The sequence below is a fragment of the uncultured Rossellomorea sp. genome (assembly GCF_947488365.1).
In the GTDB taxonomy this organism is placed as follows: Bacteria; Bacillota; Bacilli; order Bacillales; family Bacillaceae_B; genus Rossellomorea.
The window spans coordinates 1-56857 of the sequence record NZ_CANKZT010000011.1 but is presented as its reverse complement, the minus strand read 5'-3'; the positions used below and the strand labels follow the sequence as shown (position 1 = coordinate 56857).

Here is a 56857-nt window from a genome sequence, read left to right as displayed (position 1 = left end):
CCTTTCCGGGTTACTCGTCTTATGCTTGTCGCCCCAGAGCGAGCCCCTTCCGCTTTTCTACATGTCCAGCTCCAGGGGCTTGGGGCTCGAGGTCATAAGCCAAGTAACCCAAAAAGGCAAAGAACGCCTTTCCGGGTTACTCGTCTTATGCTTGTCGCCCCAGAGCGAGCCCCTTCCGCTTTTCTACATGTCCAGCTCCAGGGCTTAGAGGCTCGAGGTCATAAGCCAAATCCACAAAAAAGGCAAAGAGCGCCTTTTGTGCGGATTCGTCTTATGCTTGTCGCCTCTGGGCAAAGCCCTTCCGCTTTTCTATTGATCACTTAAACGTTTTCCACCTACCGCATAGTGACCTTTCGTCATTTCTTCAATGAAGACAACGATTTTTTCTTCAGGTGCCCCTGTTGTTTCACTTACGGCTTCGGTTACTTTTTCGACGAGGGCGCGTTTTTGTTCTTCTGAACGGCCTTCAAGCATTTTTACTGTGATATAAGGCATTATGATTCGCTCCTTGCTTTTTGTTTTGGTACAATCGGTGGTAGGCATGTTCATTCTGCCTCCCTATTAAATGTAATGGGTAGGGGATGTGAGAGCAAGTTTGTTATGATGAGAAATAGGAATTGTCATGAATGCAGGAATTTTTCTGTATACTATTGAATAAGAAAGTAAACCATTTTTTAAAGGAGTACATACTTTGGATACATTTAGCTCTATTTTTGAGTCATTTTCCGTCTTTCGGTTGGAAGAGCTTCCGTTTGTGGTGATCGCCCTGGTCATGGCCTTTACAGTTCATGAGTTTGCCCATGCGTTTGTGGCATACAAATTTGGTGATACGACAGCGAAAGATCAAGGACGACTCACATTAAATCCGATTCAACATCTGGATCCACTTGGAACCATTTTAATATTAATTGCGGGGTTTGGCTGGGCGCGTCCTGTGCCGGTCATGAGATCCCGGTTTAAAAATCCCCGTTTGGCAGGGGTATTAGTTTCAGTGGCAGGTCCCCTGAGTAATTTCTTACTTGCATTCATTGCATTTGGATTTTTTTATTTTTTTGTAGGAGTAACTGGTGGAGTAGGGGTTCCTCCTTTTGTCATCGATCTTTTGCAGATGATTGTGTATCTGAATGTGTTGTTATTTGTGTTTAACTTACTGCCGTTCCCTCCGCTGGATGGATACCGGATCATAGAGGACCTGTCACCGAATCATATCAGGGCAAAATTGACTCAGTATGAACAGTATGGAGTCGTTTTATTCCTGATCATCGTGATTACACCTCTTGACGAGTATACAATCTGGCCGTTGCTACAAGGTGGGATGACAGCAACAAACCAGGCTTTCAGTGCGATTTTTACGACTGTTTTTTCAGTCTTTAGCTAGGTATGTCGACTTTGAAGGAGTGAAGATACATGGAAAAGAAAAAGAACATTGGATTTAATATCATCAAAAGTGACCCAACGGACGGTCACGGTGGCTATGGTGTAGGCTCATTAAGTCTAGATAATGTTTCCCCTGTAATGATTGATGTCGAAGAAGGGGAAGCCACGATTGAAATCGGAGCGATGCATGCGAGGAGCCCGATCGAAAAAGGGATAAAATTCACAAATAACCGTGAGGACTCAGCAGGCGGTAAGCCGTATTGGTTGATCTGGGTGACCATTGACCGTATGGAAAACGGTCCTTATTATGCGGGGGTTACGGCTTGTGAAATGGTTGTGAACCGTGAGAAGCGTAGAGGCTACAAGTCCATGCCGGAGCATGTGAATAATATGGATAAATCGATTAAAAGGAAAATTGTCCTCGATCAATTGGACGACAAGTCGAAAGGGATTCTTTCCGAATTCTTGAAGAAGCATGATGAGGGTATGTGGGAACGCTCAAAAGATGAATTAAAGGAAGCGTTAAAAGTTTAAAAAGATAGAAAAAATTTCTTTTGTGAACAAACTATGACATTTTTTTGAATATGTCGTTCACATCTTGCCCTTACGCTTGAAAAAAAGTACACTTAAATCACAGTTTGCACATAAACTAGGACATGAAAAACCACGGGTTCGCACAAACCCGTGGTTTTTCGTTTTTTGTTTTTTTATAGAGATTTGGCGTGATTTGTAGGCGTGAATTGGATTTGTTGCGGCGCATTCGGACGAACTTGCGGCACTTTTAGGGTTTGCTGGGGCACATTCGAATGAACTTGTGCCACTTTCCGGTTTTGTTGTGCCACATTCGAACTTTGTTGCGCCAAATTGTGAACACCGACTTTTCTGCCTGCCCAAGCCGCCTCCGCTTTTCGGTTAAAAAATCCAATCCTTCACCTTTTCATACCATGGCTGTTCTTCTTTTTTCGCTGGCGCTTTCTCTTTCGGTGTTTCATTATCACCCAGATGTTCGTGGCAGTATTCGGTTGGTTCTGTTCCTTTTACAAAGTACGTGAAGCGCTGCACGGGACAGTCTTCTGTAGCAAGTAATCCGTTATGGGGATTCACAGCTACACCGACCACACCCTTTGTTGGTTTGAAGTTTTTGACGGGTTCATCTTTCAGGGCTTCCTCCATGAAATTCACCCATAGTTCCTTGGCTAAATATTTATCGTCCACCAGGGAGATTTCTTTTTCTTTATCATATCCTGTCCATACTCCTGCCGTAAGCTGAGGTGAGTAGCCGATCATCCAGTTGTCTGTGTTGGTTGTACCAGATTTTCCTGCATAGGGACGGGTGGCGTCTTTCCGGATCTGGATCCCCGTCACCGTTGAGTAATCATTGAGCTTTGGATCAAATATTCCACTCAGCATATGTGTCATGACATACGCTTGATCAGGGTCCAAAACTTGTTCTTTCTCGGATGTATTTTCGTAAATGACGTTACCGGACCAGTCTTCCACACGCGTGATGAATACCGGTTTCACCTTATAGCCGCCGTTTGCAAAGATATTGTAGGCGTTGACCATATCGATGACTCTTGCCCCTGATGTACCGAGTGCCGAGGAAGGGTACTTTTTTACCTTTGTCGTTAATCCGAATTTCTCTTGGGCTGTTTTCGTTAAGGTATCCTGACCAATGAAAAGGTGGGTCTTCACTGCATAAACATTATCTGAAAGAGCAATGGCCTGAGCGAGGGTAATGTCATCACCTGCATATTTGTTATTGTAGTTATGAGGTGTATATTTCTCTTTTCCGTCATCAAATGTAAATGAAGTTAACTCACTCTTCATGGTCGTTGAAGGAGTGAAGCCTTGCTCCAGGGCAGAATAGTAAAGGAGAGGCTTAATCGTTGATCCAGGCTGCCGGATGGCCTGCACCGCACGATTAAACGGGCTTTCCTCGTAGCTTCTTCCACCAACAAGCGCTGTAACAAATCCATTCTTAGGATCCATGGATACAAAGCCCAGTTGAATATCAGACTCATCAGGGATTTGTTCCTTCACTACTTTTTCGGCTACTTGTTGATGGTCGGATTTGAGGGTTGTGTAAACTTTTAATCCGCCCATTTCGATGGTTCGCTCTTCGATACCTAAGTCAGAGCGTAGAATACTTTTTACAACGTCCTGAAAATATGGCGCCGTTTCTGCCTTTTGATGGGCGTGCTCGCCAGTAATGGTAATCGGAGCCGCTTTGGAAACTGTCTGCTGCTCTTCTGTAATGAAGCCGTCCTCGGTCATGGACTTAAGGATAAGCTCCTGACGCTTCTTGGCATTCTCCATATTGGCGACGGGTGAATAGTAAGTTGGCGCTTTGGGGATTCCTGCCAGCATTGCAGCTTCGCCAACGGTCAATTGATTGGCATCCTTACCAAAATAGTAAAGACTTGCTGCCTCAACTCCGTAAGCACCATGTCCATAATAGATGGTATTTAAATAGCCTTCTAGAATTTCTTTCTTCGAATAGTTCATTTCGATTCGAATCGTGTAGAGGGCTTCTGAGATCTTTCTTTTCCATGTTTTGTCATGAGATAAAAATAGATTACGAGCATACTGCTGGGAAATGGTACTGGCTCCTTGCACCTTTGCCATGGCTTTCAGGTCGGCAAGTGCTGCTCCCGCCATACGTTTGATGTCGAAACCATAGTGCTGATAGAAGCTTTTGTCCTCGATCGAAATGGTAGCTTCGATGAGTGCCGGCGAAATTTCCTTCAGACCCACCCAATAGCGTTTCTCTCCTGTATTGGTTTCCCCTATAACCTTTCCATCCTCGCTGTAGAGCAAAGTGGACTGGGGCACGGCAAGAGGCGGGGGTCCCTGAATTTTAGCGTACGTTAAAATCCCGATCAGCCCTAGCAGAAAGAGGATCATAACCAATAAAGCCCCAACGACTGCCGCTCTTGCATATTTTTTTGTTCTCTCCATTCCAGCAATAAGTTCCATACCTCTCCCTGCTTTCTCTACCTGAGGTCCGTCCCTCACTAGGGACGGACCTCGGATTTTATATAGTGGACTTGGATAGAAATCCTCATTATGTTTAGCGTGTAGTATTAGTATGAAAAGTTTTACGAGTTTTTAAACGTCAAAGTTTTAGAAAAAATTTCACTTGAAATTTTGCTAGATTCCACTATACTTTTTCTCATGTTTGTATTTATCATGATAGGGAAGGATAAAACTGACGTCTGCTTTGGACGTTTTTACAATATAGAAGGAAAAGCCCGTTATTTCAGGCTTTGGCTTGATTGAGTGATCTATTTTGTCCTTAAGATGAACGTGTGAAAACTCAAACTAGTGGTATATGATTTTTACAGCGAAGAACGGAAATTGCGGAAAGATCGATAAAAAACAAGAAGGGAAGTTGAAACAATGAGTGGACTTTGGTACACAGAAAAACAAACAGAAAACTTCGGAATCACGATGAAAATCAAGAAGACTTTACATACAGAGCAAACGGATTTTCAACATCTTGAAATGGCAGAGACAGAAGAGTGGGGTAACATGCTATTCTTGGATGGAATGGTGATGACAAGCCAAAAAGACGAGTTCGTCTATCATGAAATGGTAGCTCACGTTCCGTTATTCACACACCCTAATCCTGAGAAGGTATTAGTTGTCGGTGGCGGAGACGGTGGCGTAATCCGTGAAGTATTAAAGCACCCAAGCGTGAAGAAAGCGGTACTTGTTGAAATCGACGGAAAAGTGATCGAGTACTCTAAGAAGTATCTGCCGGAGATTGCCGGAGAATTGGAAAACGAGCGCGTTGACGTACAAGTGGACGATGGCTTCATGCACATCGCGAAAAGTGAAAACGAATATGACGTCATCATGGTAGACTCAACTGAGCCGGTTGGGCCAGCTGTAAACCTATTCACAAAAGGTTTCTATGCAGGGATTTCGAAAGCATTGAAAGAAGACGGAATCTTTGTCGCTCAATGTGATAATCCTTGGTTCAAAGCGGGTCTGATCCGCCAAGTACAAAGTGATGTAAAAGAGATCTTCCCGATTACACGTTTGTACACTGCAAATATCCCGACATACCCAAGCGGACTATGGGCATTCACGATCGGTTCGAAAAAGCACGATCCAATTGAAGTGCCGGAAGATCGTTTCCATGATATCGAAACAAAATACTACACACCAGAACTGCACAAAGCAGCATTCGCCCTTCCTAAATTCGTTAAAGACCTGACGAAATAAAGAAAATTTGAGGGACGGACCTCAAATTTCAATGAAAATAGTACAAATTCAATAGGGACGGGCCTCAGGAGGTGCTATGCACCTCCTGAGGTCCGTCCCTCTAAAAAGAGAGGTTGAAGAATATGCGTTTTGATGAGGCTTATTCAGGTAATGTGTTTATTAAAAGTCATCCTTCTTATAAAGATAGCCAGGTCGTTCTTTACGGTATGCCGATGGATTGGACGGTTAGCTACCGTCCCGGTTCCCGTTTTGGTCCGGCCCGTATTCGTGAAGTGTCGATCGGTTTGGAGGAGTACAGTGCGTATCTCGACCGCGAGCTTGAAGAAGTGAAATTCTTTGATGCCGGGGATATTCCATTGCCATTCGGTAACCCGCAGCGAAGCATCGATATGATTGAAGACTATATCGACGGTCTTCTTGGAGACGGAAAAATCCCATTCGGAATGGGTGGGGAGCACTTGGTATCATGGCCGGTCATGAAAGCAGTCGCTAAGAAGTATCCGGACCTTGCGATCATTCATATGGACGCTCATACCGATCTTCGTGAAGAGTATGAAGGAGAGCCATTATCCCACTCCACTCCGATCCGCAAGATCGCCGAGCATATCGGGCCGAAAAATGTCTATTCATTCGGAATCCGTTCCGGGATGAAAGAGGAATTCCAATGGGCGAAAGAAAACGGTATGCATATCTCGAAATTTGAAGTACTTGAGCCGTTGAAGGAAATTCTTCCGCAGCTTGCAGGGCGTCCTGTGTACGTGACGATCGATATCGATGTACTAGACCCTGCCCATGCTCCTGGAACAGGAACCGTGGATTGCGGTGGGATTACGTCTAAAGAATTACTGGCATCGATCCATGCCATCGCTCACTCTGACGTAAATGTGGTAGGAGCAGACCTTGTGGAAGTTGCCCCGATCTATGATCCATCAGAGCAAACAGCCAATACAGCAAGTAAGCTGATTCGTGAAATGCTCCTTGGTTGGGTAAAATAAACAGCACAGCCTCTTCTGATTGTCGGAAGGGGCTCTTCTTTTACCATAAATCCGCTTACATCCACTCCGCAATATGAAAACTCCCAGTGTTCCATTGCAATTTCCCACAATACTTCTTATACTTAATTAGTTAGAAGGAAGGGACGTCTAAAAGAGGGACGGACCTATCACTTGATCGGACCCTAATATAGAAAAGGATGTGAGTGGTTTGACGGCAAAAACGGATTACACCCCTGTCAAAGTTCACTTGAAAACCAAAATCACAATAGGAGAGGAAAGTGACTCTTTTGAACTGGTATCATTTGGTCGATACTATGAAAAAGGAGATGCCGTTTTCCTGAAGTACGATGAGGTGCAAGAGGAAGGAACCACCCATACGATCGTTAAAGTCTCGGATCAACAAGCTCTCATTCTCAGAAGCGGTGCAGTGAAAATGAGAATGGCCTTTAACGAACGGGAGGAACAAAATGGTTCTTATGAAAGCCAGATGGGTACTCTCTTACTTACAACCAAAACAAAAAAACTTTCACATACACAAAGTGACTCTAAACTGGAAGGGGATTTCAACCTTTCTTACGAGTTAAAAATGCAAGACAGTCCAGTAGGGGATTATGTTATGTCCATTCACTATAAGGAGGAAGCATAGACGCATGAATATTGTCGAAAAAGTACAAGAAAACCTGAAATCCGAAATCAAAGCAGCAGTTCTGAAAGCGGGACTCGCAACAGAGGATCAGATTCCTGATGTTATCCTAGAAATCCCGAAAGAAAAATCCCATGGTGATTACTCTACCAATATGGCGATGCAGCTTGCACGCGTAGCAAAAAAGGCACCGCGCATGATTGCAGAGGACATTATGGCGAACTTCGACCAGTCCAAAGCATCCATTGAAAAAATGGAGATCGCAGGACCTGGGTTCATTAACTTCTACATGAACAATGAATACCTGACCGATTTGATTCCATTGATTCTTGATCAAGACCAGGAATATGGTCAATCAAATGCGGGGAATGGCGAGAGAGTGAACGTGGAGTTTGTATCTGCCAACCCGACAGGTGACCTTCACCTTGGACATGCCCGTGGAGCGGCTGTAGGTGATTCCCTATGTAACGTTCTTGAAAAAGCAGGCTATAAAGTAACGCGTGAATACTACATCAATGATGCAGGAAACCAAATCCATAACCTGGCTGTTTCCGTCGAGGCCCGTTATTTCCAAGCTCTTGGAGAAGACAAAGCGATGCCTGAAGATGGATATCACGGGGCGGACATCATCGGAATCGGGAAGAAACTAGCGGAAGAATTCGGTTCGAAATATGCGGAAGTAAGCGACGAAGAGCGCTACAAGTTCTTCCGTGAGTACGGACTGAAGATCGAAATGGCGAAGCTTCAAAAGGACCTGGAAATGTTCCGTGTGCCATTCAACGTGTGGTACTCTGAAACGTCACTCTACGAAAACGGTAAAATTGACGCTGCGCTAAAAACACTAAAAGACAATGGTCACGTTTATGAAGAAGACGGCGCGACCTGGTTCCGTTCGACTGAACTTGGGGATGACAAAGACCGTGTTCTGATCAAGAATGATGGGACGTACACGTACTTGACCCCGGATATTTCCTATCACCAGGACAAATTCGAACGCGGACACGATGTGCTGATCAATATCTGGGGTGCTGACCACCACGGATACATCCCTCGTATGAAAGCGGCGATTGAGGCACTTGGTTTTGACCGTGAGAAATTAGAAGTAGAAGTGATTCAACTTGTTCACCTTTATAAAAATGGTGAGAAGATGAAGATGAGTAAACGTACAGGTAAAGCAGTCACTTTACGTGAGCTTGTTGAAGAGGTCGGCCTTGATGCAGTCCGTTATTTCTTTGCCATGAGAAGTGCCGATACGCATATGGACTTTGATTTGGACTTAGCGGTTTCACAGTCTAATGAAAATCCAGTGTACTATGCTCAATATGCCCACGCGCGTATTTGCAGCATTCTTCGTCAAGCAGAGGAGCAAGGACTCTCTTCAGAAGACAAGATCGACTTAAAGCTGATCGGTACGGAAAAAGAAGTGGATTTACTGAAAAAATTAGGTGAATTCCCACAAATGGTTGCCGATGCTGCTGAGAAACGTACACCTCACCGAGTGGCGAACTACATTAACGACCTGGCATCAGCTTTCCATAGCTTCTACAATGCCAATAAGGTTCTGGATGAAGAAAACCGTGAACTTACAACGGCTCGTCTGGCTCTTGTAAAAGTGGTTCGAGTCACATTACAAAACGCTCTTGCATTAATCGGAGTTGCTGCTCCGGAAAAAATGTAATGACGATAGATGAAAAAGGTCCGTCCCTCGGGGTGGACCTTTTTCTTATATTTCTTCAGCTTTAACGTATAATAAAAGTAGACATATTGTTCAGGAGGATGTTATGAAAACAGTTATTTTAGCGATTGTGACCGGTTTCCTGGTTGGTTTTATTTTTGCCCTATTCAAGCTCCCCATTCCGGCACCACCAGCCTTGGCCGGGATTGCAGGAATCGTAGGCATTTATCTTGGGTTTAAAGCCTTCACAGCCATTCAGCCTTGGATCGAATCGGTCTTTAAATGAAATTTACATAGGAATCGATTCCATGTCCGGTAGCTTCCAACGACCATAAAAGTTACCGGATCTTAAAATAGACAAAACAAAAAAGACGAACAACAACGTGTTCATCTTTTCTCTACCATTCCAAAGCCCCGCCACTAATCCTTTTCACTCCCCGAATCGTCGATAGATCCTCTATCAGCTTCAACATGGCCAGATCTTTATGCTTTGCCTCAATCATAAAGTCAACGTCCTGATCGAACGTCTTGAGTGTTTTGAAAAATCCTTCTACAAAGCCTGCATCCACCAAATCAGCGTGAGAGCGGAATGCTTTGTCCGATTTCGGCGAGGAAATATGTATTTTTGGAACGAGATCTCTCTTTTCCCAGGTGGCAAAAATCGCTTCAAGATAATCTCCTAATGGCTTTTCACTAAGGTTGGCCTCGTGATGGTGGATATCAAGGACCATGGGGATGTTTTCTCTTTGACAAACACCTAATGTTTCTTCTACCGTATAGGTTTTGTCGTCGTTCTCCAGGGTCATGATTTCTTTCACATCAGTCGGGAGGCTTTTCAAATTCTCATAAAAGCGTACAAGCGTTTCTTCCTTATCACCATAGCTTCCACCGATATGAATGTTAATGACAGAGCTATCCTCAATCCCCATATATTCAAGCATGCGATAATGATAAACCATATCCTTTACGGCGTTGTCAGTGACATGCTGCTTGGGACTGGTGAATAAAGTGAATTGATTGGGGTGAAAGCTTGCCCTGATCCCAAACTTCTTGATTAGATCCCCAAGCTCTTTCCATTCGTCTTTAAAGGGGGTATAGAAGTCCCATTCTACTTCCGGATGAGTAGCTAACGGAACAAGTGAGCTTGATAGTCGGTACAGTTCAATTTCGTGAGCTGCACACAGATACAGAATACGTTTCGTATGTTCCAGGTTTAATTTTGTTACTTCCTTCAAACGATCCATTCGTTCCTCTTTCGGAAGCTCAGTATATCGTTTGAAGGTCATGGTTTTGGCAGGGCTCGCGTCCCACAAGGAGAGGGAGTTAGCAACAAATCCCAATCGGATTTTCATGTGATTTCCCCCCTAAAGTAAAATGGAAATGGATGAAGCGACACGTTCCTTTATACGAGTAAATATGGAAACAGAATCGAGGTCACTGACGCTTAGCATATCCGAAGCGTCCATATCCTTCGTCATCTCATTTTTCAATGTGTGAATGAACTCTTTGTCGAATATAAGGTTATTAATTTCAAGATTGATAAAAAAGCTTCTTTTATCAAAATTGGCCGTTCCTAAATCACAGAAATGATCGTCTACGATCATTACCTTCGCATGGTAAAACCCGTTCATAAATTGATACACCTTTGCCCCTCTAGCCAGTAAGGTTCTAAAATAAGGGAATGCGGCTTCCTTCACCAACATATGATCGGCATTATTTGGAATGATGATCCTTACAATGACGCCACGCTCCAATGCATCACATAATGCCCCCATTAAAATCGGGGTGGGGATGAAATAAGGACTCCCAATGATGACTTCCTCCTTGGCTTCATCGATGAACTTCTTGAAGAAATCCTCGATATTCACCCCTTCTGTCGGAAAAATCTGATGTGGGATGCTTCCTTTTTCGGCTGGAGGAAAGTATTTCGTTTCGTCTTTCAGATCCTTTTTCGTCGCTCTGAACCAATCGATGCAAAATTCTGTTTGTAAGTCGTGAACGCCTTCACCATCCAAACGGAGATGATAATCCCTCCAAGGAGACAGCTCGGGTTTGTCATTCTCATCAATATATTCTTTCCCGACGTTATAACCGCCCAAATATCCAAACTTGCCGTCAATCACCGTGATTTTCCGGTGATTCCGCTGTTGGGAGGAGAAAAATAAGAAAGGCAAACTGACTTTTTGGCAGAAGGCCACTTCCACACCAGCGTCACGTAGCATTCTCACTTTTGATTTAGGGACGTTATGACTCCCGATCTGATCCATTAACAAGCGGACCTCTACGCCTTCTTTTGCTTTATCCTTCAATAAATCCATAAACCGTAAAGCAAAATGGTCATCTTGGACGATATAGAATAAAACATGAATGGAAGATTTGGCTTCTTTCATTTCTTTAAACATTCGATCAAACAGCTCCGGACCTCTGGAAAATAATTCGATATCGCTGTTTCGTTTTTCATAATCTCTTCTTGTCCGTGTCCGGATGAAATGACTTCTACCCAGCTTAAAGTCGATCATTAACCAGCCTATGACAACAACTATTATTAACAGTAGGATGAACCACCACATATAATCACTCTCTCATCTGCATTAGCATTAGTATGTCCTTAAATCTTACCTACTTTGCACTCTTTCTTCTTTTACCTTAAATGATTCATATTGAAACCTATGGGGGGTACAAAAAGTCCTGGTTACTCCCGACGAATGAATGACCATTCATGTAAAGGTTTTCATTTTTCTTGGTAAAAACCATTGACTGAATGCTCATTCATAATATAATGGATATATGAACTATTCAGAATATTAATTTGGTTTGTAAAAGTTTGAACAAAGGGGAAGTTCGGGTCAAACCAAAGAAGGGGGAGTGTTTTTCAATGAATGGGTTACTCATTCTCAATTGGGTTGCATTTATTCTTGTGACCGTTTACGCACTTAGTCTGTTTGTGTATGTAGTAAAGACGAGAATTGAATATATTAAGCTCGGAAAGAAAGTGGAGTTCGACCAACGATTCAAGGAACGATTCCAGAAGATCGTGGTCAACGTCTTCGGCCAGAAGAAGCTCTTGAAGGATAAGAAGAGTGGAGTAATCCACGTCATGTTCTTCTACGGCTTCATTTTAGTCCAATTCGGAGCCATCGATTTCATCTGGAAAGGACTGGCGCCAGGAAGTCACTTGCCACTGGGACCTTTATATCCCGGATTCACGTTCTTCCAGGAGATTGTCACACTCATGATCCTGGTAGCGGTTGTTTGGGCCTTCCACCGCCGCTATGTGGAGAAGCTGGTTCGTTTGAAAAGAGGATTTAAATCAGGATTGGTTCTCTTATTCATCGGGGGACTAATGCTATCGGTTCTTGTAGGGAACGGGATGGGCCTTATCTGGCACGGTGAAGAGCTTGCCTGGACAGAGCCTGTAGCGTCACTCATTGCAGGAGCACTTGGAGCCATTGGAGAAACAGCTTCCATCGTCATTTTCTATGTGGCATGGTGGATCCATTTATTATTCTTACTGGCATTCCTTGTATATGTTCCACAATCCAAGCACGCTCATTTAATCGCTGGTCCTGCGAATGTCTACTTTAATCGATTAGACAACCCTGGAAAGCTTAAGCCCATCGACTTTGAAGACGAGTCAGCCGAAAGCTTCGGGGTAGGGAAAATTGAAGAGTTCACGCAACATCAAATGATCGATTTCTACGCTTGCGTGGAATGCGGTCGTTGTACGAATATGTGTCCTGCTACAGGAACAGGGAAAATGCTTTCCCCAATGGATTTAATCGTCAAACTGCGTGATAATCTGACGAATCACGGTGCCGTCGTTACGCAGAAAAAACCTTGGGTGCCTACATTTGCATTCAATGGCACCAAAGGAAATCAACTTGCGATGGCGAGTGCCACTCAAGCAGCAGAAGAAGCGGCTGCCGGTGCTGCGTACAGTCCAAGCCTGATCGGAGACGTCATCACAGAAGAAGAAATCTGGGCATGTACGACGTGCCGTAACTGTGAAGACCAATGTCCGGTCATGAACGAGCACGTAGATAAAATCATCGACCTTCGCCGTTACCTGGTCCTAACTGAAGGAAAGATGGACGCAGATGCACAGCGTGCGATGCAAAATATCGAACGTCAAGGGAATCCTTGGGGTCTGAACCGTAAAGAACGTGAAAACTGGCGTGAAGCGAGAGAAGACGTTCATATTCCTACAGTGAAAGAAATGAAAAAAGCGGGAGAAGACTTCGAATACTTATTCTGGGTTGGATCCATGGGTTCATTCGATAACCGCAGCCAAAAAATCGCGTTATCCTTTGCCAAGCTGCTGAATGAAGCAGGCGTTAAATTCGCGATCTTAGGAAACAAAGAGAAGAATTCCGGTGATACACCACGTCGACTCGGTAATGAGTTCCTATTCCAGGAGCTTGCAGGTCAAAACATCGCCGAATTCGAAAAGAATGAAATCAAGAAAATTATTACGATCGATCCGCATGCGTATAACATTTTCAAAAATGAGTATCCTGACTTCGGATTGGAAGCGGAAGTGTATCACCATACAGAGCTTCTATATGACTTGGTAAAAGAAGGGCGTCTGAAGCCGAAATACGAAGTGAATGAAACGATCACCTTCCACGACTCCTGTTACCTGGGACGTTACAACGAAGTATACGATCCACCACGTGAAATCCTGAAATCGATCTCTGGAGTGAAATTGGTTGAAATGGAACGTAACCGTGAAAAAGGTATGTGCTGTGGAGCAGGTGGAGGACTCATGTGGATGGAAGAAGACGCAGGTCACCGCGTGAACGTTTCGCGTACAGAGCAGGCACTTGAGGTCAGCCCATCGGTCATCAGCTCGGGTTGTCCATACTGCCTGACGATGCTATCTGATGGAACGAAAGCGAAGGAAGTAGAAGAAACCGTCTCTACTCAGGATGTGGCAGAAATCCTTGAAAAAGCGGTATGTGGCGATCAAAAAGATCAGCCGGCTGCTTCGTAAAAAGAATATTATCTGTTTAATAATGAAAAGTCCGTTTCTCAGTAGTTGAACATCTAGGAGTGAAACAAAAGCCTCTACCTGCGTTTCACTCCTATTATTTTTCTACAATAATGAATTTAATAGAAGAATAAAAACTTTCTAAAAAATCATTACGTTCTAAACGAATATGAAGTACAATAAAGGTATATAAGGGACAAAAACTGTCCCTTCTCTTTTGGGGACTGGTTGAGCGAGCGTTCAGTCGAATATCAGTAAGTTCTATTTTTTTGAGTGCTGTTGAAAGCGTATACAATTTGTTTTTGTCGAATCAAATCATTCAGATATAAAGGAGAGCGATTGAGATGGGAAAAACGGTTATTTTAGATGGAGCAAGAACGCCATTCGGTAAATTTGGTGGGAGCTTAAGCAGTTTTACAGCTTCAGAGCTTGGCGGTTTTGCCGTGAAGGGAGCCCTGAAACGATCAGGCATTAATGGTGAAGAGGTAGAGGAAGTGATCCTCGGTTCTGTTTTACAAGGGGGGCAGGGACAGATTCCTTCCCGACAAGCATCCCGTCATGCCGGATTACCGTGGAACGTCAAAACGGAAACCATCAACAAAGTATGTGCTTCAGGAATGCGCAGTGTGACAATGGGTGACCAAATCATCCGTGCAGGCGACGGTGAAGTCATCGTGGCAGGCGGAATGGAATCCATGTCAAATGCACCGTACATCCTTCCGAAAGCTCGCTGGGGCTTCAAAATGGGTGATTCCCAAGTGAAAGACTTAATGGTTCACGACGGATTGACGTGCAGCTTCAACAATGTCCACATGGGAACGTACGGAAATGAGACAGCGAAAGAGTTTGAACTATCAAGAGAAGAGCAGGATCAGTGGGCACTTAGAAGCCATGAACGTGCAGTGAAAGCGACAGAAGCAGGCGTTCTGGGAGAGGAAATTGTAGCGGTTGAAGTTCCACAACGCAAAGGCGACCCAGTTGTCGTCAATAAAGATGAAGCGCCACGAAAAGAAACGTCCATCGAGGCTTTGGCCAAATTAGGTCCTGTCTTCGGATCAGAAGGAACCATCACAGCAGGTAACGCACCGGGGGTCAACGATGGTGCGGCAGCAATGGTACTCATGAGTGAAGAAAGAGCCATAAAAGAAGGGAAGCAACCATTGGCCACCATCCTTGGCCACACGGCCATTGCCGTCGAAGCAAAGGACTTCCCGCAAACACCGGGACTCGTCATCAATGAGCTGCTGAAGAAAACAGGCAAATCACTTGAGGAAATCGACCTGTTTGAAATTAACGAAGCATTCGCAGCGGTGGCCCTGACAAGCGGGAAAATCGCTGGATTAGATCCTGAAAAAGTCAATGTAAACGGTGGAGCAGTCGCCCTCGGTCATCCGATCGGAGCAAGCGGAGCACGGATCATCCTGACGCTCGCATACGAGCTGAAGCGTCGCGGAGGCGGTGTAGGAATTGCATCGATCTGCAGCGGTGGCGGTCAAGGGGATGCGATTATGATCGAGGTGGCGAAGCAGTAGGGCGTAGGAGAGTGTTGTACCAGGTACAAAGTGGATTGATTGTATCAGGTACAAAACGGCTAATTTGTACCTGGTACGCAACAATGGTACGCATAATTATGATCAGCTACAACTTCAATTACAAACGAAACCAACCAGATAACTAGCTTTAACAAAGGGGAGAAAATAATGAACATCAAAAAAGTAATGGTCATCGGGGCAGGACAAATGGGATCAGGAATTGCTCAAGTGTGTGCACAAGCGGGATTCGACGTCTACCTGAACGATCTGAAAGCAGAATTTGTTCAAAAGGGAATCGGCGTGATCACAAAGAACCTGACGCGCTCGGTTGAAAAAGGAAGAATGTCTGAAGAAGATAAAACAGCTACCGTGAACCGTTTAACGGCATCAACCGATATTCACGACGCGAAGCAAGTAGACCTTGTCATCGAGGCAGCGGTTGAAAACATGAATATCAAAACAAAAATCTTTGCTCAACTGGATGAAATAACTCCGGAGCACACGATCCTTGCTTCTAACACTTCTTCACTGCCGATTACAGAAATCGCTGCAGCGACGAAGCGTCCCCAGCAAGTGATCGGAATGCATTTTATGAACCCGGTACCGGTCATGAAGTTGGTGGAAATCATTCGCGGACTTGCGACGACGGATGAAGTGTATCAAGTGATCGAAGACATGACGAAATCCCTCCACAAAGTTCCGGTTGAAGTCGAGGACTTTCCTGGATTCGTCTCCAATCGAATCCTGATGCCGATGATCAACGAAGCGATCTACACCCTGTATGAAGGGGTAGCGAGTAAAGAGGCGATTGATGAAGTGATGAAGCTCGGTATGAATCACCCAATGGGTCCTCTTACTCTGGCAGACTTCATCGGGCTTGATACATGCCTATACATCATGGAAACACTGCACGAAGGCTTCGGTGATGACAAATATCGCCCATGCCCGCTACTTAGAAAATATGTGAAAGCCGGCTGGTTGGGTAGAAAAACAGGCCGTGGTTTCTATTCATACGAGTAACAACGACGAACATCAGGGAGGAACCATTCATGGAGTTACGATTTACGGAAGAGCAACAGATGATGAGAAAGATGGTACGGGATTTTGCTGAAACAGAGATTCAGCCGTTTGTAGAGAAGATGGAAGAAGGACAATTCCCGAGAGAAATTTTAAATAAAATGGCTGAACTTGGCCTGATGGGAATCACGATCCCTGAGAAATATGGCGGCTCCGAGATGGATTTCACGTCGTATATAATTGCGATTCATGAGTTGTCAAAAGTAAGCGCAACCATCGGGGTCATTCTGTCTGTGCATACTTCGGTGGGCACGAACCCGATACTTTATTTCGGTAATGAAGAGCAAAAGCAAAAATACCTTCCAAAGCTAGCGACAGGTGAATACTTAGGGGCTTTCTGCTTAACGGAACCGAGTGCTGGGTCGGATGCGAAAAGCTTGAAAACGAAAGCCGAAAAACGTGACGATCACTATGTATTAAATGGCTCAAAAGTATTTATTACAAATGGTGGCGAAGCAGATACGTATATTGTCTTTGCCGCAACGGACCCGTCAAAAGGGAGTCGGGGAGTATCAGCCTTCATCGTAGAGAAAGATACACCGGGCCTTGTGATTGGAAAAGACGAACATAAAATGGGTCTCCACGGTTCGAGAACGGTTCAGTTGACGTTTGAAGATATGAAAGTCCCGGCTGAAAACCTTCTGGGTCAAGAAGGGGAAGGCTTCAAGATCGCCATGGCGAATCTGGATGTAGGCAGGATCGGGATTGCAGCCCAGGCATTGGGAATCGCTGAAGCGGCTTTCGACTATTCCACCGCTTATGCCAAAGAGCGTGTGCAATTCGGGAAGCCGATCGCAGCCCAACAGGGCATCGGATTCAAGCTTGCAGATATGGCGACGGCTGTTGAAGGTTCGAAGCTTCTGGTGTACCGTGCGGCGAATCTTCGCTCAAACAACATTTCCTGTGGAAAAGAAGCAAGCATGGCAAAGTTATTTGCTTCTAAAACAGCAGTGGAAGTCTCGACAGAAGCCATTCAGGTTTACGGAGGATATGGTTATACGAAGGAATATCCAGTTGAGCGTCTGTTCCGTGATGCGAAGGTGACGGAGATTTATGAGGGTACGAGTGAGATTCAGAGAATGGTGATTGGGAAGAATTTGTTGGTTTAGTGGGATGGGGTAGCTTGAAGTCTTGGTGGAGTATCTTTGGGCATGCATTCTAAAGCGCGTCAGGCACCCGATCTTGATAGTGATGTTTCGTGGTGTAAAGGGGTTTGTGGCATCGCCTGACTTGTAAGGGTGCCAGACCCGGTATATAGATGATAAGAGGAGGAATTGAGATGAATTTTAAATTATCGGAAGAGCATGAAATGATACGTAAAATGGTGCGTGATTTTGCGCGGAATGAGGTAGCGCCGACTGCTGCAGAGCGTGATGAGGAAGAGCGCTTTGATATGGACTTGTTTAAGAAGATGGCCGAGCTTGGATTGACGGGGATTCCTTGGCCGGAAGAGTACGGTGGAATCGGGAGTGACTACCTCGCATACTGCATCGCCGTTGAAGAGCTTTCAAGAGTGTGTGCTTCTACGGGGGTAACCCTTTCAGCTCATACGTCTTTAGCGGGATGGCCTGTATATAAATTCGGTACAGAAGAGCAAAAGCAGAAATATCTTCGCCCGATGGCCCAAGGTGAGAAGATCGGTGCTTACGGTCTGACTGAGCCGGGTTCAGGTTCAGACGCTGGTGGCATGAAAACGACGGCTCGTTTAGAAGGAGATCACTACGTATTGAACGGCTCGAAAATTTTCATCACTAACGGTGGGATCGCCGATACGTATATTGTATTTGCTTTGACAGATCCTTCTCAGCGCCAGCGTGGAACGAGTGCGTTCATCGTTGAGGCAGACTTCGAAGGGTTCTCTGTCGGAAAGAAAGAAAAGAAGCTCGGGATTCGTTCATCGCCAACGACTGAGATCGTATTCGAAGACTGCAAGGTACCTAAAGAAAACATGCTAGGAAACGAAGGCGACGGATTCAAAATTGCCATGATGACTCTTGATGGCGGCCGTAATGGAATCGCCGCTCAGGCAGTTGGGATTGCCCAAGGTGCCCTGGATGCGTCTGTCGAGTATGCAAAAGAGCGTGAGCAATTCGGGAAGCCGATTGCTGCAAACCAAGGGATTTCATTTAAGATTGCCGATATGGCAACGTCCATCGAAGCTTCCCGTCTATTAACCTATCAAGCTGCGTGGCTAGAGTCAGAAGGCCTTCCATACGGAAAAGAATCGGCGATGTCGAAGCTGATGGCCGGGGATACAGCGATGAAGGTGACAACGGAAGCGGTTCAAATCTTTGGTGGGTATGGTTATACGAAGGATTATCCGGTGGAGCGTTATATGCGTGATGCGAAGATTACGCAGATTTATGAGGGGACGCAGGAGATTCAGAGATTGGTTATTTCGCGGATGGTGACGAAGTAGGGATCTGGGTGTAATGGGATTTTTGTAGAGAATTTCTTAATCGTCCTGAAGCGTGTCAGGCACTTGATAGGTTCTACTATGCTTCGTGGTGTAAAGGGGTTCGTATCATTGCATGCGACTTTAGGGTGCCAGACCCGGTATGAGTGGATATAGTTAGAGAGATAGATGACCTTCTGCTTTGTTGGGGGATGAGGCAGGTGGTCTTGAAATGGGGTCAATGGGAGAATCGGATAGAAAAGGCGGTCGGTTGTTTTGAATAAGAAGAGGGAAGTTCATGCTTCAGTTAAGGATGAGCGTTTAGTAGAAAAGCGGCGTGATCAGATGATCCGTGGGGCCGTCTCTCTATTTAAACAAAAGGGGTTTCATCGCACCACGACAAGAGAGATCGCAAAGGCCGCCGGATTCAGTATCGGAACGCTATATGAATATATTCGGACAAAGGAAGATGTCTTGTATTTAGTGTGTGACAGCATTTATGAGCAGGTCCGGCTGGAGCTTGAGGAGCTGGATGTCGGAAAAGGAACTCTGGAGAGCTTAAGGCTTGGGATTACTCACTATTTTCAAGTGATGGACCGGATGCAGGATGAAGTCCTGGTCATGTATCAGGAGGCGAAATCTTTATCTAAGGACGCCCTTCCATATGTACTGCGTAAAGAACTTGAAATGGTGGGGATGGTGGAAGATCTCATCATAGGCTGTGTCAAGAGTGGAAAGCTTGAGCTTGATGAAGATCAAATCCATATGCTGGCTCAAAATGTATTCGTCCAGGGACAGATGTGGGGATTCCGTCGCTGGGCACTTCAGAAGCGTTTTACACTAGACGAATACATCAATCTTCAAATCGAACTCACTTTTGCAGGCGTCATAGGGTTTGAAAAACAAGGGAGAACAGGGGGAATAATATGAGTACGGTTGAGATTTATAAACCAAAGCACCATGTTCGTTTTGTCACGGCATCGAGTCTGTTTGACGGACATGATGCATCGATCAATATAATGCGTCGGATTATCCAGGCAAGTGGAGCGGAGGTTATCCATTTAGGGCATAATCGCTCCGTTGAGGAAGTCGTCAATGCTGCCATTCAGGAAGATGTACAGGGAATCGCGATTTCCTCTTATCAGGGTGGACACGTTGAATATTTCAAATACATGTACGATCTTTTGAAAGAAAGGGGAGCGTCTCATATCCGCATTTATGGCGGAGGCGGGGGCGTGATCATTCCACGTGAAATCAAGGAACTCCATGAATACGGCATTGCCCGCATCTTCTCACCTGAAGACGGTCGAAAGCATGGTCTTCAAGGAATGATCAACAACATGATCGAGGAATGTGATTTTCCAACGATTAAAGGAAGCGTGAATCAAGAGGTTGAAAAGCTTTCTTCTGGTAATGTAAACACGATCTCCAAGCTGATTTCACTCGCTGAATATCAAGTCGGAGCGAATGAAGAAGTGGCGGCGACGGCCCAAACCGTTTTTTCTGAAATAAAGAACTTAGCGAAAAAAGTTCCTGTTCTGGGGATCACAGGAACAGGTGGAGCAGGGAAGAGCTCCCTGACGGATGAACTGATCCGTCGTTTCATAAACGAGCTTCCTGAAAAGAAGATCGCGATACTATCCATCGATCCTACGAAACAAAAAACGGGCGGAGCCCTTCTAGGGGACCGTATCCGTATGAACGCGATCTTCAATCCTCGTGTCTATATGCGAAGCCTTGCAACCCGTGGATCCAAAACGGAGCTTTCACTGGCCATCAAAGATGCGATCAATGTGGTCAAAGCAGCAGGCTATGACTTGATCGTGGTCGAAACGAGCGGAATCGGGCAGGGGGATGCGGAAATCGCTGAAATCTGTGACATGTCCATGTACGTCATGACAAGTGAGTTCGGTGCTCCCTCACAGCTTGAGAAAATCGATATGATCGATTTTGCCGACCTCATCGTCATCAATAAATTTGAGCGCAAAGGCTCCGAGGATGCAAGACGTCAGGTGCAGAAACAGTATCAGCGCAGCCACTTACTTTTTGATAAAGACTTAGATGACATGCCGGTATACGGGACGATTGCCAGCCAGTTCAACGACCCAGGAACGAATGCACTATTTGCTGCGATCGTGGAAACCGTGAATAAGAAAATGGAGCTGGACTGGAAAACAAGCTTCTCCAAGGACGTCGATGTGGAAAAACAAAACGTCATCATCCCAAATAACCGTCGTTATTATCTGCGTGAAATCGCGGAAACCGTCCGTAACTATCACAAAAAAGCAGAAGAGCAAGTGAACCTTGCCCGCCGACTGTTCCAGCTTGAAGGGGCAATCGAAGCGGTCAACGAAAAAGAAACGAATGATGGAGTCGTCACTTCCCTTCAAACATTAAAAGAAGAAGTCGAAAATAAATTAACAGCTGAATCGAAACAGATTTTACAAAAATGGGATGGGTTAAAAGAAACCTACAGCAAAGATCAGTTCATCACGAAAGTCCGTGATAAAGAAATTGTCACTGAATTGAAGACAAAGAGCTTGTCGGGTCTCGATATTCCGAAAGTATCCCTTCCGAAATACAAGGACTATGGTCAAATTTTGGATTGGGTATACAAAGAAAATGTTCCAGGCTCATTCCCTTATACAGCAGGAGTATTTCCTTTTAAACGAAAAGGGGAAGATCCGAAGCGTCAGTTTGCCGGTGAAGGGACTCCTGAACGGACGAACCGCCGTTTCCACTATCTATCTAAAGATGATGACGCGAAACGCCTGAGTACAGCGTTTGATTCTGTAACGTTATATGGTGAAGATCCGGATCACCGTCCGGACATCTACGGAAAAGTAGGGGAGAGCGGCGTAAGCATTTGTACACTTGAGGATATGAAAAAGCTATATGCCGGCTTTGATTTATGTGCTCCTTCTACGTCCGTTTCCATGACGATCAATGGACCTGCCCCGATCATTCTGGCTATGTATATGAACACGGCGATCGATCAGCAGATCCGTATGAAAGAAGAAGAGCTTGGCCGTGTGCTGACGGTGGAAGAGTATATGGAAGTAAAGGAACAAACGCTGCAAGTCGTTCGTGGAACCGTGCAAGCCGATATATTAAAAGAGGATCAGGGACAAAACACGTGTATCTTCTCGACTGAATTTGCCCTTCGCATGATGGGTGACATTCAGCAGTACTTCATCGATCACAAAGTAAGAAACTATTACTCTGTATCGATTTCCGGCTATCATATCGCGGAAGCGGGAGCCAATCCGATTTCACAACTTGCCTTCACATTGGCGAACGGGTTCACGTACGTTGAATACTATTTAAGTCGCGGAATGGACATCAATGCGTTTGCACCAAATTTATCGTTCTTCTTCTCGAACGGACTCGATCCCGAGTATACAGTGATCGGACGTGTGGCCCGCCGCATTTGGTCAACGGTGATGCGGGATAAATATGGTGCCAATGAAAGAAGTCAAAAGTTGAAGTATCATATTCAAACATCAGGTCGCTCCCTTCATGCCCAGGAGATTGACTTCAACGATATCCGTACGACGCTTCAAGCCTTGATGGCCCTGCAGGATAACTGTAACTCCCTGCATACCAATGCTTATGATGAAGCCATCACGACACCTACAGAGGAATCGGTCCGCCGTGCCATGGCGATTCAGATGATCATCACGAAAGAACACGGACTTTCGAAAAATGAAAATCCGCTTCAAGGATCATTCATCGCAGAAGAGCTGACCGATCTAGTGGAGGAAATGGTTCTGACAGAATTTGATCGCCTGAATGATCGAGGCGGCGTACTTGGATCGATGGAAACCCAGTATCAACGGGGGAAAATCCAAGAGGAATCCATGTACTACGAAATGAAAAAGCATTCCGGGGAACTTCCGATCGTGGGAGTGAACACGTACCTGAATCCAACCCCGCCTTCAGAGGAACAAATGGACAGTATGGAACTTGCACGTGCAACGAAGGAAGAGAAAGAAACACAAATTCATAACCTGCGAGACTTCCAATCACAACACAAAGACAAATCCGAAGAAGCACTGACCCGCTTAAAACAAGCAGCAGTGAACGGAGGAAACATCTTTGAAGAACTCATGGAAACCGTGAAAGTAGCCAGTCTTGGCCAAATCACACGAGCCCTCTACGAAGTAGGCGGGCAATACCGTCGTAATATGTAACAACATAGAAGAAAATGAGACTACTGTGGTGATGCAGTGGTCTCTTTTTCTAGGTGCCTCTATAGCAGGGGTATCAATAAACGTATTAACAACCTTGCACACATAACGAAATATGTTTAAAAAGTCCATAAACAGTCTATCCTTTAAACAAAATCAACCAATTTTTAACACGATCTTAATAGTAGTCGGGTATCATTTCCTTTATAATGAGAATTATCAGACAGGTGAATGGATAAGAACGATATATACGTTTGGATGTGAGACTGTGAAGACCATTTTTCGTTATATACTATTGACCATCATCATATTCGCAGCTGTATTTCTATATCAATTGCAATTAGGGGCGATTCCTTTTTTTCTACTCTCTTTCTATCTTTTCTATGAAGCGTTCCGTGTGATCCGAAACGGTGAAAAAGAAGAGGAGTGGGAAAGTGGGAGGCCATCCTGACCCCAGGTTGTGAAAAAAATGCGAGAAAAACTAGATAGCTATAGCATAAAGTCTTTTATATTGTTTATAATGATTAATATGGTTAGAATTGATAATGGAGAATTTTTGCCCTTTTTTACTCTACTTAGTAGAGTGTGAAATAGAGAAAGGAAGTGCGTAAATTGAGTCTTAAGCAGTTATCCAAAGAAGAATTACGTCAAACATCATTTATTGAGTTGGCACATGAAATTTTAGTAGAGAAAAAGCAAGCAATGGCATTCGAAGAAGTAGTCAAAGAAATTAAAGGTTTGCTTGAAATCTCTGATAAAGAGGTTCGCAGCCGTTTACTTCAATTCTATACGGACCTGAATATCGATGGACGCTTTATTGCCATGGGTGATAATCGTTGGGGATTAAGAGAATGGTATCCGGTTGATCAAATCGAGGAAGAAACCGTTCCAACAATGAAATCCAGCAAAAAGAAAAAAGCGAAGAAAAAAGACGATGAAGATCTGGATCTGGATGATTTCGATGATCTGGACGATGAAGATCTTGATTACGATGACCTTGATGACACGGACGATGACGACGATCTGACGGATGACGACGACGATGTGGATGCCGTTGACGATGAAGACGAAGATCTGGACATCGATGAAGACGATGATGAACTCGAAATCGATGAATTTGATGAAGTAGATGATGATGAAGACGAAGAAGAAGAGTTAGAAGAAGATGAGGAAGAGAAGTAATCTCTTCGACTGGAATGGCTGCTCCCCAAAAGGTATTTTGCCTTCGGGGAGCTTTTTAATATGCTCAAAATGATTGAAAATTCTATTCTTATTCAGTGCTTGACTTCTTCCTCACAGGAAGGTAGTATTTTATTTGGGCTCCCTAAAAAGGGACGAATAACGTATATCACGCTCCCCTTACATGTTTGTAAGCGGGGCGTTTTTTATTTTTGTAAGAAGAAAGCTTTGACATAATAGGGTTTTACCTAAACCTTATGTGTGGAGGATCTATCTTTTCAAAACCCCTTACATTTTTATGTATATTGATAATAAGAGGCTGTCTTTTAGCGGTTTATGCAGATGAATTTATTTTATGAGAATGGACTTGTCCTTCTTTGAACAAGATAAATTCATGACATGAATACATAGGAGACACCCTCTACTTTTTTTGAACCAAACTTACTTTGAAGGGGGACATATACATGACTAAGTATATTTTCGTAACAGGCGGCGTAGTGTCGTCACTAGGGAAAGGGATCACAGCAGCGTCCCTTGGTAGACTATTGAAAAACCGTGGAGTGAGCGTCACGATCCAGAAGTTTGATCCATACATCAACGTGGATCCAGGAACGATGAGTCCATATCAGCACGGTGAAGTATTCGTAACCGATGATGGTGCAGAAACGGATCTTGACTTAGGTCACTACGAGCGTTTCGTTGATATTAACTTAACGAAATACAGCTCTGTGACAACGGGTAAAATCTATTCAACTGTACTGAAGAAAGAGCGTCGCGGTGATTATCTTGGTGGAACGGTACAAGTTATCCCACACATCACGAATGAAATCAAAGAGCGCGTATACCGTGCCGGACGCGAAACCAATTCAGATGTCGTGATCACGGAAATCGGCGGAACAGTAGGGGATATCGAATCTCTGCCATTCCTTGAAGCCATTCGCCAGATCAAGAGCGATGTAGGCCGTGACAATGTGATGTATATCCACTGTACACTTGTACCTTACATCAAAGCAGCTGGTGAAATGAAAACAAAACCGACTCAGCATAGCGTAAAAGAGCTTCGCAGTCTTGGTATACAGCCAAATGTCATCGTCGTGCGTACAGAAATGCCAATGACTCAAGACATGAAAGACAAAATCGCGTTATTCTGTGATATTGATAAAAATGCTGTAATCGAAGCAATGGACGCAGATACACTATACTCTGTACCACTTGCACTACAGGATCAAAAGCTTGATGAAATCACATGTCAGCACTTGAAGCTTAATTGCCACGAAGCAGACATGACCGAGTGGAATGAACTCGTTGATAGAGTGAAAAACCTGTCCCGTAAAACAAGAATCGCCCTGGTAGGGAAGTATGTTGAACTGCAGGATGCGTATATCTCAGTAGTGGAAGCCCTTCGTCACGCAGGCTACCATTTCGATAGCGACATCGAAGTAAGATGGTTGAACTCTGAGCTGATCGACAACGCAAATGTAGCAGAAAAACTGGCAGATGTAGATGGAATCCTTGTACCAGGTGGCTTCGGTGACCGTGGAGTAGAAGGGAAAATCGCTGCGACTCAATATGCCCGTGAAAACAAGGTACCTTTCCTCGGAATCTGCCTTGGTATGCAGCTGGCATCTGTAGAATACGCACGTAATGTTCTTGGATTGGAAGGAGCTCACTCTGCTGAGTTAAATCCTGAAACGCCATACCCTGTCATCGACCTTTTACCAGAACAAAAGGACATCGAAGATCTTGGTGGGACACTGCGTCTTGGACTATACCCATGTAAGCTGACAAAAGGTTCAAAAGCCTATGCGGCCTACGACGGAGAAGTGGTTTATGAGCGTCACCGCCACCGCTTCGAATTCAACAATCACTACCGTGAGCAAATGGAAAAAGCCGGCTTCATCTTCTCAGGCACAAGCCCTGATGGCCGTCTTGTGGAAATCATCGAGCTAAGCGATCACCCATGGTTCGTCGCATCTCAATTCCATCCTGAATTCACTTCACGCCCGACACGCCCGCAGCCTCTATTCAGAGACTTCGTGGAAGCGTCACTTGCGTATGGTGAGAAATAAGATTTGATTATGTAACTGCTCTCCCAGGTTTGGGAGGGCGGTTTTTTTTAGGGTGGGGGTGGCCGATTTTTAAGGGGAATCGGAATTTATCGACCATTCTACAAATAACGACAATTTTCACGAACTCCTCTTTTATCTCATCTATAAAATTTTCCAAAAAAGAATATTGACAATATTCCCGCATATCGTTAACATATCGTTTATAGCGCATGCGAACTATACCAAATTTCATAATCTCTTATAAAGAGTTGGCAGAGGGACTGGCCCGATGACGCCCGGCAACCTACCGTTTAGACGGAAAGGTGCTAAGACCTGCAGGAAGAATTTCCTGAGTGATAAGAGTACGTTTATTTATACATAAACCTCTTTTCTCTTGGGAAAAGGGGTTTTTTTATTTGCAAAGAATGTTTTGTGAACTTTGTTGCTTTTAAAGGGAAAGTGCTGATTGATTTCCGCTCCAGGTGTACGGAGGTCGATAATAGCTTTAAAGTAGGGATACTTTCCTTTAGATTGCTCTGTCAATACTGAGCTCTGTCACGGAAATCTCTTATAGATGGTGAGGGGAACTGCGTAGACTCCTGCGGAAAAACGGGCGTGCCGAGACCCCGGAAGCGAAGATGAGGAGGCTCGGCCGTACGCTAGCTGCAAGCGGAGCGGTTCCCCTCACCATCCAGCACATACTGGTTGACAGAGCCTTTGCAGATCCCGGTTTTAAAACAACAAATATCTTTTATGAAAAGAATATTTTAAAAAATTGAGGCATATCACCTCGGGAGGAGAAAAGAAAGATGAAAAAAACGGCATCATTATTCGTATTACTTGCACTTATTTTCAGTTTAGTCGCTTGTCAGCCAAAGGTATCCCAGGAGGCGGACGCAGACAGTGGAGAGAAGAAGGAAGCAACATCTGATCATCCATTGGCCAATAAAAAGATCGCCCTTATTATGCAAATCAATTTAGGGACATTTTCCGCTCAATACATAGAAGGTGTCAAAGAGCAGGTAGAGAAGTTTGGGGGCAAGGTTCAAGTATTTACGTCTGAAGGGGACCTGGCAAAAATGTCTTCTAACCTGGATGCGGCCATCAATCAAAAGTTTGATGGGATCCTCATCGATCATGGAACGAAAGAAGCACTGCAATCAGGGGTGGAAAAAGCGAAGGAACAAAACATTCCGGTTGTCGTATTCGATGCGGATGTTGCCTCAGAAGAGGTGACGGTCCTCGAACAGGGTGATCAGCAAATGGCTGAACAAACCTTGACGAAGCTTTCAGATGAGATTGGCGGTAAGGGTGAGATCGTGAAAATTTGGGTTGCAGGCTTTGCCCCGATGGAAAGACGCCAAGTAGCCTATCAGGAGTTTTTAGAAAAAAATCCTGATATTAAAGAGGTGGCGGCATTTGGAGCGGCTACTCAGAATACAGCACTGGATACACAGGCTCAAATGGAGGCCATATTGAAACAGTATCCGAACAAAGGTGACATCGATGCTGTTTGGGCTGCTTGGGATGAATTTGCAAAAGGCGCCGTTCGGGCAATCGAAGCGGCAGGGAGAGATGAAATCAAAGTATATGGAATCGACATGAGTGATGAAGACCTGCAAATCATTCAAAAAGATGGAAGCCCGTGGGTGGCATCGGCAGCCGTTGATCCGAAAGATATCGGACGCGTGCAGGTCCGGTTTTTATATCAAAAGCTAAATGGCGAGGAAACGCCTGAGAAAGTAAAGCTTGAGCCGGTATTTATTGAAAAAGAAGCATTGCCTGAAGAAACGATTACCACAGATCAATTACACGAGCATGTAGATGGCTGGGGAGCAAGTGAGCAAGGCTATACAGATGAATTAAAAACGCTTGAAGGATCGTTCAAAGAGTAGAAAGGAGTTAAAAGAGATGACGTCTCCACTGTTAGAAATGATCAATATCAATAAAACCTTCTCAGGAGTGAAAGCCCTAAAGAATGCAAGCTTCGATGTGAAAGAGGGGGAGGTCCATGCCCTCTTGGGGGCGAATGGTGCAGGGAAAAGTACGCTGATGAAGATTTTATCAGGAGCCTATGTGCAGGACAGCGGAGACATCATCCTTCACTCTGAAAAAAGAGACTATCAATCTCCGAAAGAAGCGAAGGAGCATGGCATCCATTGCGTGTACCAGGAAGTGGACACGGCCATTGTCCCTGGACTTTCTGTAGCGGAAAATATCGTCCTTGATCAGTTCTCACAAAAAGGTTCCTTCTTTATTACTAAAAAGTCATTAAAGAAAGAAGCGTCGGAGGCGCTTAGACGCATCGGGGCAGAAACCATTCCCCTCGGTCAGCCTGCGTCACACTTAAGTCTCGCTGAAAAGCAGCTGGTGCTCATTGCCAGAAGCCTGCTTCAACAAGCGAAAGTATTGATTTTGGATGAACCAACGGCACCTTTAAGTTCTTCTGAGACGGAAAAGTTATTCCGAGTCATAGAAGATTTAAAGAAAGAGAGAGTAGGGGTCATTTTCATCTCTCACAGGCTCCCGGAAGTATTTCAGCTTTCCGATCGCATCACGGTCATGAGAGACGGAGAGACCATTGGAACGTTTGGAACACAACAAACAACCTCTCACAAGATCATTGAAGCCATGCTTGGAGGAACATATAGAGAAGAGTTTCAGAAAAGAACGCTGCCGATCGGTGAAACGCTTTACGAAGTGAGGGGGCTCGAAGACGGACAAAAGGTGAAGGATATCCATTTATCCGTTAAGGCAGGAGAAGTAGTCGGAGTGGTCGGGCTTGTGGGAGCGGGAAAAACCGAGCTTGCCAAAGCCTTATTCGGAGCCTCTCAGGTAGAATCGGGTGACTATTTTCTGGGAGGAAAGAAGCTGAGGATTCACTCTCCCCGGGATGCGGTTCAAAATGGTCTGGCACTTGTTCCGGAAGAAAGACGAAAAGAAGGGTTGTTCATTCATGAAACCGTTCAGCACAACCTTAGCTTTCCTTCTTTAAGAAAAGTCTCCAACTGGTTATGGATCAACGGTCGCAAAGAACGTGAGCTGGCCCGTGAAAAAATCCGATCCCTTGGAATTAAAACCGCTCATGAAAGAATCCAGGCCAACTTTTTAAGCGGAGGAAACCAGCAGAAGGTTTCAATAGGGAAATGGCTGTCCGATGAAGCTTCGGTGTTTTTATTTGATGAACCGACGAAGGGCGTGGACGTGGGAGCGAAGAAAGAGATATTTTCCCTGATTCAATCCCTTGCAGAAAAAGAGAAGGGTATTCTCTACTTTTCCTGTGAAATACAAGAAATCCTGGCGATCTCGGACCGGATACTCGTCATGTATGATGGCCGGATCGTCAAAGAACTGACAAAAGAAGAAGCAACTCAAGAACTCATATTGTTTTATGCTTCAGGAGGGATCCAAGCGCATGAAAGGCAAGATACTCGACTTACTATTTAAATACGGGGCCATCGTGTTGATGGCCGCGATTCTACTATTTTTCAGCTTATATAATCCATTTTTCTTCACCTATGGAAATCTATCAGACATTCTCCGCTCGATTTCCATCGTCACATTAGTGGCATTAGGGGTAACCTTTACTCTCGTCGTCGATGGCTTTGACCTTTCAGTGGGATCGACGGTTTCCCTGTCTACCGTTGTGACGGCTTCATTGATGGTCTGGTATGAAGCGCCGTTGTGGATCGTGCTCCTTGTTCCATTGTTGGTGGGAGCGGGAGTCGGGTTATTCAATTCGCTGTTGATCGTTAAATTTGGAATTCCGGATTTGCTTGCTACATTAGGGGCCATGTATATCATTTCAGGTGTTCATCGGACGTATACGGAAGGGTACTCGATCTACAATCATATGCCGATGACAACTGGCGGGACAGCCCCGGGGGAATTTTCAGAAGCGTTCCTCTGGATCGGCCAGGGAAAGTGGCTCGGATTGCCGGTACCGGTATGGATCATGCTCGTGTTGGTCGGAATCGTCTATGTGATCATGCATTTCACGAGATGGGGGCGCATTTTGTATATGACAGGGGGTAACGCAGAAGCGTCACGCTTATCAGGTGTCAGGGTAACCCGGGTGAAGTTGATTGCCTACGTTCTCTCAGGTGTATTCGCATCGATTGGAGGAATCCTGTTCACAGCCCGGGTCGGATCAGGACAGATGGATGCCGGTGGCCCGCTCCTCATGGAAGCAGTCGCCGCTGTGTTTGTCGGCTTCTCCGTCTTGGGCGCAGGAAAACCGAATATCCTCGGCACCTTCTTTGGGGCAGCGTTGATAGGGGTCCTGCTGAATGGATTGACGATGATGAATCTACCATACTATGCATTTGAAATTATTAAAGGAAGCGTACTGGTATTGGCATTGGCAGTGACGTATGTGCATGCCAAGAAGGTGCGGGGGGCTTGAAGTTTGTAAGAGAGGCGCCCTATTTGGATGCCTCTCTTTTTTTTGGTTGAGGATTACTCCTCATACTCCTCCAACATCTCACGGATCACAAACCCCAGCGCAAAATAAAGATAAAGGGCAGCCATGCTGGAAGGGAAGCTTACACGCTCACCGATTTCATCGCCTGGAAGCATGCCTTTGATCACTTTCGTATCTAAGTGAACATCGGCTAAGTCCAACAGATTCTCTGCACCCTCTACCAATCCAGAGACAGCCACGAATGGCACACCTTCATCAGCCAGTTTTTTCCCTAACTCCACAGCATCCTCATCAGTTGAAAAGCGGCTGACGACTAATACACGATCAGCTTCCGTCAGTTGGGTAGAACCATTATATCTTTTAGCAGAAGGAAGAGGTTCAGCACCAAACAAAGCCTCGGCTGTGACGGCTTCCATCTCCCCGTGACCTGCAATGTAAATATTCCCCTGCCCGATGGCAGCTTGGGCAAGCAGGCGGGCACCGTCTTCAATTTCGAATTCCTGCTTATCATAAATGCGTTTGAACAGTCCAGTTAACTGTGTTGTAAACATTTTTATCATAGAATGAACTCTCCTTATATATTTAGCTTCGACATTTGTCATCGTAACGCTTATTATAAAGGGGGAAAAGGTCTTAAGTAAAATCTTGATAAGAAGCAGGATTTTTTACAGGAAAAAGAGAATTAGTAATAAATATACAATTATTAGCCGGTTATTTTGCTTAGTAATACATAACTTACTTTAATAATGAAGGGGATTGGGATGGATGAATGAGAAAATTCTTATTGTAGACGATCAATTTGGTATTAGGATTCTATTAAATGAAGTGTTACAAAAGGAAGGCTACCAAACATTTCAGGCAGCGAACGGAATCCAGGCGCTTGAAATTGTAGATCAGCATTCCCCTGATTTGGTTTTGCTGGATATGAAGATTCCGGGTATGGATGGGATCGAAATCCTGAAGAGAATGAAGCAGAAGGATGCAGATATCCGCGTCATTATTATGACAGCGTACGGAGAATTGGATATGATTCAGGAAGCAAAGGATTTGGGAGCGCTTACTCATTTTGCGAAGCCGTTTGATATCGACGACATCAGACAGGCGGTAAAACAATATATTCCAGCTTAATGGTATTATTTGAATAGTGAAAATAGTAGTATTTTTAACAATTCGCCTCTTCAGTTGGTAAAATCAATTCTGTTTTGGTATGATACAAGTGAAATTGTAAACAATGTCACATGGTGCTATAAATAACACCGCCATTTCTACTAGAATGGCTCACTGACTGAATAAAAGGAGGAAATTACTATGCCTTTAGTTTCAATGAAAGACATGCTAATTCAAGCAAAAGAAAACAGCTATGCGGTAGGTCAATTCAACCTGAATAACCTTGAGTTCACTCAAGCGATCCTACAAGCGGCTGAAGAAGAAAAATCACCTGTCATCCTTGGTGTTTCTGAAGGGGCAGCGCGTTACATGAGCGGCTTCAAAACAGTTGTGAAAATGGTTGAAGGTCTTATGGAAGACTTAAACATCACAGTACCTGTTGCGATCCACTTGGACCACGGTTCAAGCTATGACAAATGTAAAGAAGCAATAGATGCAGGATTTACTTCTGTTATGATCGACGCTTCTCACGGTCCTTTTGAGGAGAACATTGAAATCACTTCTAAAGTGGTTGAATATGCCCACTCTAAAGGTGTTTCTGTTGAAGCTGAGCTTGGAACTGTTGGTGGACAAGAGGATGACGTAGTAGCAGATGGCGTTATCTATGCAGATCCAAAAGAGTGTCAAGAATTAGTGGAACGCACTGGTATTGATACACTTGCACCTGCACTTGGTTCTGTTCACGGTCCTTACAAAGGTGAACCAAATCTTGGATTCAAAGAAATGGAAGAAATCGGTGCGGCGACTGGAGTACCTCTAGTACTTCACGGTGGTACTGGAATTCCTACAAAAGATATCCAAAAAGCGATTTCTTACGGAACTGCTAAAATCAACGTAAACACTGAAAACCAAATCGCTTCAGCTAAAGCAGTACGTGAAGTGCTTGCAGCTGACACTGAAGTATATGATCCACGTAAATACATGGGGCCGGCTCGTGAAGCGATCAAAGCGACAGTTGCTGGAAAAATGCGCGAATTTGGTTCTTCTAACCAAGCGTAATAGATAGGTAATGTTTGGAAAGTCCTTCGTGATAGATTACGGACATTCCTTATGTGGTAGAAAAAGAATGAAGCGGTAGGATGGGACTGGCACCAGGAGAGGGTTGATACCTTTTTGGGTCAGTCCCTTCCGTTCATTAAAAGATGATTGAAAATTTTGTCGAAAATGGGGTATAGTGAATGAAATTTTTCATAGACACAGCAAACATGAGTGAAATTCAAGAAGCATTTGAATGGGGTATTCTTTCAGGAGTGACAACGAATCCGTCGCTTGTCGCGAAAGAAAAAAACGTAACATTTGAAGATCGATTAAAAGAAATCACAGATTTAGTTCCTGGTTCTGTAAGCGCTGAAGTCATCGCGACAGATGCTGAAGGAATGATCAAAGAGGGCAGGGAGCTTGCTAAGATCGCACCTAACATTACGGTTAAGCTTCCAATGACGCCGGATGGCCTGAAAGCGACATCTACTTTTGCTAAAGAAGGAATTAAGACAAATGTCACGCTGATTTTTAGTGCGAACCAAGCGCTTTTAGCGGCTCGTGCTGGAGCGACGTATGTTTCGCCTTTTTTAGGAAGATTAGATGATATCGGTCATGATGGTCTTGAGCTTGTATCCAAGATCGCTGAAATCTTTGCGATTCATGGTTTGGAAACAGAAATCATTGCAGCTTCAACCCGTCACCCTCAGCATATTACTGAAGCTGCCTTAAGAGGAGCGCATATTGCGACGGTGCCTCTGAAAGTGTTGAAGCAATTGTTCCATCATCCGCTGACGGATAAAGGAATTGAAGCGTTTCTGAATGATTGGAACAACCGCTAATCTTAGGTCAATCGGTCTAACCTAAAAAAATTCGATTATCCTATACATGTTTTGACGAATTATGTATACACTAGTAGACAATACTTCTTAGAACGTCTTCTATTGGAAAAATAATCCTTTTTGTTCTTGGTGTGCGGAGTCTTACAGCCATGGGGCTTCTTCGTCAACGAACAGTGGAAGGGAGTTTAATATGGAAAAGCTAAAAATTGCAGGAGGTTATCCCCTTGAAGGAACCATTAAAGTCAGTGGGGCCAAAAATAGTGCGGTAGCCTTGATCCCGGCAACCATTCTTGCTGATTCACCAGTCACAATCGAAGGGTTACCAGACATCTCTGATGTACGGACACTGAAAGATCTATTAGAAGAGATCGGTGGTTCAGTCACGTTGGAAGATGGGGATATGAGTGTAGATCCAAGCCAAATGGTGTCCATGCCTTTACCGAGCGGAAAGGTGAAGAAGCTTCGTGCTTCCTATTATTTAATGGGAGCGATGCTTGGACGATTCAAAAAAGCGGTCATCGGATTACCGGGTGGATGTCATCTTGGCCCGCGTCCGATTGATCAACACATCAAGGGCTTCGAGGCTCTTGGAGCAGAAGTGACGAATGAACAAGGTGCGATATATTTACGCGCCGATGAATTAAAGGGTGCCCGTATCTACCTTGACGTTGTCAGTGTAGGGGCAACCATTAATATTATGCTTGCCGCTGTACGGGCAAAAGGCAGAACGATTATTGAAAATGCGGCAAAAGAACCTGAGATCATCGACGTAGCTACATTACTAAGTAATATGGGTGCGAAGATCAAAGGGGCAGGAACCGATGTGATCCGCATTGATGGTGTAGACGAGCTTCACGGCTGCCGTCATACAATCATCCCTGACCGGATAGAAGCTGGAACGTTCATGATTCTTGCAGCAGCAGTCGGGAAAGGTGTGCTTGTTGACAACGTTATCCCATTACATATGGAATCTGTCATTGCCAAGCTCCGTGAGATGGGCGTTCCTGTTGAAACAAACGACGATCAAATCTATATCGGCAGAGCGGACAAGCTCAAATCCGTTGACGTGAAAACACTGGTGTACCCAGGGTTCCCGACAGATCTGCAGCAGCCGTTTACCACATTATTGAACCGGGCAGAAGGTTCCGCTGTCGTAACAGACACCATCTATTCAGCCCGCTTCAAGCATATCGATGAACTGAGAAGAATGAATGCGACGATCAAGGTGGAAGGTCGCTCGGCCATCGTCAATGGACCTGTACAATTACAAGGCGCCAAAGTGAAAGCAAGTGATCTGCGCGCAGGAGCGGCCCTTGTCATCGCCGGCCTAATGGCAGAAGGAATCACAGAAGTGACCGGTCTCGAGCATATCGACCGCGGCTACAGCGACCTCGTTGCCAAGCTCGAAGGCCTAGGAGCGACAATCTGGCGTGAAAAAATGTCAGCGGAAGAATTGGAGCAGATGAAGTCATAGATTCTTAAAGCTGTACTATTGTATAGAAGGTTGTTTCCACTAGGAGTAATGGTAAAACATTTAAAACTAAGTTGATTGGAACGGAAGGGTGCTCGAAGTAAGAAAAGCGGAGGCTCACCGCCCGCCCCGCGGAAAGCAAGCACCCTGGAGTGGAAATCAACAACTACTCGCTTTTTGTTAATTTCCTTAAATATTTCCAATATGACCAGTTCTTTTTCGACTATATGAACCATTGTGTCCTACTTTTTTCGAAAAAAAATCTCTCCACCCTCTTTAATGTGTTACAATAAATCTGTTAATATGTTATACAATTAAAGAATATTGTAAAACAAAAGGGAATACGGGAGGCTATATACATGGAAAGAAGTTTATCAATGGAGCTTGTTCGAGTAACAGAGGGGGCTGCCCTTGCATCGGCTCGCTGGATGGGTCGCGGTAAGAAGGATGAAGCAGATGATGCTGCAACCTCTGCTATGCGCGATGTATTCGATACAGTACCGATGAAGGGAACAGTTGTCATCGGTGAAGGTGAAATGGATGAAGCTCCAATGCTTTATATCGGTGAGAAACTAGGGACAGGCTATGGTCCGCGTGTAGATGTGGCCGTTGATCCGTTGGAAGGAACGAATATCGTTGCTTCCGGAGGCTGGAATGCACTGGCGGTACTCGCGGTGGCAGACCACGGAAACCTACTGAACGCACCGGATATGTATATGGATAAAATCGCAGTAGGACCAGAAGCAGTTGGGGAAATTGATATTAACGCTTCTGTTATCGATAATCTAAAGGCCGTTGCAAAAGCAAAGAACAAAGACATCGAAGACGTAGTTGCAACCGTCTTGAATCGTCCTCGTCATGAGCATATCATTCAGCAGCTGAGAGAGGCGGGAGCCCGTATCAAGCTGATCAATGATGGTGATGTAGCAGGAGCTATGAATACAGCATTCGATCATACGGGTGTCGATATTTTATTCGGTTCCGGCGGTGCTCCAGAGGGGGTACTTGCTGCCGTTGCGTTGAAATGCTTAGGTGGAGAAATCCAAGGAAAGCTTTTACCACAGAACGATGCCGAACTGCAGCGCTGTATCAGCATGGGGCTGGATGTGGACAAGATCCTTCGAATGGAAGACCTCGTATGCGGTGATGATGCGATCTTTGCAGCAACAGGTGTAACGGACGGGGAACTGTTAAGAGGTGTTCAGCTTAAAGGAACATACGGTTTGACTCATTCCGTCGTTATGCGTGCGAAGTCTGGAACCGTCCGCTTCATAGACGGCCGTCACAGTCTTCAGAAAAAGCCAAACCTGGTTATGAAATAATAAATAGACATTGAAACATAGAGAGAGAAACAAACTCTTCTTATAAGAGATGAGGGATGGGCAGAGTGTCTTACCATTCTGCCCATGACTACTCTTATCACTCACTTTTTTTCTTCATAGGTGAAGAAATGCTGCCTATCTACAAAATTACCTTCCTTTTTTTACCCAGTCATTGATTCTTGATTAAAAGTATGGTTACAATAGATAAGGTTTTTATCTTCAGCATTTTTTCTATTAGTTTATGCTTCAACATATTTCTTCATTTTTAGAAAAATCTACCCTTCTTTTTATTTATTTTAGGTAGGACAAATTAATAAAGCGTGGTGTCATGATGGAAGAGTTAACAATCTCTAGCTTAGAAAATATGAAGCTTAAAGAGCTTTACGAGCTAGCCAAACAATACAAAGTTTCTTATTATAGTAAATTAACAAAAAAAGAATTGATTTTCGCTATCCTTAAAGTTCGTGCAGAACAAGAAGGCTTCTTCTTTATGGAAGGTGTTCTTGAAATCATCCAGTCAGAGGGCTTCGGTTTCTTAAGACCGATCAATTATTCACCAAGCTCTGAGGATATTTATATTTCTGCATCACAAATCCGCCGTTTCGACCTTCGTAACGGGGATAAAGTATCAGGGAAAGTGCGTCCTCCGAAGGAAAACGAACGTTATTTCGGACTGCTTCATGTTGAAATGGTCAATGGAGAAGAACCGGAATCCGCGAAAGAACGTGTCCATTTCCCAGGTCTCACGCCTTTATATCCTGACCGTCAAATGAAACTTGAAACAACACCGAACAAAATCTCAACGCGCATCATGGACCTTATCGCGCCTGTCGGTTTTGGACAACGTGGTTTAGTCGTTGCGCCACCTAAAGCCGGTAAGACGATGCTGATCAAAGAGATCGCAAACTCGATCACAACGAATCATCCTGAAGCGGAATTAATCATTCTTCTGATCGATGAGCGTCCAGAGGAAGTAACGGATATCGAACGTTCTGTAGAAGCAGAAGTCGTAAGCTCTACATTTGATGAAGTACCGGAAAATCACATCAAAGTGGCAGAACTTGTTCTTGAGCGCGCGATGCGTTTAGTGGAGCACAAACGTGATGTGATCATTCTGATGGATAGTATCACTCGTTTAGCCCGTGCTTATAACCTGGTCATCCCTCCAAGTGGACGAACGCTATCCGGAGGTATTGATCCTGCGGCGTTCCACCGTCCGAAACGATTCTTCGGTGCTGCACGTAACATTGAAGAAGGCGGAAGCTTGACAGTTCTCGCTACTGCGCTAGTGGATACAGGATCCCGCATGGACGATGTCATTTATGAAGAGTTCAAAGGAACAGGGAACTTAGAGCTTCATCTTGATCGTTCTCTTGCTGAAAGACGTATTTTCCCGGCCATCGACATCCGTCGTTCCGGAACTCGTAGAGAAGAACTTCTGATCAAACCGGATCATCTTGAAAAGCTATGGGCAATCCGTAAAGCGATGTCCGATCAGCCTGATTTCGCTGAGAAGCTTATGCGCAAGCTGAAGCAATCGAAGACGAATGAAGAGTTTTTCAATGTGTTGACAGAAGAGTCGAAGAAGCGTTAATCTAGTAATCGAATGATTGGAACGATGTCTGTAACTTCCAATTTTTCAGGTTGCAAATATTACTTGTCCTTGTTATAATAGTGTCAATGTGTTTTTAAAAACTGGATGTGGTAAGGGGCTGGCTATAACTCTCATGCTTATGCTCATATCACATATATCTTCGTAATAAATTACTCTGTTTCAGATGATTCAGGGCGGAAGGAGATGAAAGAAATGAAATCAGGAATTCATCCAAAGTACAACACGATCAAAGTTAGCTGTGCTTGCGGTAACGAATTTGAAACTGGTTCTGTAGCGGAAGAAATGCGCGTTGAGGTATGTTCTGAATGCCATCCATTCTACACAGGACGTCAGAAATTCGCTGACGCTGGTGGACGTGTTGACCGTTTCAACAAAAAATACGGTCTTAAAAATCAACAACAATAATGAAGAGCTGGAAGGTCATATCAAATTTCTTTGTGCGTAAGGCATAAAGATATGAGATTGTCACTTCTCTTCTATTAGAAAAACAGGCAAGGATCTTCATGCTTGCCTGTTTTTTATTCTCTTTAAAGTAAATGGTTGAAGAAATAGAGGCAGTTCCAATTGAGCTGTGCCTCTTTTTTTCTGCCAAATTACTGAAAATCAAGCATTATTCCCGTACATAAAGGAATGCTTTATACTAAAGAGTAGTCCGTTTTTACTAACAGTCAGGCTGTTTTCTATAGAATATTGTATAAGGAAGGAGAGGCGCTTTCGTGTATGTCATGAAACAAACGGGTTGGGTAGAAGTCATTTGCGGCAGCATGTTCTCAGGGAAATCCGAAGAACTGATCCGCAGGGTACGACGCACTCAATTTGCTAAACAAGAAATTGCTGTGTATAAGCCAAAACTAGATAATCGCTATAGCGATGAATCGGTTGTATCTCATAACGGTACCTCTGTAATCGCCAAAGCAGTCGAGGGTTCAAATGTGATTCTCGATGACCTGAATCCTGAGGTAGATGTAGTTGCTATTGATGAGGTTCAATTTTTTGACGAAGGCATTGTAGAGGTCGTCCAAAAATTAGCAAACAGTGGGTATCGTGTCATCCTCGCAGGACTTGATCAGGATTTCCGCGGAGAACCATTCGGTCCGATGCCTGATTTAATGTCCATTGCCGAGCAAGTGACAAAACTTCAAGCCGTTTGTGCAGTCTGCGGCTCTCCTGCAAGTCGAACGCAACGATTAATCAACGGCGAACCAGCTTGCTATGATGACCCCATCATCCTTGTGGGTGCATCTGAAGCTTATGAGCCAAGATGCCGTCATCACCATGAAGTTCCAACTGGAATGAGCGTGACACCTGATATGGTGAAGGAAGTTAAATAGTGAATGAAGCCCTTTATTTAGGGCTTTTTTTATTTGGCTCATTTCAACTTATTGAAAATGCGATACTTACCCCGAAGCACTCCAAACTTTAAGTGCATAAGCACTTTCCTGTAGGAAATCCTAAAAACAGGAGGTGTGAAAGCATGAAAAAACTACTGTTAGCTTTATCCTTTACCGTATTCTTCATTTTAATCACCGCGTGTGGAGTGAATCAGGAATCAGAATTCGGTATGCACGAGGATCAAAATGGTACACGATTCATTGATAATCGAAAAGATGATATGAATGATCGTCAAGATAGAAGCGTCAGAAATACGACAAATGAAAACCCGAACTTTCCAAACCTGACGAACTCACCAGGCACAACTTCGACGACAACTGGCGTGTATGAAGACAAAGCACGTGAGGTTGTGAGGGAATATTCCAACTTTGAACCGGATGAAGTCTGGATCAATGGCGAACAAATGTGGGTGACGGCACATACACAGAATGAAATGAGCATGGCTGAGACGGATAAAGAAGAAGCGATGTTAAAAGAGAGATTAGAAAAAGCCATCCCAAGGTTCAATGTTAATGTGAAAATCACCGAAAGATAAAAAAGTGCAAGCAGGTCTGTATGCTGATCTGCTTGCCTTCTACATAATATCCACCACTTTATGCCTTCTGCCTGATCCCGATCCTCCTTGTGTTTACATACACCATATAATATAATTAGACTGTTATGGACTAAAATTGAGGTGAATAGCTGTGTTCGATCGTTTACAAGCAGTGGAAGATCGCTATGATAAGTTAAATGAACTATTGAGTGATCCAGAAATTGTGAATGACCCAAAGAAGCTAAGAGATTATTCGAAAGAGCAATCAGACATCCAAGCAACGGTAGAAGCATATCGAGAATATAAAGAACTTACTGGACAGTATAAAGACGCTAAGGCGATGTTGGATGATAAGCTTGATGCTGATATGCGTGAAATGGTGAAAGAAGAAGTTTCCGAGCTTGAAGAACAAATTGAAGCATTGGAAGCCCGTCTGAAAATATTATTGATCCCGAAAGACCCGAACGATGATAAGAACGTAATCATGGAGGTACGTGGTGCTGCAGGTGGAGATGAAGCAGCCCTGTTTGCTGGTGACTTATACCGTATGTACAGTCGCTATGCAGAATCGCAAGGCTGGAAGACCGAAGTGATGGAAGCGAACTCCACTGGTGTTGGTGGATATAAAGAGATCATCTTTATGATCAACGGAAATGGCGCATTCTCCAAAATGAAATACGAAAACGGAGCACACCGGGTGCAACGTGTACCTGAAACAGAATCCGGCGGACGTATTCATACGTCAACCGCAACGGTGGCCTGCCTGCCAGAAGCGGAAGAGGTCGAAGTGGATATTCACGACAAAGATATCCGTGTCGATACCTTCGCATCCAGTGGCCCGGGAGGACAAAGTGTTAATACAACCATGTCTGCTGTACGTCTGACTCACTTGCCGACAGGGGTAGTCGTTTCATGTCAGGATGAAAAGTCGCAAATCAAGAACAAAGAGAAGGCAATGAAAGTATTACGAGCACGCGTTTACGATAAATTCCAACGTGAAGTTCAAGCTGAATACGATGCAAACCGTAAATCAGCCGTTGGTACAGGTGATCGTTCCGAACGTATCCGTACGTACAATTTCCCACAAAACCGCGTCACGGATCACCGCATCGGATTGACGATCCAAAAGCTCGACCAAATTCTTGAAGGAAAGATGGATGAAGTCATCGATGCATTGATTATCGAAGACCAATCCAAACTTCTTGAAAGACTGGAAGAGTAGTCATGGTGACGGTATTTGAAGCCCTGAAATGGGCTTCTTCTTTTTTAGTCGAAAATGGCCGTGATGAAAATGTGGGAGAAATCTACTTACGGCATCTAATGGGAATGTCACGGTCACAACTGCTGGCAGAACAGCGGAGGTCCGTCCCTCAAGAGAGTTGGGAAGAGTTTCAGAATGGGATCCGGGAGCATGTAGGCGGGGTGCCGATTCAGCATATTATCGGGGTTGAGGAGTTTTATGGTCGGGAGTTTGTGGTGAATGAGCATGTGCTGATTCCGAGGCCGGAGACGGAAGAGCTTATTTACTATGGTCTGGAGAAGATGAAGGATTTATTTGGTGAAACGGTCCCTCCTCTTAAGGCTGCCGATGTCGGAACGGGCAGCGGAGCGATTGCCGTTACGTTGAAGCTTGAGTCGAAGCGCTTGCCTCTTGAGATGATGGCCGTCGATATTTCGAATGAAGCACTGGCGGTTGCGGGTGAGAATAGCTCGAAGCTCGGGGCGGATGTCCGTTTTTTCGCAGGGGATCTGTTACAGCCTTTGATCGCAGATGGTGTGAAGCTGGATATTCTGTTATCGAACCCTCCGTACATTCCCTTGACGGATCGGGAAACTCTATCAGATATCGTGATCGATCATGAGCCGGAACTTGCTTTGTTCGGTGGGGAAGATGGCTATGATTTATATAAACGTTTCATGGATGAGTTGCCTCGTGTGATGAAGGAAAAATGTCTGATCGGTTTCGAAGTCGGCGTCGGGCAGGGAGAGACTGTGGCGGAGCTGCTGCGCAAGACCTTCCCGGACGCGGAAACGGAAGTCGTTCATGATATCAATGGGAAAGATCGCATGGTGTTTTGTGTAAGAAAATAAGGAAGTGTGCCTTCGATTGTGATGATCGGGGGTGTTTTTTTTTGAAAAATTGGAATGGATCTGGATAAATATAGATTCTCGCTTCTGCTCTGACCTGCTCGTCGTCATGTTTATTTTCAAAACTGAAGTTATATTTTCAAAAACAGCCCACATATTTTCAAAAACAAGATTTTATTTTCAAAAAGTCCCCCCCGGCCAAATTTCCACACCCAAAATGTTATTTTACTAGTTTAAGATTTCCCCTTTTTGACTAGACTGTTTTACTGAGGGGGAGATAAAAATGAAAACAAAACATACGGTGTTATTGTATATCTTGATTCTATCATTAGGAACGATTCTAAGTTTATATATACCAAAGCAGGAAATGGCGGCCCAGGAGACGATGGTGATCCCGGAAGAAGCGATTCGACTTCGGATTCTGGCAAACAGTGATCTGGAACAGGATCAAAACGTCAAAAGACTCGTTCGTGATGAAGTAAATAAAGAGATTACGAATTGGGTAGAGACTCTTACATCACAAGAAGAGGCGAAATCAGTGATTAAAGCAGGTTTACCAGAGCTGCAGAAAATTGCGGAAGAGGTTGTCGCTGAGCAAGGTTTAGATCAATCGGTGAAAATTGATTTTGGAAAAGTTGAGTTTCCTACCAAATTATATGGTCAGTATCTATACCCGGCAGGTGAATACGAAGCCGTGTTGATTACACTGGGTGCAGGAGAAGGAGCGAACTGGTGGTGTGTCCTTTATCCGCCTCTATGCTTCCTTGATTTCTCGACTGGAAATGCGGTAAGAAGTCCTGGATTTGAAACGAAAGTAGAAGCCAGTGGAAATGAGATCACCGAAGTGGATCCTGAAGATGAGGAAGATGTCAATGGGATTTCGGAAATGGATTCGGATGTAGAAGAAATGAAATCTCCTGAAACTGAAATGGAAGATGTGATTGCTTATAAAGGAGTCGAGCTGGAAGCAGTGGAAGCAGAAATGACGGAAGAAGCAGTAGCTGCAGATGAAACAAAAGAAGAGCTTCTAGTAAAAGAAAGCAGCGTGAAAACAGAGACGGAAGCAGTCTTCGTTGAAGAAGGAGAAGAGGAAGAGGTTAAGGTCCGCTTCTTCGTGGTAGATCTTTTCAAAGGATTATTCAATAAGTAAAATGTAGAGCTTCATCCATGAGATGAAGCTATTTTTATGCCTATCTTTCTAGTATTTTTTCACAACAACCTGTTCTATTCTCTCCTTTCCCTCATACATTAACACTAGGGGATGATAGAAAAGGGAGGAAGAAATGATGTTAAAAGTGATTCGCCAGGCAACACAGGAAGATATTCATGAAGTAGTAGCCTTCTTAACGAAAGCGGGTTTAAGTACAGAAGGCATTAAAAATAGTGTTGATTGTTTTTTAGTAGTGGAAGACTCAGAGAAGCAGTTGATTGGAACACTTGGGATCGAAGTTCAGGATAAAATCGGTCTTCTGCGCTCACTCGTTGTGACTTCTTCTTTTGAAAGTGAGGAATTGTTTGCTCTATTTCAAGAGATTTTAAAATTGGCGAAAGAGAAAGAACTTACGCGCCTTTACTTAATATCCAATCGGAAAGCGTCGCTAAATTTCTTTGACCTATTAGGTTTTCAACAGGAAAAAGAACCTTTTGTGGATGAACTGAAGAATTTCGTTCACGCTAAAAAGTTATCCACAGTGGATAACTGCATTGCGATGAGGCTTGATCTTTAGGGTGAAATGAGAGGTTTCGACAAATTTCCACTGCAATAAACTATTTTGCGATAGTAGTCTGCTAGTAGACTGAATCATTTTTATTAAGAAATGATTCAGTTTTTTTATGTGTAAAATTCGACAAAAAACGTAAGGTGCCATTCACTAACGTAAATATCTCTTTTTTCAGAATTATTCACACCATCCACAGGTTTATCCACAGCCTGTAGTATTTTATTAACGTTTTGTGGACAATACTTGAGAATTTTTGGGGTTTCTTTTATACTTTCAAAAGAGTACGATAGTTGAACGCTTGTTAATTCAGTATTTATACACACTGTTTGAGTGTTGAAATAAAAAGGTGGATGACGGAAATGATGAAACACTGGATTGTGGAAAGTGATGTGGATAACAATAAAAGTTATCCACAAATTGTGGATGCAGCGAAGGTTCTTCAACAGAATGAGGTGGTGGCCTTCCCGACAGAGACGGTTTATGGTCTGGGTGCGAATGCGAAATCAGATTGTGCTGTGGAGAAAATCTTCGAAGCAAAGGGAAGACCATCGGATAACCCACTGATTGTCCACATATCAAATAGAGATCAGCTGGAAGGATTGGTGGCGGAAGTTCCTGAGGATGCAGCGAGCCTCATCGATGCTTTTTGGCCGGGTCCGTTAACCATTATTTTTAAAAATAAGAAAAACGTATTTTCTGAAAAGGTAACAGCGGGTTTACCGACCGTGGGGATCCGGATGCCTGATCACCCTGTTGCCCTGGCAATCATTGAAGCATCAGGACTCCCGATTGCGGCTCCAAGTGCGAACCGCTCAGGGAAACCAAGTCCGACAACGGCTCAGCATGTCATCGATGATTTGGAAGACCGAATTGCAGGAGTGGTCGACGGAGGAGAAACGGGTGTAGGCGTTGAGTCGACGGTTGTAGATTGCACTGGACCAAGCCCGATTATTTTACGTCCCGGAGGAGTCACGAAAGAACAGCTGGAAGAAGTAGTCGGTAAGGTGGAAGTAGATCCCTCATTAAAAGAAGGGAAAGGGGCTCCGAAATCCCCAGGTATGAAGTATACGCACTATGCTCCCGACGCTCCCGTTTATTTAGTGGACGGTACGAGGGCGGACCTTCAGAAATTAGTAGACATTAAGAAGGAAGAGGGTCTCAGAGTAGGTGTGTTAACAACAGAAGAATTTGTGAATGACTTTCAAGCAGACGTCATTCTATCCGTTGGTCGAAGAGAAGACCTGAGTACAGTCGCACAAAATCTTTATGATACACTGCGCACTTTTAATAGAAGTAACGTGGATATTATTTTTTCCGAAATGTTTCCGGAAGAAGGAGTTGGTTTAGCGATTATGAACCGACTTCAGAAAGCGGCCGGGTATCGGGTGATGAAAGGATAATGTTTTGCCCCTATGGTTTGAGAGAACCGTAGGGTTTCTTTGTGAGAGGACCAATATTCACTATAGCAACAAGGTTTTTACAATAATGCCCAATCTCCACCCCATTTCTCATTCTATTTTCCCTGGGACGTGCATACATTTGTTCTGTAGGCATGTCCGGAGGGGGAAAAACAAAGATGACAACAATTATTGGAGAACTGATTACCTTGATGTTAATGGCATTTGCTCTTGGGATGGATGCCTTTTCGATCGGAATCGGAATGGGTATGTTTCAGCTGAGATTAAAGCAAATTTTATATATAGGATTAGTCGTTGGAATCTTTCATGTGTGGATGCCGCTCCTAGGGATGATGACGGGAAAGTTTTTATCCGAACAATTCGGGTCTTTTGCAGCCTATGCCGGTGGAATTCTTTTGATCATTCTAGGGATTCAGATGTTTATGTCAAGCTTCAAGGAAGAGGAAACGACACTCATTTCTCCAGTAGGGTTTGGATTGGTACTCTTTGCCTTGAGTGTCAGCTTGGACAGCTTTTCAGTCGGACTGACCCTGGGTATTTTCGGTGCCAGAACAGCAATCGCCCTTTTCTGTTTTGGAATAGCGGCCACAGTGTTGACTTGGGCCGGTTTATTGATAGGACGGAAATTTCAGGGGGTACTTGGGACGTATAGTGAGGCCCTTGGCGGAAGTATTTTGTTTGCATTTGGGATTAAACTGTTGCTGCCGTTGTAAAAAAGATCTCTAAATGCAGATTGCGAGTTTTATAGATGAAGGTCCGTCCCTCATGGTGATGGACTTTTTTGTTTTACCATTTATGCTTGTTGCTTCAGGGGAGCCCCCTGCGCTTTTCTTTTTTTGTGAATGGGCTATGGGCAGATTGGAAAATATTTTATAATAGGCTGTAAGGAGGATGACGTGATGAATATTTTATTTGTTTGTACAGGAAATACGTGTCGAAGTCCTATGGCGGAGGCGGTTTTGAAGCATAAGGGCGCGGAGAAGTTTGATGTGAAGTCTGCAGGGGTTTTTGCCATGGATGGAAGTGATGCTTCATTTCAGACTAAAGAAGTGCTAAAAGAGAACGATATAATACATAGACACCAATCGAGTTCACTTTCGAGAGAGAATCTGGACTGGGCTTCCTATATTTTTACGATGACATCGAATCATAAGCGGGCGATTGTGGATCAGTATCCACATGTGGCGGACAAAATCTTCACACTAAAGGAGTTTGTCCTTGAAGATCCTGCTGACTTGGATGTGTCGGATCCTTACGGGGGAAGCGTGGACATCTATAGAAATACATACAGAGAGTTGGATTCATTGATTGAGGATTTAATGAAAAAGCTGGAATAAGGACGAGACAGGGAGAGAAAAAGGATGGGGAAAGAGAGAAGCTACAAATCGGGTCTTAGAAAGAAGTTGGTTCTCTTTATCACGCTTCTTGCGGTGGTGACGTATTCAACAAGTGCACTTTTTATTTATTTTATCAAGCCTACTTTTGCACCTGATATGAAAGAGCTTTTATTTACGAGCATGACACTGGTTATGGGTGTGTTCTGGTCGGGTGTGCTGGCTTTCTTTGCGGCAGGATTTATCGTCAAGCCACTTCAGCGTTTGGAACAGGCGGCGTTGAAAGCAGCACGAGGGGACATTGCGGTGGAAGTAGAGGTGCCGAAGTCGGATGATGAAATCCGATCGCTCGCATTGGCCTTCAATCGCATGCTTCATAACCTCCGCGACATGGTATCGAGTATCGACGAGAATTTCACCAAAACAAATTCGAATGTGATAGAGCTGTCGAGAGCATCGGAAGCAGCTTCCACTCAAGCGGATTCCATTTCCAAAACGATCAGCGAAATTTCAGCAGGTGCCGAAAGCTCGGCCACGGCCATTCAAACGACGGCTGAATCTGTTGAAGATGTGATTCGAATCGCGCAGGAAGTACAGAATCACTCCAAATCATCTGAGCAAATGTCCAAGAATATGGTGACGGAGCTTCAAGGGAGCAAGGAAGTCATTCATTCCCTGGTGGAAGGTATCAGTCGGCTTGCGAAAGGTAATGAAGATTCATTGGACGCCGTGCACAGATTGGAAGACAATGCGAAAAAGGTTGAGCAGATCATTCAACTGGTCGGGGATATTGCAAACCAGACCAATCTTCTCGCCTTGAATGCCTCCATTGAAGCGGCGCGGGCAGGAGAACACGGTAAGGGATTTGCTGTTGTCGCCGAGGAAGTCCGAAAGCTGGCAGACGAAAGCGGCAAAGCGGTACAAGGCATTTCAAAACTCATCAAGAACATTCAAACTGAGGTTGGCAGTGTGGTTGGACATATCAAGACTCAAGTCGATTCAGCTAATTCCGAAGCAAAAAAAGGGACCCAGACCAATGAAATGATCGAAACCATGACGAAAACGATCCATGAAGTGGCGGACGCGGTTCAAAACATTTCAGTCCTTGTAGATCAGCAGATGGAAAGCATCCGATTGACTTCAGAGCAATCCCAGGAGGTTGCTGCGATTGCAGAAGAAACCTCTGCCGGAGCAGAAGAAGTGTCTGAATCTACAAGAGAACAAGCGGTTGTGATGAGCGACGTACAGAAATTGGCATTGAACCTTAAAGAGCAAGCGGAATTACTGAAGAGTACGATTACTCGGTTTCATTTGTAAATGAAAAAAGGATGGCCCCAAAAGTTATTTTGGGACCATCCTTTTTTCGGGTGCACATCTATCTAGAATAGGTCACTCCAGAAAATATACATAGTGGGAGTTGACCCATCTCATTATTAGTACTCTCCTATAAACAAATTCCCCCAACTAAATATCAATTTATCAGCTCAATCCTACTAAAAAAAATTCATAATACGCTCAAAATGAAAGAAATTTTAACGATGAGTGAGATGAAAGTACTAAACAAAAACCCCATAGCCTCTCTACTTAAATATTATTACGATAAAGATAGTGAAAAAAACTAAACTTTATAGAGAGAAAAGGTAGAGGGGGACACTATGAACGTTCAATCGGTAATTAAAAAAGGAGCTGCGGTTGTCTTTACGACAAGCTTGCTTGTTTCACCGCTTAATCCGTATTTTTCTTCAGAAACAGCTGATGCAGAAGAACAAAAGGCAAAAGATATACTATCTTCTTTGACAGAAGAGCAGAGAAAAGCTCTCCATACATTAGAGACATCTCAACAAACTGGCCTGTTAGTAGATCCCTCCATTAAGTTGGATGCTGATGATAAGATCGATATCATTGTACAATTTCACCAGTATACAGCAAAAACGGAAGTCGCTGCTGGTGTGAAGCTGGGAAAAACGATTTCGTTGTCAGAAGCCAATGAGAAAGTAGAAAGATCGCACCAAAAATTCAAGAAAGACGTTGAAACTTTAATAGGAAAGAAGAAAACAGGCAAAACGACTTATGAAATAACACATTCTTATAAACAGGCATTTAACGGAGTGGCGATGTCCCTGCCAGCAAACGAGATTGAGAAATTACTTGATTCGGATGTTGTCAAAGCTATTTGGAGTGACAAGGCAGTAGAGGGGATTCAACCTGTAAAGGAGAAAGCCGAAAGCCCTATCATGACATCCCCGTCTCATAACTTGAAGCCGAATCATACAGAAGGCTTTACTGGTGAGGGAATCAAAATCGGAGTCATTGATACAGGCATCGACTATAATCATCCCGATTTAAAGGATTCATACAAAGGCGGATATGATTTCGTAGACAATGATGCTGATCCGATGGAAACTACTTACGAAGACTGGAAAAAGTCAGGAAGACCGGAAGTTTCGTCTGGCAGTGTCTATTACACCCTCCACGGTACTCATGTAGCGGGCATCATAGCAGGACAAGGGACAAGCGGCAGTGAATTTAGTGTGAAGGGTGTCGCCCCTGGAGCGGATTTATATGGATACAGGGTGCTGGGACCTTACGGGAGAGGAACGAGCAGTGACATCATTGCGGCAATCGATCGTGCTGTTTCTGATGGGATGGATGTGATCAACTTATCGCTGGGTACTAGTGTCAATGACCCTCTGTACCCGACTTCAGTCGCTGTTAACAATGCGGTGCTGGCCGGAGTCACATCGGTGGTTGCTGCAGGGAACAGCGGAAGTGGCATGAAAACCCTTGGCTCCCCGGCAACAGCAACCTTGGCACTGAGTGTCGGGGCGAACGATGTGGATATAGTAGTGAATACATTTACCGGGACAGTTCCGCTGAGTAACGGAAGTGCCGATGTAGAATTACGCTTGATGGCACAGGATTTTAGTGATGCTATGTCCGGGTGGGATGGACAAAGCCTTGAGGTTGTAGATGTTGGACTAGGACAGAACGCAGATTATCAAGGGAAAGATATGAAAGGGAAAGCCGTGCTTGTATCCAGGGGAGCGATTTCCTTTTCGGAAAAAATCAAGCTGGCCAAAAATGCGGGGGCTTCTGCCATCCTATTATTCAATGATAATAAAGAGGAAGGGCATATCCCTTACTATTTAGGGGAATCTGTTCATTATCTTCCAACATTCTCACTAACGAACCAAGATGGGTTGAAAATCAAAGATGGTCTGACAGATCAATCAGAAATGGTGTTTTCAGAAGCAGGATCTATTTTACAAGAAGGGGGAACCCTGGCAGACTTCAGCTCCCGGGGACCTTCACGCAGTCAATATGAAATCAAACCGGAAGTAACGGCTCCAGGAGTCCAAGTGCTTTCTACCGTACCGGCTTATGCGAATGGTGCCGATTATCTGGATAACTATGATTCTGCCTATCAGAGACTGTCTGGTACATCCATGGCATCTCCTTATGTAGCGGGGGTGGCGGCGCTATTATTAGAGCAGAACCCTGAATACACTCCGGAAGAAATCAAAACACTCCTAATGAATACGGCAGACCCACTAAAGAAAGATTATAGTGTATTTGAAGCAGGGAGCGGGCAGGTCGATCCTATTGAAGCTTTGAGCGCAACATCGAGTGTGATGGTCGATAATCCTTCGGTCACGATCATGGATGGTGCTGAAAAAGAGATCAACTCTCCATCGGGTGCGCTTAACTTTGGTCTTTCCATTAAAGATGGAGCATCTTTTATTGAAAGCCGTTCGATCCAGGTGAAGAATACAGAGAAACACACGAAAATTTTTGACGTTGACATTGAATTCCAAACCGAATTTAGGGGTTCAAAAGACGCATCAGAAAATGGCGTAGTATTAAATATCGATAAAAGAGTGAAAGTGAAAGGAAATAGTACAAAAAACATAAATGCTTTTATCACAGCTCCAAAGACAGCAGAGCCCGGTACGTATGAGGGAATGGTCACATTTAGAAACAAAGCGGATAAAAATGAATCCTACAGGGTTCCTTTTGCTTTCGTTGTGATGGAGGAAGGAATCAATTATGCGAAAACCACTCCTAAAGCACTGACAGGGGATTATGATTTGTATTATCCCTTTGTACCATTGCCTGGATTATTCTTTAACTTAAAGTCTCCAATGAAGACAATCGATGTCCTTCTAGTGGACGGAAAGACAGATGCAGAATTAGGTTATCTGGGAAGTATGAATACCTCTAGTCTAATTGAAGATACCGAATATTATATCGGTTCTGTATTCAATGGAACGTATTTCCCGTTCACAGGAAATGAAGATCAGCCGATTTCTGCTACAAGAGTAAAAGTCCCTTATGGAGCCGGACATTACAAGGTGAAGATGATTGCAACCACGAAGGAAGGGAAGTCATTCGAAATGGCTGATCATACAATCATCGACCTAACAGGTGCTCAATTTGAAACGGATGTAAATGAAGGGGTGATTGAGTACGAACCAGGGATGGAGTCCTACACCGTTACAGGAAGTGTGGTGGATCGTACGTATGAGAAATACCAGGAAGAAGGCGTAGACATCGATCAGACCGGGAATTTCGTCATGGTAAAAAGCGGAGGTCCATACTTCACGGATGGTTTCTATACAGATGAAAACGGAGAGTTTGAATACAGTATTCCGCTTAACCCATCCATAAATAGCTTGGATGTAGCTCTTCAAGGCTACAATTCCTCCGGGCTAGGAGAAGATTACAAGTACTATACGTTTGTAAAAGAAGGAACGCCTTACATGGAAGGGACACTCGGGCAAAAACATGTGAGAATGGGTGAAACCACCAAGATCACGTTAACGGCGAACAACCTTTCAAATGCAAAGGAATTGACGTCTAGCTTTACGTTCAAACAAGGAATAGTGGACATTACAGACGTAAACATCCACCCGGAATTTACTGAAATGGGAGCATCCATTTCTTCCGATTATCTCGCAACAGGCTCTTCAACGAAGCTTACGATCCATGCTGAAATCCCGAATGGTGTTTCGGGTGATGTTCCGGTGGCAGAGGTAACAGTGAAAGTGAAGAGTGATTCCTATGAACGTTATTTAACATTTGAAAACACAAAAACGAATTTCATCAATAATGAAGGTGAAACGATTTCAATGGTCTCGACTATTACACCAATGTTTATAATCCCGACTTTCTCGAAAATATCTGGAAGTTTGGCCGCACCTGAATCCTTACAAAAAGAAGATGGTCGTCCTGGATGGAGGTTCGGATTGGACCCATCACAATTGGGGGCAAGTCTGACCGTCAAAGATCAAGAGGGCAATGAATATCCAGGATCAATCAACCGATATGCACAGACAGAAGTTCAAAAACTCCCGCTGACAATGGATCAAATGATCTTCTCTGTTGATATTCCGGGTCATTTCACCGTCCACACACCTTTTAATGTAGGGTATAAAGATGATGACGGTAACCCGGCAGCCCAATGGAACTCAGGGGTAAGCACAAAAGCGCCTACCCCTGGAGATGTGAATAAAGACGATGTCATTGATGTATTGGACGCACTTGAAGTCGAAAAACATTGGGGAACAAATGAGCGCTCAGCCGACATTAACTTCGATGGGACGGTTAATGAGAAGGATATGTCATTCATTCAAAAGCACTATCTGAAACAGAATCCAACCGTTGAATCTGTTCATGAGCCGAAAGAAAGTGTTGAAGGAAGATCTTTGGAAGATATACTGATATCGCTTGGAATCCAATAAAAGTTCAGGCTGGGGAGAATTATTCTTCCCAGCCTATTTTCTTATTAAGCTGAGAATGAGTAGCAACATATAAAAGGAGCTAAAAAGAATCCGAAAAACTTTATATAATGAAGAGTATGTGGCAAAATAAAACGTAACAAAGGCTATGGGAGTGGATCACTATGAAAATTGCAATTGCATCCGATCACGGCGGGGTAAATATCCGCGAAGAAATCAAATCATTATTAGAAGAGCTGGGCCTCGAATATGAGGACTTCGGTTGTGAGTGTGGAACGTCCGTTGACTATCCGGACTATGCCGTACCTGTTGCAGAAAAAGTGGCGAGCGGAGAGTTCGATCGCGGCATTCTGATTTGTGGTACAGGCATTGGCATGAGCATTTCAGCTAATAAAGTCAAGGGAATTCGCTGTGCTCTTGTACATGATGTATTCAGTGCAAAAGCGACACGTGAGCACAATGACAGCAATATGTTAGCCATGGGTGAACGCGTCATTGGTCCAGGACTTGCACGTGAAATCGCCAAAACATGGCTCGGTGCGGAATTCGAAGGTGGCCGTCATGCCAATCGTATTGGGAAAATCACGGCATACGAAGACAAACAATAGGAAGTGGATTCCATGGAAATCACTCAATTAAAGGAAGAGTTACAAACGATCCTGGGAGATTTCAGCGAACAGGTTCACATGAAAAAAGGACAAGTGTTTGTTGTCGGCTGTTCCACATCAGAAGTGATGGGGGAGCGGATCGGGACATCAGGAACGATTGAAGTAGCAGAAATGATTTATGCTGAACTAAAAGGATGGGCCGATTCCATTGGCGTTTCACTGGCTTTTCAATGCTGTGAGCATCTAAACCGGGCGCTCGTTTTGGAGAGAGACGCTGCAGAAAGAAAAGGTCTGGAGGAGGTTACGGTCATTCCTGTGCGAAAAGCAGGTGGAGCGATGGCGACCCAAGCATATCACTCCTTTGAAGATCCTGTCATGGTAGAGCATATACAAGGCGACGCCGGCATCGACATCGGAGATACCTTTATCGGCATGCACCTGAAACACGTAGCCGTCCCCATCCGGGTATCACAGAAAAACCTCGGCGAAGCCCACGTCACACTCGCCAAAACCAGACCCAAACTCATAGGCGGAATCAGAGCCGTATACGAATAATGCACATTGGAAGGTCCGTTTCTCTTAGTTGAGGGACGGACCTTTATTGTAGTGTTTCTGTCTATTTGAAACCTGTTTTGAATCCCGAACTATATAGAGGGTTAAGGAGATTATGATTATGATAAAAGGGTGGAAGTGAAGATTTTGAATCAAGGCAGTGATATCACTAACAATCATGAAAATTTTATAATCATTCGACAATTATAGTCACAATGCTACTCGTGGGGGCCAGTCAGGTAGTAGATCGAGAATATTGTGAATAACATTACACGAGGTCCGTCCCTCTAAACACGAACATTACGTTTTGACTAGAGGTTTTTATTTCGCGTTTTGCTGAATCGTGTTAGAATGAGATTGAATGAATCAATGAGGCACCTAGAGCAGTTGGGCCTATGAATTAAAGGGGGATATGTATGAGTAAGATTGCCAAGCAAGATCCGGAAATTTATGCAGCGATTCAAGATGAATTAGAGCGTCAACGAACAAAAATTGAGTTAATTGCATCTGAAAACTTTGTCAGTGAAGCGGTTATGGAAGCACAAGGCTCCGTTCTGACAAATAAGTATGCAGAGGGGTACCCAGGTCGTCGCTATTATGGTGGCTGTGAGCATGTCGATGTAGCTGAGAATCTGGCTCGCGATCGTGCGAAGGAACTATTTGGAGCAGAACATGTAAACGTTCAGCCTCACTCAGGAGCACAAGCCAATATGGCAGTCTACTTCACAATCCTTGAACAAGGTGACACAGTTCTTGGAATGAACTTATCTCATGGTGGACATCTGACTCACGGAAGTGCCGTCAACTTCAGTGGAATTCAATATAATTTCGTAGAGTATGGTGTGGATGAAGAAAAGCACCTGATCAATTACGAAGATGTTAGACAAAAAGCGTTAGAGCACAAGCCAAAGCTGATCGTAGCTGGAGCAAGTGCATACCCAAGAGCGATCGATTTCGCGAAATTCCGTGAAATCGCTGACGAAGTGGGAGCATACTTAATGGTGGATATGGCTCACATCGCCGGTCTTGTAGCGGCTGGCCTTCACCAGAACCCGGTTCCTTATGCAGACTTCGTGACAACAACGACTCACAAAACATTGCGCGGACCTCGTGGCGGAATGATCCTATGCAGAGAAGAATTTGCAAAGAAAATAGACAAGTCTATCTTCCCTGGCATTCAAGGTGGACCACTTATGCACGTGATCTCAGCTAAAGCTGTTGCATTCGGTGAAGCTCTGAAGGATTCGTTTAAAGAATACGCACAGAACATCATCGACAATGCCAACCGTTTAGGTGAAGGACTTGTTAAAGAAGGAATCAACCTTGTATCCGGTGGATCAGACAACCATCTACTACTGATCGACCTGCGTTCACTTGGACTGACTGGTAAAATCGCAGAGAAAGTCCTGGATGAAATCGGCATCACCGTCAACAAAAACACGATCCCATTCGATCCGGAAAGCCCATTCGTTACAAGCGGTGTCCGTATCGGAACAGCTGCTGTTACGTCAAGAGGATTCGGGCTTGAGGACATGGACGAAATTGCTTCCATCATGGCACTGACTCTTAAGAACCATGAAGACGAGGCAAAATTGGAAGAAGCACGCAAACGCGTCATCGACCTGACAAGCAAATTCGAATTATATCCAGAAAGATAATTGATGATGACCTCTTCATTAGGGACTGACTTCCCTGGTGGAGAGGTTTTTTAATAGAAAAGTAGATGATTCATCGGTTTTAAGTTCTAAATACCGGGTGTGAGGAGCAACTTAAATGGGAATCCGGCCGTTATTTACGATAATCCAGCCGTTTTCCGTTAAAATCCGGCCGATTTTGATAATAATCCAGCGGCTTTTTTAAAAAATCCGGCCGTTTCTGGCATTAATCCAGCCGATTTACATAATTAACCAAAAAATCAATCGATTCCACTACCTTACACGTCTTTTCCCTCGCCACTCATATCATTTCTAACGATTCCATTACACTTCCCATCTCTTGTTGCTCTTAAATTGTCTTTTATGTACAATAGTCTGAGGTGTAAATGAAGTGGACAAACTATTTTTACATAAATCGAACTTAAAGGAGAGAGTCGAGTGGGCAAAGTATATGTATTTGATCATCCGTTAATCCAACACAAATTAACGTTTATTCGTGATAAACAAACAGGTACGAAGGAATTTCGTGAGCTTGTTGATGAAGTGGCGACACTAATGGCGTTTGAAATCACACGCGATTTACCGTTAGAGGATATTGATGTAGAAACACCGGTAAGCAACGCAAAGGCCAAAACACTTGCAGGTAAAAAATTAGGGATCGTTCCTATTCTGCGAGCAGGATTAGGAATGGTTGACGGAATTCTTAAACTGATCCCGGCTGCAAAAGTAGGACACGTTGGTTTATATCGTGACCCTGAGACTCTTAAACCGATTGAATATTACGTAAAGCTTCCAAGTGATGTGGAAGAGCGTGACTTCATCCTGGTCGATCCGATGCTTGCAACAGGTGGATCTGCTGTTGAAGCCATCAACTCATTAAAGAAACGCGGCGCGGTAAGCATCAAGTTCATGTGCCTTGTTGCCTGTCCTGAAGGGGTGGACGCAATCAAGGAAGCGCATCCTGACGTTGATATCTTCATCGCTGCTCTTGATGAGAAGCTGAATGAAAAAGGATACATCGTTCCTGGTTTAGGGGACGCGGGAGATCGTTTATACGGTACAAAATAATTTGAAGTAAATAAGAAAGCCGGATTATCAACACGTGATAATCCGGCTTTCTTATTTATATAACCGGCAAACCCCATTGTTATTTAATTGGAAGTATTTACATTAAATTCAAGGGTTACTCATAAAAAGAATTTTCTATATAATGGAGGGGCATGTGGAGATAGAACCTATGGATTTGTTAATAAAGTGAGCAATCGATGGGAAAAGTGGTAAGTTTGTTGGGCTTTTTCATTCCGGGGAATCCTTGGATATGCTTGATGGGCCTGACCAGTCGGCTCCGCTTTTCGGCATGTCCAGCTCCGGCGGGTAGTCCCTCGAGGTCACAACTGAAAAATCCCAAAAGGCAAAGAGCGCCTTTAGGGAACTCCCAGTTGTGCTTGTCGGGCCTGACCAACCCGCCTCCGCTTTTCGAGATGTCCAGCTGCGGGGGCTTGGGGCTCGAGGTCATAAGTCAAGCCGACCAAAAAGGCAAAGAACGCCTTTCCGGTCGACTCGCCTTATGCTTGTCGCCCCAGGGCGAGCCCCCTCCGCTTTTCGAGATGTCCAGCTGCGGGGGCTTGGGGCTCGAGGTCATAAGTCAAGCCGACCAAAAAGGC

At 44.3% G+C, this 56857-nt stretch carries 47 protein-coding genes and 1 riboswitch; of the genes, 42 read left to right on the top strand and 5 right to left on the bottom strand.

Going from position 1 to position 56857, the window contains the following annotated elements; genetic code table 11:
• Window positions 1–309 precede the first annotated feature (309 nt).
• Window positions 310–495: a 2-hydroxymuconate tautomerase gene (locus Q1B03_RS21200; RefSeq protein WP_034765056.1), complete on the bottom strand. Its 186-nt coding sequence runs from the start codon at window positions 493–495 to the stop codon at window positions 310–312.
• Window positions 496–772: 277 nt separating this feature from the next.
• Here Q1B03_RS21200 and Q1B03_RS21195 point away from each other — a divergent pair, with 277 nt between their 5' ends.
• Window positions 773–1378: a site-2 protease family protein gene (locus Q1B03_RS21195; protein WP_149154984.1), complete on the top strand. Its 606-nt coding sequence runs from the start codon at window positions 773–775 to the stop codon at window positions 1376–1378.
• Between the two features lie 29 nt (window positions 1379–1407).
• Window positions 1408–1911, top strand: a complete 504-nt coding sequence (locus Q1B03_RS21190) for a YwhD family protein (protein ID WP_299746566.1) — start codon at window positions 1408–1410, stop codon at window positions 1909–1911.
• A gap of 378 nt (window positions 1912–2289) precedes the next feature.
• Here the strand turns inward: Q1B03_RS21190 and Q1B03_RS21185 are convergent, their stop codons facing one another.
• Window positions 2290–4356: a transglycosylase domain-containing protein gene (locus Q1B03_RS21185; protein WP_299746563.1), complete on the bottom strand. Its 2067-nt coding sequence runs from the start codon at window positions 4354–4356 to the stop codon at window positions 2290–2292.
• A 423-nt stretch (window positions 4357–4779) separates the two neighbouring features.
• Between Q1B03_RS21185 and speE the strand changes: the two genes are divergently transcribed.
• From speE to Q1B03_RS21160, 5 genes are all read left to right on the top strand, one after another.
• Window positions 4780–5610: a spermidine synthase gene (gene speE, locus Q1B03_RS21180; RefSeq protein ID WP_299746560.1), complete on the top strand. Its 831-nt coding sequence runs from the start codon at window positions 4780–4782 to the stop codon at window positions 5608–5610.
• A 122-nt stretch (window positions 5611–5732) separates the two neighbouring features.
• Complete coding sequence (gene speB, locus Q1B03_RS21175) at window positions 5733–6605, top strand: agmatinase (protein ID WP_299746557.1); 873 nt, start codon at window positions 5733–5735, stop codon at window positions 6603–6605.
• Between the two features lie 208 nt (window positions 6606–6813).
• On the top strand, window positions 6814–7251 hold the full coding sequence (locus Q1B03_RS21170; protein WP_282138385.1) for a DUF1934 domain-containing protein: 438 nt from the start codon (window positions 6814–6816) through the stop codon (window positions 7249–7251).
• A 4-nt stretch (window positions 7252–7255) separates the two neighbouring features.
• Window positions 7256–8926 carry an arginine--tRNA ligase gene (gene argS, locus Q1B03_RS21165; protein WP_299746552.1) on the top strand — a complete coding sequence of 557 codons (1671 nt, stop codon included), beginning with the start codon at window positions 7256–7258 and terminating at the stop codon, window positions 8924–8926.
• Window positions 8927–9029: 103 nt separating this feature from the next.
• Window positions 9030–9209: a XapX domain-containing protein gene (locus Q1B03_RS21160; protein ID WP_148970668.1), complete on the top strand. Its 180-nt coding sequence runs from the start codon at window positions 9030–9032 to the stop codon at window positions 9207–9209.
• A 112-nt stretch (window positions 9210–9321) separates the two neighbouring features.
• Here the strand turns inward: Q1B03_RS21160 and uvsE are convergent, their stop codons facing one another.
• Window positions 9322–10275 carry a UV DNA damage repair endonuclease UvsE gene (gene uvsE, locus Q1B03_RS21155; RefSeq protein WP_299746548.1) on the bottom strand — a complete coding sequence of 318 codons (954 nt, stop codon included), beginning with the start codon at window positions 10273–10275 and terminating at the stop codon, window positions 9322–9324.
• A 12-nt stretch (window positions 10276–10287) separates the two neighbouring features.
• Window positions 10288–11493, bottom strand: a complete 1206-nt coding sequence (cls, locus tag Q1B03_RS21150) for a cardiolipin synthase (protein ID WP_299746545.1) — start codon at window positions 11491–11493, stop codon at window positions 10288–10290.
• A gap of 305 nt (window positions 11494–11798) precedes the next feature.
• Here cls and Q1B03_RS21145 point away from each other — a divergent pair, with 305 nt between their 5' ends.
• The 13 genes from Q1B03_RS21145 (at window position 11799) to Q1B03_RS21085 (ending at window position 30739) form a co-directional block, all read left to right on the top strand.
• A complete protein-coding gene (locus tag Q1B03_RS21145; protein ID WP_299746542.1) occupies window positions 11799–13916 on the top strand; it encodes a 4Fe-4S dicluster domain-containing protein in 2118 nt (705 codons plus the stop codon).
• A gap of 341 nt (window positions 13917–14257) precedes the next feature.
• Entirely contained in the window at window positions 14258–15445 is a 1188-nt protein-coding gene (locus tag Q1B03_RS21140) for an acetyl-CoA C-acetyltransferase (RefSeq protein WP_299746539.1), read from the top strand.
• 168 nt (window positions 15446–15613) lie between these two features.
• On the top strand, window positions 15614–16465 hold the full coding sequence (locus tag Q1B03_RS21135) for a 3-hydroxybutyryl-CoA dehydrogenase (RefSeq protein ID WP_299746536.1): 852 nt from the start codon (window positions 15614–15616) through the stop codon (window positions 16463–16465).
• Between the two features lie 29 nt (window positions 16466–16494).
• Window positions 16495–17631 carry an acyl-CoA dehydrogenase gene (locus Q1B03_RS21130; RefSeq protein WP_299746533.1) on the top strand — a complete coding sequence of 379 codons (1137 nt, stop codon included), beginning with the start codon at window positions 16495–16497 and terminating at the stop codon, window positions 17629–17631.
• 170 nt (window positions 17632–17801) lie between these two features.
• Window positions 17802–18941, top strand: coding sequence for an acyl-CoA dehydrogenase (locus Q1B03_RS21125; protein ID WP_044340576.1), 1140 nt, complete (start codon window positions 17802–17804; stop codon window positions 18939–18941).
• A gap of 252 nt (window positions 18942–19193) precedes the next feature.
• Window positions 19194–19847 (top strand): TetR/AcrR family transcriptional regulator, encoded by a 654-nt coding sequence (locus tag Q1B03_RS21120; protein WP_299746528.1) that lies wholly within the window; start codon window positions 19194–19196, stop codon window positions 19845–19847.
• Window positions 19844–23110, top strand: a complete 3267-nt coding sequence (icmF, locus tag Q1B03_RS21115) for a fused isobutyryl-CoA mutase/GTPase IcmF (RefSeq protein ID WP_299746525.1) — start codon at window positions 19844–19846, stop codon at window positions 23108–23110. Before Q1B03_RS21120 ends, icmF begins: the two co-directional genes overlap by 4 nt.
• 265 nt (window positions 23111–23375) lie before the next feature.
• On the top strand, window positions 23376–23558 hold the full coding sequence (locus Q1B03_RS21110; RefSeq protein WP_299746522.1) for a hypothetical protein: 183 nt from the start codon (window positions 23376–23378) through the stop codon (window positions 23556–23558).
• Between the two features lie 152 nt (window positions 23559–23710).
• Window positions 23711–24289, top strand: coding sequence for a DNA-directed RNA polymerase subunit delta (rpoE, locus tag Q1B03_RS21105; protein ID WP_366141314.1), 579 nt, complete (start codon window positions 23711–23713; stop codon window positions 24287–24289).
• A gap of 461 nt (window positions 24290–24750) precedes the next feature.
• Window positions 24751–26355, top strand: a complete 1605-nt coding sequence (locus tag Q1B03_RS21100; protein WP_044340571.1) for a CTP synthase — start codon at window positions 24751–24753, stop codon at window positions 26353–26355.
• A gap of 235 nt (window positions 26356–26590) precedes the next feature.
• A riboswitch (SAM riboswitch) is annotated at window positions 26591–26697 on the top strand.
• Between the two features lie 446 nt (window positions 26698–27143).
• Window positions 27144–28229, top strand: a complete 1086-nt coding sequence (locus tag Q1B03_RS21095; RefSeq protein WP_299746511.1) for a sugar ABC transporter substrate-binding protein — start codon at window positions 27144–27146, stop codon at window positions 28227–28229.
• A 16-nt stretch (window positions 28230–28245) separates the two neighbouring features.
• Window positions 28246–29781 carry a sugar ABC transporter ATP-binding protein gene (locus Q1B03_RS21090; RefSeq protein ID WP_299746508.1) on the top strand — a complete coding sequence of 512 codons (1536 nt, stop codon included), beginning with the start codon at window positions 28246–28248 and terminating at the stop codon, window positions 29779–29781.
• Window positions 29750–30739 (top strand): ABC transporter permease, encoded by a 990-nt coding sequence (locus Q1B03_RS21085; RefSeq protein ID WP_299746505.1) that lies wholly within the window; start codon window positions 29750–29752, stop codon window positions 30737–30739. Before Q1B03_RS21090 ends, Q1B03_RS21085 begins: the two co-directional genes overlap by 32 nt.
• A gap of 53 nt (window positions 30740–30792) precedes the next feature.
• On the opposite strand, the gene Q1B03_RS21080 is transcribed toward Q1B03_RS21085, so the two are convergent.
• Window positions 30793–31317 (bottom strand): DUF2529 domain-containing protein, encoded by a 525-nt coding sequence (locus Q1B03_RS21080; RefSeq protein ID WP_299746503.1) that lies wholly within the window; start codon window positions 31315–31317, stop codon window positions 30793–30795.
• A 205-nt stretch (window positions 31318–31522) separates the two neighbouring features.
• Here Q1B03_RS21080 and Q1B03_RS21075 point away from each other — a divergent pair, with 205 nt between their 5' ends.
• The 22 genes from Q1B03_RS21075 to upp all read left to right on the top strand — a co-directional run bounded on the left by Q1B03_RS21075 (window position 31523) and on the right by upp (window position 56261).
• On the top strand, window positions 31523–31885 hold the full coding sequence (locus Q1B03_RS21075) for a response regulator (RefSeq protein ID WP_148971206.1): 363 nt from the start codon (window positions 31523–31525) through the stop codon (window positions 31883–31885).
• A gap of 180 nt (window positions 31886–32065) precedes the next feature.
• Window positions 32066–32923 carry a class IIb fructose-bisphosphate aldolase FdaB gene (gene fdaB / locus Q1B03_RS21070; protein WP_299746498.1) on the top strand — a complete coding sequence of 286 codons (858 nt, stop codon included), beginning with the start codon at window positions 32066–32068 and terminating at the stop codon, window positions 32921–32923.
• 179 nt (window positions 32924–33102) lie between these two features.
• Window positions 33103–33744, top strand: a complete 642-nt coding sequence (gene fsa / locus Q1B03_RS21065) for a fructose-6-phosphate aldolase (protein ID WP_299746496.1) — start codon at window positions 33103–33105, stop codon at window positions 33742–33744.
• Between the two features lie 190 nt (window positions 33745–33934).
• On the top strand, window positions 33935–35218 hold the full coding sequence (locus tag Q1B03_RS21060; protein WP_098351489.1) for a UDP-N-acetylglucosamine 1-carboxyvinyltransferase: 1284 nt from the start codon (window positions 33935–33937) through the stop codon (window positions 35216–35218).
• 356 nt (window positions 35219–35574) lie between these two features.
• The gene (gene glpX, locus Q1B03_RS21055; protein WP_299746491.1) at window positions 35575–36537 is read left to right on the top strand and encodes a class II fructose-bisphosphatase; all 963 of its coding nucleotides are present in this window, start codon (window positions 35575–35577) and stop codon (window positions 36535–36537) included.
• A 331-nt stretch (window positions 36538–36868) separates the two neighbouring features.
• Window positions 36869–38131, top strand: coding sequence for a transcription termination factor Rho (rho, locus tag Q1B03_RS21050; RefSeq protein WP_044340561.1), 1263 nt, complete (start codon window positions 36869–36871; stop codon window positions 38129–38131).
• 213 nt (window positions 38132–38344) lie between these two features.
• Window positions 38345–38557: a 50S ribosomal protein L31 gene (gene rpmE, locus Q1B03_RS21045; protein WP_034765123.1), complete on the top strand. Its 213-nt coding sequence runs from the start codon at window positions 38345–38347 to the stop codon at window positions 38555–38557.
• 311 nt (window positions 38558–38868) lie between these two features.
• Window positions 38869–39483: a thymidine kinase gene (locus Q1B03_RS21040; protein WP_299746485.1), complete on the top strand. Its 615-nt coding sequence runs from the start codon at window positions 38869–38871 to the stop codon at window positions 39481–39483.
• Window positions 39484–39626: 143 nt separating this feature from the next.
• Complete coding sequence (locus Q1B03_RS21035; protein ID WP_299746481.1) at window positions 39627–40079, top strand: hypothetical protein; 453 nt, start codon at window positions 39627–39629, stop codon at window positions 40077–40079.
• 151 nt (window positions 40080–40230) lie between these two features.
• Window positions 40231–41301, top strand: coding sequence for a peptide chain release factor 1 (gene prfA, locus Q1B03_RS21030; protein WP_044340559.1), 1071 nt, complete (start codon window positions 40231–40233; stop codon window positions 41299–41301).
• A gap of 2 nt (window positions 41302–41303) precedes the next feature.
• Complete coding sequence (gene prmC / locus Q1B03_RS21025) at window positions 41304–42170, top strand: peptide chain release factor N(5)-glutamine methyltransferase (protein ID WP_299746477.1); 867 nt, start codon at window positions 41304–41306, stop codon at window positions 42168–42170.
• Window positions 42171–42450: 280 nt separating this feature from the next.
• Window positions 42451–43317, top strand: a complete 867-nt coding sequence (gene spoIIR, locus Q1B03_RS21020; protein WP_299746474.1) for a stage II sporulation protein R — start codon at window positions 42451–42453, stop codon at window positions 43315–43317.
• A gap of 133 nt (window positions 43318–43450) precedes the next feature.
• Window positions 43451–43894, top strand: coding sequence for a GNAT family N-acetyltransferase (locus tag Q1B03_RS21015; protein WP_299746472.1), 444 nt, complete (start codon window positions 43451–43453; stop codon window positions 43892–43894).
• 356 nt (window positions 43895–44250) lie between these two features.
• Window positions 44251–45288, top strand: coding sequence for an L-threonylcarbamoyladenylate synthase (locus Q1B03_RS21010; protein ID WP_299746573.1), 1038 nt, complete (start codon window positions 44251–44253; stop codon window positions 45286–45288).
• Window positions 45289–45464: 176 nt separating this feature from the next.
• Window positions 45465–46019 (top strand): manganese efflux pump MntP family protein, encoded by a 555-nt coding sequence (locus Q1B03_RS21005; protein WP_299746469.1) that lies wholly within the window; start codon window positions 45465–45467, stop codon window positions 46017–46019.
• A 186-nt stretch (window positions 46020–46205) separates the two neighbouring features.
• Window positions 46206–46643, top strand: coding sequence for a low molecular weight protein arginine phosphatase (locus Q1B03_RS21000; RefSeq protein WP_341357173.1), 438 nt, complete (start codon window positions 46206–46208; stop codon window positions 46641–46643).
• A gap of 24 nt (window positions 46644–46667) precedes the next feature.
• Entirely contained in the window at window positions 46668–47957 is a 1290-nt protein-coding gene (locus Q1B03_RS20995; protein ID WP_299746464.1) for a methyl-accepting chemotaxis protein, read from the top strand.
• A 338-nt stretch (window positions 47958–48295) separates the two neighbouring features.
• Window positions 48296–52381 carry a S8 family serine peptidase gene (locus Q1B03_RS20990; RefSeq protein WP_299746461.1) on the top strand — a complete coding sequence of 1362 codons (4086 nt, stop codon included), beginning with the start codon at window positions 48296–48298 and terminating at the stop codon, window positions 52379–52381.
• A 161-nt stretch (window positions 52382–52542) separates the two neighbouring features.
• Window positions 52543–52986, top strand: a complete 444-nt coding sequence (rpiB, locus tag Q1B03_RS20985; RefSeq protein WP_044340552.1) for a ribose 5-phosphate isomerase B — start codon at window positions 52543–52545, stop codon at window positions 52984–52986.
• Between the two features lie 12 nt (window positions 52987–52998).
• On the top strand, window positions 52999–53541 hold the full coding sequence (locus tag Q1B03_RS20980; protein ID WP_299746457.1) for a TIGR01440 family protein: 543 nt from the start codon (window positions 52999–53001) through the stop codon (window positions 53539–53541).
• 413 nt (window positions 53542–53954) lie between these two features.
• The gene (gene glyA, locus Q1B03_RS20975) at window positions 53955–55196 is read left to right on the top strand and encodes a serine hydroxymethyltransferase (protein WP_299746454.1); all 1242 of its coding nucleotides are present in this window, start codon (window positions 53955–53957) and stop codon (window positions 55194–55196) included.
• A 435-nt stretch (window positions 55197–55631) separates the two neighbouring features.
• A complete protein-coding gene (upp, locus tag Q1B03_RS20970) occupies window positions 55632–56261 on the top strand; it encodes a uracil phosphoribosyltransferase (RefSeq protein WP_044339995.1) in 630 nt (209 codons plus the stop codon).
• The last annotated feature ends 596 nt before the right edge of the window (window positions 56262–56857 follow it).

Excerpts from the sequence above, each read along its gene's own strand:
- Q1B03_RS21200 (WP_034765056.1), bottom strand. The coding sequence starts at position 495 with ATGCCTTATATCACAGTAAAAATGCTTGAAGGCCGTTCAGAAGAACAA.
- Q1B03_RS21195 (WP_149154984.1), top strand. The coding sequence starts at position 773 with ATGGCCTTTACAGTTCATGAGTTTGCCCATGCGTTTGTGGCATACAAA.
- Q1B03_RS21190 (WP_299746566.1), top strand. The coding sequence starts at position 1,408 with ATGGAAAAGAAAAAGAACATTGGATTTAATATCATCAAAAGTGACCCA.
- Q1B03_RS21185 (WP_299746563.1), bottom strand. The coding sequence starts at position 4,356 with ATGGAACTTATTGCTGGAATGGAGAGAACAAAAAAATATGCAAGAGCG.
- speE (WP_299746560.1), top strand. The coding sequence starts at position 4,780 with ATGAGTGGACTTTGGTACACAGAAAAACAAACAGAAAACTTCGGAATC.
- speB (WP_299746557.1), top strand. The coding sequence starts at position 5,733 with ATGCGTTTTGATGAGGCTTATTCAGGTAATGTGTTTATTAAAAGTCAT.
- argS (WP_299746552.1), top strand. The coding sequence starts at position 7,256 with ATGAATATTGTCGAAAAAGTACAAGAAAACCTGAAATCCGAAATCAAA.
- Q1B03_RS21160 (WP_148970668.1), top strand. The coding sequence starts at position 9,030 with ATGAAAACAGTTATTTTAGCGATTGTGACCGGTTTCCTGGTTGGTTTT.
- uvsE (WP_299746548.1), bottom strand. The coding sequence starts at position 10,275 with ATGAAAATCCGATTGGGATTTGTTGCTAACTCCCTCTCCTTGTGGGAC.
- cls (WP_299746545.1), bottom strand. The coding sequence starts at position 11,493 with ATGTGGTGGTTCATCCTACTGTTAATAATAGTTGTTGTCATAGGCTGG.
- Q1B03_RS21145 (WP_299746542.1), top strand. The coding sequence starts at position 11,799 with ATGAATGGGTTACTCATTCTCAATTGGGTTGCATTTATTCTTGTGACC.
- Q1B03_RS21140 (WP_299746539.1), top strand. The coding sequence starts at position 14,258 with ATGGGAAAAACGGTTATTTTAGATGGAGCAAGAACGCCATTCGGTAAA.
- Q1B03_RS21135 (WP_299746536.1), top strand. The coding sequence starts at position 15,614 with ATGAACATCAAAAAAGTAATGGTCATCGGGGCAGGACAAATGGGATCA.
- Q1B03_RS21130 (WP_299746533.1), top strand. The coding sequence starts at position 16,495 with ATGGAGTTACGATTTACGGAAGAGCAACAGATGATGAGAAAGATGGTA.
- Q1B03_RS21125 (WP_044340576.1), top strand. The coding sequence starts at position 17,802 with ATGAATTTTAAATTATCGGAAGAGCATGAAATGATACGTAAAATGGTG.
- icmF (WP_299746525.1), top strand. The coding sequence starts at position 19,844 with ATGAGTACGGTTGAGATTTATAAACCAAAGCACCATGTTCGTTTTGTC.
- Q1B03_RS21100 (WP_044340571.1), top strand. The coding sequence starts at position 24,751 with ATGACTAAGTATATTTTCGTAACAGGCGGCGTAGTGTCGTCACTAGGG.
- Q1B03_RS21095 (WP_299746511.1), top strand. The coding sequence starts at position 27,144 with ATGAAAAAAACGGCATCATTATTCGTATTACTTGCACTTATTTTCAGT.
- Q1B03_RS21090 (WP_299746508.1), top strand. The coding sequence starts at position 28,246 with ATGACGTCTCCACTGTTAGAAATGATCAATATCAATAAAACCTTCTCA.
- Q1B03_RS21085 (WP_299746505.1), top strand. The coding sequence starts at position 29,750 with ATGAAAGGCAAGATACTCGACTTACTATTTAAATACGGGGCCATCGTG.
- Q1B03_RS21080 (WP_299746503.1), bottom strand. The coding sequence starts at position 31,317 with ATGATAAAAATGTTTACAACACAGTTAACTGGACTGTTCAAACGCATT.
- Q1B03_RS21075 (WP_148971206.1), top strand. The coding sequence starts at position 31,523 with ATGAATGAGAAAATTCTTATTGTAGACGATCAATTTGGTATTAGGATT.
- fdaB (WP_299746498.1), top strand. The coding sequence starts at position 32,066 with ATGCCTTTAGTTTCAATGAAAGACATGCTAATTCAAGCAAAAGAAAAC.
- fsa (WP_299746496.1), top strand. The coding sequence starts at position 33,103 with ATGAAATTTTTCATAGACACAGCAAACATGAGTGAAATTCAAGAAGCA.
- Q1B03_RS21060 (WP_098351489.1), top strand. The coding sequence starts at position 33,935 with ATGGAAAAGCTAAAAATTGCAGGAGGTTATCCCCTTGAAGGAACCATT.
- glpX (WP_299746491.1), top strand. The coding sequence starts at position 35,575 with ATGGAAAGAAGTTTATCAATGGAGCTTGTTCGAGTAACAGAGGGGGCT.
- rho (WP_044340561.1), top strand. The coding sequence starts at position 36,869 with ATGGAAGAGTTAACAATCTCTAGCTTAGAAAATATGAAGCTTAAAGAG.
- rpmE (WP_034765123.1), top strand. The coding sequence starts at position 38,345 with ATGAAATCAGGAATTCATCCAAAGTACAACACGATCAAAGTTAGCTGT.
- Q1B03_RS21035 (WP_299746481.1), top strand. The coding sequence starts at position 39,627 with ATGAAAAAACTACTGTTAGCTTTATCCTTTACCGTATTCTTCATTTTA.
- prmC (WP_299746477.1), top strand. The coding sequence starts at position 41,304 with ATGGTGACGGTATTTGAAGCCCTGAAATGGGCTTCTTCTTTTTTAGTC.
- spoIIR (WP_299746474.1), top strand. The coding sequence starts at position 42,451 with ATGAAAACAAAACATACGGTGTTATTGTATATCTTGATTCTATCATTA.
- Q1B03_RS21015 (WP_299746472.1), top strand. The coding sequence starts at position 43,451 with ATGATGTTAAAAGTGATTCGCCAGGCAACACAGGAAGATATTCATGAA.
- Q1B03_RS21010 (WP_299746573.1), top strand. The coding sequence starts at position 44,251 with ATGAAACACTGGATTGTGGAAAGTGATGTGGATAACAATAAAAGTTAT.
- Q1B03_RS21005 (WP_299746469.1), top strand. The coding sequence starts at position 45,465 with ATGACAACAATTATTGGAGAACTGATTACCTTGATGTTAATGGCATTT.
- Q1B03_RS21000 (WP_341357173.1), top strand. The coding sequence starts at position 46,206 with ATGAATATTTTATTTGTTTGTACAGGAAATACGTGTCGAAGTCCTATG.
- Q1B03_RS20995 (WP_299746464.1), top strand. The coding sequence starts at position 46,668 with ATGGGGAAAGAGAGAAGCTACAAATCGGGTCTTAGAAAGAAGTTGGTT.
- Q1B03_RS20990 (WP_299746461.1), top strand. The coding sequence starts at position 48,296 with ATGAACGTTCAATCGGTAATTAAAAAAGGAGCTGCGGTTGTCTTTACG.
- rpiB (WP_044340552.1), top strand. The coding sequence starts at position 52,543 with ATGAAAATTGCAATTGCATCCGATCACGGCGGGGTAAATATCCGCGAA.
- Q1B03_RS20980 (WP_299746457.1), top strand. The coding sequence starts at position 52,999 with ATGGAAATCACTCAATTAAAGGAAGAGTTACAAACGATCCTGGGAGAT.
- glyA (WP_299746454.1), top strand. The coding sequence starts at position 53,955 with ATGAGTAAGATTGCCAAGCAAGATCCGGAAATTTATGCAGCGATTCAA.